The sequence below is a fragment of the Metaplanococcus flavidus genome, assembly GCF_042675885.1.
Taxonomy (GTDB): Bacteria; Bacillota; Bacilli; order Bacillales_A; family Planococcaceae; genus Planococcus; species Planococcus flavidus.
In genome coordinates, this window is the sequence record NZ_JBHTKI010000006.1 from 115,344 (window position 1) to 173,014 (window position 57,671).

At 46.6% G+C, this 57,671-nt stretch carries 55 protein-coding genes, 1 tRNA gene, 1 riboswitch and 1 other annotated feature (1 of these 58 only partly in view); of the genes, 51 read left to right on the forward strand and 5 right to left on the reverse strand.

The genetic code is table 11. The annotated features are described in order from the left end of the window. The 8 genes from nrdR to ACFQ1X_RS03190 form a co-directional block, all read left to right on the forward strand. Positions 1 to 6: the final stretch of a transcriptional regulator NrdR gene (gene nrdR / locus ACFQ1X_RS03155; RefSeq protein ID WP_144838859.1), read on the forward strand. The gene continues 471 nt to the left of window position 1, outside the view; the window shows 6 of its 477 coding nt (coding positions 472–477); its start codon lies off the left edge, out of view; its stop codon occupies positions 4 to 6. 11 nt (positions 7 to 17) lie between these two features. Then, on the forward strand, positions 18 to 1,379 hold the full coding sequence (locus tag ACFQ1X_RS03160; protein WP_144838861.1) for a replication initiation and membrane attachment family protein: 1,362 nt from the start codon (positions 18 to 20) through the stop codon (positions 1,377 to 1,379). Further along, positions 1,380 to 2,315, forward strand: coding sequence for a primosomal protein DnaI (gene dnaI / locus ACFQ1X_RS03165; RefSeq protein WP_144838863.1), 936 nt, complete (start codon positions 1,380 to 1,382; stop codon positions 2,313 to 2,315). Between the two features lie 502 nt (positions 2,316 to 2,817). Beyond that, the gene (thrS, locus tag ACFQ1X_RS03170) at positions 2,818 to 4,746 is read left to right on the forward strand and encodes a threonine--tRNA ligase (RefSeq protein WP_144838865.1); all 1,929 of its coding nucleotides are present in this window, start codon (positions 2,818 to 2,820) and stop codon (positions 4,744 to 4,746) included. A 619-nt stretch (positions 4,747 to 5,365) separates the two neighbouring features. After that, positions 5,366 to 5,887 carry a translation initiation factor IF-3 gene (infC, locus tag ACFQ1X_RS03175; protein WP_221930622.1) on the forward strand — a complete coding sequence of 174 codons (522 nt, stop codon included), beginning with the start codon at positions 5,366 to 5,368 and terminating at the stop codon, positions 5,885 to 5,887. Between the two features lie 28 nt (positions 5,888 to 5,915). Then, positions 5,916 to 6,116, forward strand: coding sequence for a 50S ribosomal protein L35 (gene rpmI / locus ACFQ1X_RS03180; protein WP_144838867.1), 201 nt, complete (start codon positions 5,916 to 5,918; stop codon positions 6,114 to 6,116). 50 nt (positions 6,117 to 6,166) lie between these two features. Then, entirely contained in the window at positions 6,167 to 6,526 is a 360-nt protein-coding gene (gene rplT, locus ACFQ1X_RS03185) for a 50S ribosomal protein L20 (protein WP_144838869.1), read from the forward strand. A gap of 58 nt (positions 6,527 to 6,584) precedes the next feature. Continuing rightward, positions 6,585 to 6,863 carry a DUF1294 domain-containing protein gene (locus tag ACFQ1X_RS03190; protein WP_144838871.1) on the forward strand — a complete coding sequence of 93 codons (279 nt, stop codon included), beginning with the start codon at positions 6,585 to 6,587 and terminating at the stop codon, positions 6,861 to 6,863. A 6-nt stretch (positions 6,864 to 6,869) separates the two neighbouring features. Here the strand turns inward: ACFQ1X_RS03190 and ACFQ1X_RS03195 are convergent, their stop codons facing one another. Beyond that, positions 6,870 to 7,250 carry a sigma-w pathway protein ysdB gene (locus ACFQ1X_RS03195; protein ID WP_144838873.1) on the reverse strand — a complete coding sequence of 127 codons (381 nt, stop codon included), beginning with the start codon at positions 7,248 to 7,250 and terminating at the stop codon, positions 6,870 to 6,872. 92 nt (positions 7,251 to 7,342) lie between these two features. Here ACFQ1X_RS03195 and ACFQ1X_RS03200 point away from each other — a divergent pair, with 92 nt between their 5' ends. From ACFQ1X_RS03200 to ACFQ1X_RS03255, 12 genes are all read left to right on the forward strand, one after another. Then, positions 7,343 to 7,828: a dUTP diphosphatase gene (locus tag ACFQ1X_RS03200; RefSeq protein ID WP_144838875.1), complete on the forward strand. Its 486-nt coding sequence runs from the start codon at positions 7,343 to 7,345 to the stop codon at positions 7,826 to 7,828. A gap of 79 nt (positions 7,829 to 7,907) precedes the next feature. Next, on the forward strand, positions 7,908 to 8,996 hold the full coding sequence (locus tag ACFQ1X_RS03205) for a M42 family metallopeptidase (RefSeq protein ID WP_144838877.1): 1,089 nt from the start codon (positions 7,908 to 7,910) through the stop codon (positions 8,994 to 8,996). A 326-nt stretch (positions 8,997 to 9,322) separates the two neighbouring features. After that, on the forward strand, positions 9,323 to 10,237 hold the full coding sequence (locus tag ACFQ1X_RS03210; RefSeq protein WP_379081434.1) for a nuclease-related domain-containing protein: 915 nt from the start codon (positions 9,323 to 9,325) through the stop codon (positions 10,235 to 10,237). A gap of 420 nt (positions 10,238 to 10,657) precedes the next feature. Then, complete coding sequence (locus ACFQ1X_RS03215; protein WP_144838881.1) at positions 10,658 to 10,873, forward strand: helix-turn-helix transcriptional regulator; 216 nt, start codon at positions 10,658 to 10,660, stop codon at positions 10,871 to 10,873. Next, positions 10,863 to 11,357 (forward strand): hypothetical protein, encoded by a 495-nt coding sequence (locus ACFQ1X_RS03220; protein ID WP_144838883.1) that lies wholly within the window; start codon positions 10,863 to 10,865, stop codon positions 11,355 to 11,357. The genes ACFQ1X_RS03215 and ACFQ1X_RS03220 overlap by 11 nt, the downstream gene beginning before the upstream one ends. Continuing rightward, positions 11,354 to 11,803 carry a small multi-drug export protein gene (locus tag ACFQ1X_RS03225; RefSeq protein WP_144838885.1) on the forward strand — a complete coding sequence of 150 codons (450 nt, stop codon included), beginning with the start codon at positions 11,354 to 11,356 and terminating at the stop codon, positions 11,801 to 11,803. The genes ACFQ1X_RS03220 and ACFQ1X_RS03225 overlap by 4 nt, the downstream gene beginning before the upstream one ends. Before the next feature lie 56 nt (positions 11,804 to 11,859). Continuing rightward, positions 11,860 to 12,627 (forward strand): TrmH family RNA methyltransferase, encoded by a 768-nt coding sequence (locus ACFQ1X_RS03230; RefSeq protein WP_144838887.1) that lies wholly within the window; start codon positions 11,860 to 11,862, stop codon positions 12,625 to 12,627. Between the two features lie 47 nt (positions 12,628 to 12,674). Further along, positions 12,675 to 12,901, forward strand: a binding site (T-box leader). Between the two features lie 40 nt (positions 12,902 to 12,941). Continuing rightward, positions 12,942 to 13,979 (forward strand): phenylalanine--tRNA ligase subunit alpha, encoded by a 1,038-nt coding sequence (gene pheS, locus ACFQ1X_RS03235; protein WP_144838889.1) that lies wholly within the window; start codon positions 12,942 to 12,944, stop codon positions 13,977 to 13,979. Positions 13,980 to 13,991: 12 nt separating this feature from the next. After that, the gene (gene pheT / locus ACFQ1X_RS03240) at positions 13,992 to 16,391 is read left to right on the forward strand and encodes a phenylalanine--tRNA ligase subunit beta (RefSeq protein ID WP_144838891.1); all 2,400 of its coding nucleotides are present in this window, start codon (positions 13,992 to 13,994) and stop codon (positions 16,389 to 16,391) included. 274 nt (positions 16,392 to 16,665) lie between these two features. After that, on the forward strand, positions 16,666 to 17,100 hold the full coding sequence (locus ACFQ1X_RS03245) for a type IV pilus modification PilV family protein (RefSeq protein ID WP_144838893.1): 435 nt from the start codon (positions 16,666 to 16,668) through the stop codon (positions 17,098 to 17,100). Then, the gene (locus ACFQ1X_RS03250; RefSeq protein ID WP_144838895.1) at positions 17,097 to 17,516 is read left to right on the forward strand and encodes a prepilin-type N-terminal cleavage/methylation domain-containing protein; all 420 of its coding nucleotides are present in this window, start codon (positions 17,097 to 17,099) and stop codon (positions 17,514 to 17,516) included. Before ACFQ1X_RS03245 ends, ACFQ1X_RS03250 begins: the two co-directional genes overlap by 4 nt. A gap of 11 nt (positions 17,517 to 17,527) precedes the next feature. Next, entirely contained in the window at positions 17,528 to 18,646 is a 1,119-nt protein-coding gene (locus ACFQ1X_RS03255; RefSeq protein ID WP_144838897.1) for a hypothetical protein, read from the forward strand. Between the two features lie 112 nt (positions 18,647 to 18,758). On the opposite strand, the gene rnhC is transcribed toward ACFQ1X_RS03255, so the two are convergent. Then, on the reverse strand, positions 18,759 to 19,685 hold the full coding sequence (gene rnhC, locus ACFQ1X_RS03260; protein WP_144838899.1) for a ribonuclease HIII: 927 nt from the start codon (positions 19,683 to 19,685) through the stop codon (positions 18,759 to 18,761). A gap of 132 nt (positions 19,686 to 19,817) precedes the next feature. Between rnhC and zapA the strand changes: the two genes are divergently transcribed. Both zapA and ACFQ1X_RS03270 read left to right on the forward strand, forming a co-directional pair. After that, the gene (zapA, locus tag ACFQ1X_RS03265) at positions 19,818 to 20,078 is read left to right on the forward strand and encodes a cell division protein ZapA (protein WP_144838901.1); all 261 of its coding nucleotides are present in this window, start codon (positions 19,818 to 19,820) and stop codon (positions 20,076 to 20,078) included. A gap of 5 nt (positions 20,079 to 20,083) precedes the next feature. Continuing rightward, positions 20,084 to 20,620, forward strand: a complete 537-nt coding sequence (locus ACFQ1X_RS03270; RefSeq protein ID WP_144838903.1) for a CvpA family protein — start codon at positions 20,084 to 20,086, stop codon at positions 20,618 to 20,620. Between the two features lie 144 nt (positions 20,621 to 20,764). On the opposite strand, the gene ACFQ1X_RS03275 is transcribed toward ACFQ1X_RS03270, so the two are convergent. Continuing rightward, positions 20,765 to 20,887 (reverse strand): hypothetical protein, encoded by a 123-nt coding sequence (locus ACFQ1X_RS03275; protein WP_379081333.1) that lies wholly within the window; start codon positions 20,885 to 20,887, stop codon positions 20,765 to 20,767. Between the two features lie 266 nt (positions 20,888 to 21,153). On the opposite strand from ACFQ1X_RS03275, the gene polX reads away from it, so the two are divergent. The 8 genes from polX to ACFQ1X_RS03315 all read left to right on the forward strand — a co-directional run bounded on the left by polX (position 21,154) and on the right by ACFQ1X_RS03315 (position 30,917). Then, a complete protein-coding gene (polX, locus tag ACFQ1X_RS03280) occupies positions 21,154 to 22,857 on the forward strand; it encodes a DNA polymerase/3'-5' exonuclease PolX (protein ID WP_144838905.1) in 1,704 nt (567 codons plus the stop codon). Between the two features lie 12 nt (positions 22,858 to 22,869). Next, positions 22,870 to 25,233: an endonuclease MutS2 gene (locus tag ACFQ1X_RS03285; RefSeq protein ID WP_144838907.1), complete on the forward strand. Its 2,364-nt coding sequence runs from the start codon at positions 22,870 to 22,872 to the stop codon at positions 25,231 to 25,233. 21 nt (positions 25,234 to 25,254) lie between these two features. Beyond that, positions 25,255 to 25,668 (forward strand): DUF350 domain-containing protein, encoded by a 414-nt coding sequence (locus tag ACFQ1X_RS03290; RefSeq protein WP_144838908.1) that lies wholly within the window; start codon positions 25,255 to 25,257, stop codon positions 25,666 to 25,668. Between the two features lie 237 nt (positions 25,669 to 25,905). Next, positions 25,906 to 27,597: a long-chain-fatty-acid--CoA ligase gene (locus tag ACFQ1X_RS03295; protein ID WP_144838910.1), complete on the forward strand. Its 1,692-nt coding sequence runs from the start codon at positions 25,906 to 25,908 to the stop codon at positions 27,595 to 27,597. Positions 27,598 to 27,685: 88 nt separating this feature from the next. After that, entirely contained in the window at positions 27,686 to 28,270 is a 585-nt protein-coding gene (locus ACFQ1X_RS03300) for a TetR/AcrR family transcriptional regulator (protein WP_144838912.1), read from the forward strand. 16 nt (positions 28,271 to 28,286) lie between these two features. Beyond that, on the forward strand, positions 28,287 to 29,060 hold the full coding sequence (locus ACFQ1X_RS03305; protein WP_144838914.1) for an enoyl-CoA hydratase: 774 nt from the start codon (positions 28,287 to 28,289) through the stop codon (positions 29,058 to 29,060). 20 nt (positions 29,061 to 29,080) lie between these two features. After that, on the forward strand, positions 29,081 to 29,854 hold the full coding sequence (locus tag ACFQ1X_RS03310) for an electron transfer flavoprotein subunit beta/FixA family protein (RefSeq protein ID WP_144838916.1): 774 nt from the start codon (positions 29,081 to 29,083) through the stop codon (positions 29,852 to 29,854). Between the two features lie 94 nt (positions 29,855 to 29,948). Next, positions 29,949 to 30,917, forward strand: coding sequence for an electron transfer flavoprotein subunit alpha/FixB family protein (locus tag ACFQ1X_RS03315; protein ID WP_144838918.1), 969 nt, complete (start codon positions 29,949 to 29,951; stop codon positions 30,915 to 30,917). Between the two features lie 60 nt (positions 30,918 to 30,977). Here the strand turns inward: ACFQ1X_RS03315 and ACFQ1X_RS03320 are convergent, their stop codons facing one another. Then, positions 30,978 to 32,234 carry a Y-family DNA polymerase gene (locus ACFQ1X_RS03320; protein ID WP_144838920.1) on the reverse strand — a complete coding sequence of 419 codons (1,257 nt, stop codon included), beginning with the start codon at positions 32,232 to 32,234 and terminating at the stop codon, positions 30,978 to 30,980. Between the two features lie 670 nt (positions 32,235 to 32,904). On the opposite strand from ACFQ1X_RS03320, the gene trxA reads away from it, so the two are divergent. From trxA to ACFQ1X_RS03340, 4 genes are all read left to right on the forward strand, one after another. Further along, positions 32,905 to 33,219 (forward strand): thioredoxin, encoded by a 315-nt coding sequence (trxA, locus tag ACFQ1X_RS03325; RefSeq protein ID WP_144838922.1) that lies wholly within the window; start codon positions 32,905 to 32,907, stop codon positions 33,217 to 33,219. Positions 33,220 to 33,266: 47 nt separating this feature from the next. Further along, positions 33,267 to 35,060, forward strand: coding sequence for an excinuclease ABC subunit UvrC (gene uvrC / locus ACFQ1X_RS03330; RefSeq protein ID WP_144838924.1), 1,794 nt, complete (start codon positions 33,267 to 33,269; stop codon positions 35,058 to 35,060). Between the two features lie 41 nt (positions 35,061 to 35,101). Then, a riboswitch (Lysine riboswitch) is annotated at positions 35,102 to 35,275 on the forward strand. 225 nt (positions 35,276 to 35,500) lie between these two features. After that, complete coding sequence (locus ACFQ1X_RS03335) at positions 35,501 to 36,712, forward strand: aspartate kinase (RefSeq protein WP_144838926.1); 1,212 nt, start codon at positions 35,501 to 35,503, stop codon at positions 36,710 to 36,712. A 232-nt stretch (positions 36,713 to 36,944) separates the two neighbouring features. Further along, positions 36,945 to 37,871 (forward strand): nuclease-related domain-containing protein, encoded by a 927-nt coding sequence (locus ACFQ1X_RS03340; RefSeq protein WP_144838928.1) that lies wholly within the window; start codon positions 36,945 to 36,947, stop codon positions 37,869 to 37,871. 264 nt (positions 37,872 to 38,135) lie between these two features. Here the strand turns inward: ACFQ1X_RS03340 and ACFQ1X_RS03345 are convergent, their stop codons facing one another. Further along, positions 38,136 to 38,537 (reverse strand): YslB family protein, encoded by a 402-nt coding sequence (locus tag ACFQ1X_RS03345; protein ID WP_144838930.1) that lies wholly within the window; start codon positions 38,535 to 38,537, stop codon positions 38,136 to 38,138. Positions 38,538 to 38,740: 203 nt separating this feature from the next. Here ACFQ1X_RS03345 and ACFQ1X_RS03350 point away from each other — a divergent pair, with 203 nt between their 5' ends. From ACFQ1X_RS03350 to hemA, 17 genes are all read left to right on the forward strand, one after another. After that, positions 38,741 to 39,349 (forward strand): succinate dehydrogenase cytochrome b558 subunit, encoded by a 609-nt coding sequence (locus ACFQ1X_RS03350; protein WP_144838932.1) that lies wholly within the window; start codon positions 38,741 to 38,743, stop codon positions 39,347 to 39,349. Between the two features lie 45 nt (positions 39,350 to 39,394). Further along, positions 39,395 to 41,143 (forward strand): succinate dehydrogenase flavoprotein subunit, encoded by a 1,749-nt coding sequence (gene sdhA / locus ACFQ1X_RS03355; RefSeq protein WP_144838934.1) that lies wholly within the window; start codon positions 39,395 to 39,397, stop codon positions 41,141 to 41,143. A gap of 33 nt (positions 41,144 to 41,176) precedes the next feature. Next, a complete protein-coding gene (gene sdhB / locus ACFQ1X_RS03360; RefSeq protein WP_144838936.1) occupies positions 41,177 to 41,944 on the forward strand; it encodes a succinate dehydrogenase iron-sulfur subunit in 768 nt (255 codons plus the stop codon). 454 nt (positions 41,945 to 42,398) lie between these two features. Next, a complete protein-coding gene (locus tag ACFQ1X_RS03365) occupies positions 42,399 to 42,866 on the forward strand; it encodes an acyl-CoA thioesterase (protein WP_379081345.1) in 468 nt (155 codons plus the stop codon). 75 nt (positions 42,867 to 42,941) lie between these two features. Next, on the forward strand, positions 42,942 to 43,394 hold the full coding sequence (locus tag ACFQ1X_RS03370) for a MarR family winged helix-turn-helix transcriptional regulator (protein ID WP_144838940.1): 453 nt from the start codon (positions 42,942 to 42,944) through the stop codon (positions 43,392 to 43,394). 10 nt (positions 43,395 to 43,404) lie between these two features. Beyond that, positions 43,405 to 44,214, forward strand: coding sequence for a glutamate racemase (gene racE, locus ACFQ1X_RS03375; RefSeq protein WP_144838942.1), 810 nt, complete (start codon positions 43,405 to 43,407; stop codon positions 44,212 to 44,214). Positions 44,215 to 44,290: 76 nt separating this feature from the next. After that, entirely contained in the window at positions 44,291 to 45,040 is a 750-nt protein-coding gene (gene rph / locus ACFQ1X_RS03380) for a ribonuclease PH (protein WP_144838944.1), read from the forward strand. Further along, positions 45,037 to 45,636, forward strand: a complete 600-nt coding sequence (locus ACFQ1X_RS03385; RefSeq protein ID WP_144838946.1) for an XTP/dITP diphosphatase — start codon at positions 45,037 to 45,039, stop codon at positions 45,634 to 45,636. The genes rph and ACFQ1X_RS03385 overlap by 4 nt, the downstream gene beginning before the upstream one ends. Before the next feature lie 489 nt (positions 45,637 to 46,125). After that, a tRNA-Arg gene (locus tag ACFQ1X_RS03390) sits at positions 46,126 to 46,199 on the forward strand. A gap of 227 nt (positions 46,200 to 46,426) precedes the next feature. Then, positions 46,427 to 47,344 carry a PhzF family phenazine biosynthesis protein gene (locus ACFQ1X_RS03395; protein WP_144838948.1) on the forward strand — a complete coding sequence of 306 codons (918 nt, stop codon included), beginning with the start codon at positions 46,427 to 46,429 and terminating at the stop codon, positions 47,342 to 47,344. Positions 47,345 to 47,593: 249 nt separating this feature from the next. Next, positions 47,594 to 48,187: a YdcF family protein gene (locus tag ACFQ1X_RS03400; RefSeq protein ID WP_379081351.1), complete on the forward strand. Its 594-nt coding sequence runs from the start codon at positions 47,594 to 47,596 to the stop codon at positions 48,185 to 48,187. Between the two features lie 201 nt (positions 48,188 to 48,388). Continuing rightward, positions 48,389 to 49,366: a tetratricopeptide repeat protein gene (locus ACFQ1X_RS03405; protein ID WP_144838950.1), complete on the forward strand. Its 978-nt coding sequence runs from the start codon at positions 48,389 to 48,391 to the stop codon at positions 49,364 to 49,366. Positions 49,367 to 49,468: 102 nt separating this feature from the next. After that, complete coding sequence (gene tig / locus ACFQ1X_RS03410; protein ID WP_144838952.1) at positions 49,469 to 50,782, forward strand: trigger factor; 1,314 nt, start codon at positions 49,469 to 49,471, stop codon at positions 50,780 to 50,782. 166 nt (positions 50,783 to 50,948) lie between these two features. Then, positions 50,949 to 52,220 (forward strand): ATP-dependent protease ATP-binding subunit ClpX, encoded by a 1,272-nt coding sequence (clpX, locus tag ACFQ1X_RS03415; RefSeq protein WP_144838954.1) that lies wholly within the window; start codon positions 50,949 to 50,951, stop codon positions 52,218 to 52,220. 398 nt (positions 52,221 to 52,618) lie between these two features. Further along, positions 52,619 to 54,946, forward strand: coding sequence for an endopeptidase La (gene lon, locus ACFQ1X_RS03420; protein WP_144838956.1), 2,328 nt, complete (start codon positions 52,619 to 52,621; stop codon positions 54,944 to 54,946). Further along, positions 54,943 to 55,524 carry a ribosome biogenesis GTP-binding protein YihA/YsxC gene (gene yihA, locus ACFQ1X_RS03425; RefSeq protein WP_144838958.1) on the forward strand — a complete coding sequence of 194 codons (582 nt, stop codon included), beginning with the start codon at positions 54,943 to 54,945 and terminating at the stop codon, positions 55,522 to 55,524. Before lon ends, yihA begins: the two co-directional genes overlap by 4 nt. A 760-nt stretch (positions 55,525 to 56,284) precedes the next feature. After that, entirely contained in the window at positions 56,285 to 57,658 is a 1,374-nt protein-coding gene (hemA, locus tag ACFQ1X_RS03430) for a glutamyl-tRNA reductase (RefSeq protein ID WP_144838962.1), read from the forward strand. Positions 57,659 to 57,671: the final 13 nt, after the last annotated feature.

Genomic DNA, 57,671 nt, shown 5'->3' on the forward strand with positions numbered 1-57,671 from the left:
GAATAAGGCGGTGACATATGACTGCATTCTATAAGGAATTGCAGCCGGCTGATGCATTTAAGATCCGGTTGCCTTATCCATTTTCCGATTATGACCGCCAATTGCTGACACTGCTTTACCAGCCGATGATCGGCGCAGAAGCCGTGTCGCTTTACCTTACGCTTTGGGCGGAAGGGGAAGCATTGCGTGCAGAAACGCCGCATTATTCATTGATGAATACGCTGGGCATGCCGATTTCGAAAGTTTTTGAATCGCGCATCCAGTTGGAAGCGATCGGTCTGATAAAGACATACCGGAAGGGAACTGAATCCCGGACGTTCCTGTATGAATTATGCCCGCCGCTTGACCCGAAAGATTTTTTCGCTGATCCTCTGCTGTCGATGTTCCTGTTCAGCAAAATCGGTGATATCGCCTATCGCCGAATTCGCGACCGGTTCATCATGCCGGCAGAAGCCATGGAATCTTTCGAAGAAGTGACGCGGATTTTTACGGATATTTTCCAGCCGGTGCATGCCAAAGCCGGTTATCCGCAGGACTCGCAAAAAATGCAGCAGCGCAGCAGAACAGGCTATAAAGCGGAATACGATTTCGACTTCAGTCTGCTGCATCAGGGACTTTCCGAGCAGCTGGTCCCGAAACGCGTGCTGACCGCATCGATCAAGGACACCATCTGTAAACTGGCGTTTCTCTATGGTTGGGGACCACTCGAAATGCAGAAAGTGATCCTCCTGGCCATTGATGATGATTATCGTCTTACTATAGAAGGAATTAAAAAGTCGGCTTCCGAGTACTATAAAATGACGGTGTCCACCACTGCACCGAAATTGGAACCGGTCCTTGCGAAAGCTCCGGAACCGAAAGAGGAACCGAAAACAAGGCAGGATGAATTGGTCGTCTATCTCGAATCGGCGTCACCCATTGAAGTCCTCCGGGATATCGCAGGAGGCAAAGAGCCGTTGTCGGCAGATGTCCAGCTTGCCAATAATCTGGTGGTGCATCACGGAATGGAGCCGGCTGTGGTAAACGTCCTGCTTCAGTATGTGCTGCTGCGGACGGATATGAAATTGACGAAAAGTTATGTCGAAAAAATCGCTTCCCATTGGATCCGCAAAAATGTTTCCACTGCAGCCGAAGCAATGGAATTGGCGCGTACAGAACACGCTCAGTACATGAAATGGAAATCGGAAGGTTCGCCGTCCGCTGCTTCAAAATCATCAGCGCGCTCCGGTGGAAAACCTGTCCGCGAGGAAAAATTGCCGGAATGGTTCTATACGAAGGATGAACCGCAGGGAGCCGATTCTCCCAAAAACGAAAGCCTGGAAGTCGAGAAACAAAAACTCCTGGCAAAACTTGCTTTGAGAAAAGGGAAGGGTGATTAAATGGAACCGATTCGGGAAACCTTAAAACGCGTTGTCAATGCACCCGCTTTTTCCGAACGCTATAACGATATGCGCAAGGAGGTGCTTGAAAATCCGGGCGTCCAGAAATTTCTTGAAGACCATGCCGAGGAAATCGATAAAAGCACCGTCGACCGGGGCATGCATAAATTGTACGAGTATATCGACCAATCTCATGATTGCAATAAATGCCCGAGCCTTGAAGGCTGCATCAATCATCTGAAAGGCTTCGAACCGAACCTGGTGTTGGAGCGTAATACAATTGGTATCGCCTATACCGCATGCAAGTCCAAAAATGCCTATGACAATAAACGCCGTGCAAGCTCGCTGATCCACAGCATGTATATGCCGAAAGAGGTCATGCAGGCAACACTTTCAGGCTTTGAACTTGACGACAGCCGCATGGAAGCATTCCGTGCCGTCGGCAATTTCCTGGATCAGGCGACGGGACCGGACGATCTTCCGGATAAAGGCCTGTTTCTGTACGGTAAATTCGGCATCGGCAAATCTTATTTATTGAGTGCTGTGGCGAATGAACTGGCAGAGATGAACGTCAAATCCGTTCTGGTCTTCGTTCCGGAATTCATGCGCGAAATGAAACAGGCAATCGGCGACCAGACGCTTCAGGAAAAAGTCGACTATGTTAAAAAAGCTGATGTTCTGATGCTGGATGATATCGGTGCTGAGGCGATGTCGAGCTGGACCCGCGACGAAGTGCTCGGCACCATACTTCATTACCGCATGGCGGAAAAATTGCCGACGTTCATGACCTCGAACTTCAGTTATACTGAACTTCAGCATCACCTGACGTATTCACAGCGCGGTGAAAAAGAGGATTTAAAAGCGGCGCGTGTCATGGAACGAATCCGTGCATTGACGGAGCCGGTGAAACTCGACGGCCGCAATCGGCGCAATTAAAGCAAGCAAACAAATCATTTTTAAATGCATTTATTTGACAGAGATTGCATTTTAAATGTTTTCGGTTTATAGTGAATCTAATCGAAATATGATTTTAAATGCACTGACGAGGACAATAATGGATTGAACGCCTTCCAGAGAGAGAAGCCCAGGCTGAGAGCTTCTTAAGAAACGGCAATCCATTTACCGCCTCCGAGCAGCAGTTGTGAACTTTCAGTAGCAGCTGCCGGCAACCGGCCCGTTAGCCGATGCAGAGCTTCGTTCCGTTCAGTTTTTCTGATCGGAGCAGAAGAAGGGTGGAACCACGAACTGAGCTTCGTCCCTTTGGGATGGGGCTTTTTTGCGTTGAAATGCGACAGCGCCCGTTAAGCTCTGAAAGGCATAAGACGATCTGGCGAAGCGGCGTTTTTTCAGCCGCACAGCCAGAGTGGCTTATGACCCGAAGAGCTGGGCCGCTGGAGTCTGGACACCGAAAAGAATGAAGAAAAAAGGAGAGATTGCTATGTCAGACATGATCAATTTAAAATTCCCGGATGGGGCAGTTAAGGAATTCGAACGGGGAACTACAACTGAAGACGTGGCAGGGTCCATCAGCCCGGGCTTGCGCAAAAAAGCGCTTGCCGGTAAACTTGGCGACCGCCTTGTGGATTTGAAAGCACCACTGAAGGAAGACGGAGAAATTGCCATCATCACTGCAGAGTCTGATGAAGCTTTGGAAATTCTGCGCCACAGCACAGCACATTTACTGGCACAAGCAGTCAAACGTCTTTACCCGGATGCCAAACTTGGCGTCGGCCCGGTAATTGAAAACGGTTTTTATTATGATATCGATACTGATTCAGCCATTACTGCGGAAGATCTTCCGAAAATCGAGAAGGAAATGAAAAAAATCATTGGTGAAAATCTGGAAATCGTGCGCCATGATGTAACGCGTGCTGAAGCGCAGGAACGTTTTGCGGCGATTGAAGATCCGTATAAAGTGGAATTGCTCGAAGCGATTGCGGAAGATGATCAGGTGTCCATCTATGAGCAAGGCGACTTTTTCGATTTGTGCCGCGGAATCCATGTTCCGGCGACTGGCAAACTAAAGGAATTCAAATTGCTCAGCGTAGCTGGTGCATATTGGAGAGGCAACAGCGACAATAAAATGCTGCAGCGCATCTACGGCACTGCATTTTTCAAAAAAGAAGACCTGAAAGCGCATCTTGAAATGCTGGAAGAAGCGAAAGAGCGCGACCACCGCAAAATCGGCAAGGAACTGGACTTGTTCATGAACTCCCAGAAAGTTGGGCAGGGGTTGCCGATGTGGTTGCCGAAAGGCGCGACAATCCGTCGCATCATCGAGCGCTATATCGTCGATAAAGAAGAGCGTCTGGGCTACGATCATGTCTATACGCCGGTTCTTGGCAGTGTTGAACTTTATAAAACTAGCGGCCACTGGGACCATTACCAGGAAGATATGTTCCCGGTCATGAAAATGGACAATGAAGACCTCGTGCTGCGTCCGATGAACTGCCCGCACCATATGATGATTTTCAAGCAAGGCATCCATTCCTATCGCCAGATGCCGGTCCGCATCGCGGAACTTGGCACGATGCACCGTTATGAAATGTCAGGCGCTCTTTCCGGCTTGCAGCGTGTCCGCGGCATGACGCTGAACGATGCGCATCTATTTGTCCGTCCGGATCAGATCAAGGAAGAATTCAAACGCGTCGTCAATTTGGTAGTGGAAGTTTATAAGGATTTCGACATCAAAGATTATTCATTCCGCGTATCGTACCGCGATCCGGAAGATAAAGAGAAATACTTTGATGACGATGCAATGTGGGAGCGCGCTCAATCCATGCTGAAAGAAGCGATGGACGAAATGGGCTTGGATTACGTGGAAGCTGAAGGAGAAGCGGCATTTTATGGCCCGAAACTGGATGTCCAGGTGAAAACGGCGCTCGGTAAAGAAGAGACTCTTTCCACAGTGCAGCTTGATTTCCTGTTGCCGGAACGTTTCGACCTTTCCTATATTGGAGAAGACGGCAAGCAGCATCGCCCGGTTGTCATCCACCGCGGAGTCGTTTCAACGATGGAACGTTTTGTGGCTTTCCTGATCGAAGAATACAAAGGCGCCTTTCCGACTTGGCTGGCACCGGTTCAGGTGGAAGTTATTCCGGTTTCACTCGATGTTCACAGCGATTACGCGAAAGAGATCCAGGAAAAATTGCAGGCGCATAAATTGCGTATCGATATAGACGAGCGCGATGAAAAGCTCGGCTATAAGATTCGTGAAGCTCAAATGCAAAAAGTTCCTTATATGCTGGTTCTTGGAGATAAGGAAATGGAAGACGGTTCTGTAAACGTCCGCAAATACGGCGAACAGAAATCCGAAAGCATGCCGTTCGATGACTTCCTGTCGATGATCCAGGGAGAACTTCGATAAGTTTAAACTAGGGGAATACCATATGTAACGCTTCGGCGCTTTGGACAAGGCTCCCACCATAAGCCGAGAAGACCACTCGTCTTATTGCTTCGCTCAGTCCATAGGCGCGCCGGCGCTATAGAAATTTCTAAAGATATGAAGCAAAACAGCAAAGAGTTGAACGAAGCCTGCGAGGGCAACTCTTTGCGACGAAGCAGCGTAGCGATGCAGGAGCACAAATAATAATCGTGCTCCTGCAGTGCTATGCACTTCGTCGCAAAGGCATTATCCTCGCACAGGCGTCGGCTAATGCCTTCGAAGCTGTTTTGCGGAATATCGATTACAGTGACTTAATACTTCAACTTACTTAGAGAAGGTTGTTGACACGGGTCAGTGTGCGTGATACTATGAATAAGGTTATAGAATACTTATATGTGCAAGCAGGAGCACCCGCTTCTCACCTGATCGACCATTTGTTGGCAGGTAGACACGATTTGACTTTTTCACGCTGCGGCGTGCTGTCATAAATTGCGGGTGGGCCGAACGAGGCCCATCCGCTTTTTCTTTGGATCGGAACCTGTAAGCCGACATGGTCGGTTTCGCATTTTAAGCTATTCGCAACACTATCCGGAGGTGGATTATTATTAGCAAAGACAGTAATGTAAACGAAGGCATTCGTGCACGGGAATTACGGGTTATTGATCAGAACGGTGAACAGCTCGGCATTAAAACGCGCACCGAAGCCCTAGAAATTGCAGGCCGTGTCAACTTGGATCTGGTTCTTGTGGCTCCTCAAGCTAAGCCGCCGGTTGCCCGCATCATGGACCATGGTAAGTTCAAGTTCGAACAGCAGAAGAAGGAACGTGAGATTCGTAAGAATCAGAAAGTCATCGTAGTGAAAGAGGTTCGTTTGAGCCCTGGAATCGACGATCATGACTTTAACACAAAGCTTCGGAACGCAATCAAGTTCCTTGAAAAAGGCGACAAAGTTAAAGCTTCAATCCGTTTTAAAGGCCGTGCGATTACGCACAAAGAAATCGGACAACGTGTCCTTGAACGTTTCGCTGAAGCGTGCAAAGATGTTGCCACGGTTGAACAGCGCCCTAAAATGGACGGACGCAGCATGTTCTTGATGCTGGCTCCAATCAACGAAAAAGAATAACAGTACAATTGTTTAGGAGGAACTCGAAATGCCGAAAATGAAAAGCCATAGCGGTGCGTCAAAACGTTTCAAGAAAACTGGAACAGGTAAAGTAAGACGCAATCGTTCACACACAAGCCATTTATTTGCAAACAAATCGACTAAGCAAAAGCGTAAACTCCGTAAAGGGAAGCTTGTATCAGCTGGAGATTTGAAACGCATTAAATCACTAATTTATAACATGAAATAAAACCGAACAAAAAATCGAATTATTTATATTCAAGCAGGAGGTAATGTGATATGCCACGCGTAAAAGGTGGAACAGTGACGCGCCAGCGTCGTAAAAAGGTCATTAAATTAGCAAAAGGTTATTATGGTGCAAAGCACATCCTTTTCAAAGTAGCAAACCAACAGGTGATGAAGTCAGGTAACTATGCTTACCGTGACCGTCGCAACAAAAAACGTGATTTCCGCAGACTGTGGATCACTCGTATCAACGCAGCAGCTCGTTTGAACGATATCTCTTACAGCCGTCTAATGAACGGATTGAAAGTTGCCGGTATCGACATCAACCGCAAAATGCTTGCTGAAATCGCTGTATCTGATGCAGTAGCTTTCACAGCACTTGCTGATCAGGCTAAAAAAGCTTTGAACAAATAAGTTAAATGCAAAAAAGACTGGCGATCATTCGCCAGTCTTTTTTATTGGAGGAAATCAAATGTTTTTGATAGTTTCAGCGTATCTTGCAATTTTATCAATCATGGCTGTCGCTATGATGAAAATCGACAAACGGCAGGCGCAGCAGAGAGGCCAGCGCATCCCTGAAAAGAATCTTTGGCGTGTAGCGCTGTTCGGCGGCGGAATTGGGGCCTATATCGGCATGATGGCATTCCGCCACAAAACGAAGCACACGAACTTCCGCATCGGTTTCCTCGTGCTGGCGATGCTGCAGGCGGCACTGCTTGTCTGGATTTATACTGAATTCGGTCTGCAATAATTCTGTTCAGCTTGTCATTAATTGTTCAATCGGATTTTTCCAATTGATGTCGGCATTCGGGTAATTCATATGGATTTCCTTTTCGAGAAAGTGGAAATCCTCTTTTGTGAAGCCCTGGAGGCTGTCCGGATCTTCTGCCCAGACGAATATTGAAACCACTTCAAATGCGTCATCTGTGGTGCCAAGGTATTTTTCCCCTTCAAAAACCACGCCGCGCAGCGTAATGAAGAAATTTTTACGGACATTTTGGACATCGTCATAAAAATAATAGGATTTATTTTCGACTGCCGCATCAAATTTTCTTTTCGGGTCGAATACATAGCGCAGTAACTTGTAAAACAAATAGATGATTAATGCAATCACAAGAAATCGGATAATGATGGCCATGCAAAATACCCCCTTAAAAAAGTAGTGGTCATGTATAATACGGACATGAAGATATATGGTTTCAAGATTTATTGAAATAAAGGAGGATTTACATGAATTTAGAGAAATTATTCACCATGCAGGAAGAATTGGACCGATACATACAAACAAATAATGAGGTGAACGGTGACTTGTTCGATAAAAAAGGACTGGCGCTGATTGTCGAGCTAGCCGAATTGGCGAATGAAACCCGGACGTTTAAATTTTGGAGTTCGAAAGGGCCATCTGACCGGGAAGTCATTCTCGAGGAATATGTGGATTCAATTCATTTCCTGTTGTCACTGGGTATCGATCGGGACTTGAATATGCTGAAGGACTGGCCGAAGCCGTTGAATGATAATGATCTGACCACGTTGTTCCTCAAGACCAATAGCAGCATCCTGAAATTTATGGAGCAGCATTCCATGTCCGCATACCAGACTGTGTGGAGCTGTTACGGTGCGATTGCCGAGATTTTGGGATTCACGTACGACGATGTGATGGAAGCGTATCTTGCAAAAAATCAGAAAAACTATGACCGCCAAAAGGATGGGTATTAATCTTTTTGATGAATTTTTTGAATATATGCGCATGTTCATTTATAATGAAGAAGTGAGACTATTTAGGAGGTCGAAATAAATGGTAAAATTAGATGAAACGTTACAAATGCTGAAAGACTTAACGGATGCTAACGGCATACCGGGCAACGAACGCCAAGCGCGTGAAGTCATGAAGAAATACATATCACCTTTTGCGGATTCAGTCGAAACGGACGGACTGGGAAGCCTGATCGCGAAAAAAGAAGGGAAAGCTGACGGACCGAAAGTCATGGTTGCCGGCCACCTGGATGAAGTGGGCTTCATGATTTCTCAGATCGACGACAAAGGATTTTTGAAATTCCAGACAGTTGGCGGCTGGTGGAATCAGGTAATGCTGGCACAGCGCGTTACGATCACAACACGCAGCGGCAAGGAAGTAATTGGCGTAATCGGTTCGAAACCGCCGCATATCCTGTCACCGGAAGCACGTAAAAAGCCGGTTGAAATCAAAGACATGTTCATCGATATCGGCGCGTCTTCACGTGACGAAGTGAAGGAATGGGGCATCGCACCAGGCGATATGGTGACGCCTTATTTCGAATTCAATGTCATGAACAATGAAAAATTCCTGTTGGCGAAAGCTTGGGATAACCGCATCGGATGCGCCATTGCAATCGACGTGTTGAAAGGCCTCAAAGGCCAGGACCACCCGAATGTCGTTTACGGCGTAGGGACTGTACAGGAAGAAGTTGGACTGCGCGGAGCAAAAACCGCTGCAGCGAAAATCCAGCCGGACATCGGATTTGCAGTGGATGTGGGCATCGCCGGCGATACACCGGGCATCACGGCTCAAGAATCCAACAGTAAAATGGGCGACGGACCACAGATCCTTCTTTTCGACGCTTCAATGGTTTCCCATCGCGGATTGCGCGAACTTGTTGTGGATACAGCTGAAGAATCGGGCATCCCTTACCAGTTCGAGACAATTGCAGGCGGCGGAACGGATGCCGGCGCAATTCACCTGACTGCTAACGGTGTTCCAGCACTTGCGATTGGCGTGGCGACCCGCTATATCCACTCACATGCCGGAATCCTTCACCGCGACGATTACGAAAACGCAGTAAAACTGATCGTCGAAGTCATCAAGAAATTGGACAAAGACACAGTAGCGAAAATTACATTCGAATAAAAATCGCAAACCCAGCCGAAATGGCTGGGTTTTTTTGATTTTATTCGTGAAAAACGGCTGAGTGATCATAGAATGGCGATTTCCGCTCATAGAATCGAATAAGCGCTCATAGAATGAAGCGGACCGCTCATAGAATCCAAAGAGCGCTCATAGAACCCATAAATCCGCTCATAGAAATCCGCACCAGCTGAAGGTGGTCAAAAGTAATGATTAGAGGAAAAATAAAGCATTTATTCAAGCGAGTGAATGTTATAATCCGATTAAGAAGAAAGGGGAGAGACATGACACTGACAAAAGCTGATATGTTAAATAGAGCTATTAACAGAATGAAAGAGAATTCACCGGATCGGGAGTTTCTGGAAAGGGAATTATTCAAGGCCGAAGCCGGTATCCGGGGAGAAAAGAGGCTTCAAAGAAAGTTTGTGGAATTTTATTCATCCGAACCGTTTGAAATTCTTTGGAATACAAGTCTGACTCTGGGCAATTGGCCAGTGCAGATTGACGGTCTGCTATTGACGCAAAAAGCTGCTATCATTCTCGAATCGAAAAACATAAGCGGCGAGCTGCATTTTGAAAATTCGACCGGAGAATTTTACCGACGGGATTCAAATGGAATCAAGACTGTTATGGACAATCCGGCTGTTCAAGTTGAAAAACATATACGCTTTTTAAAAACCTGGTTCGAAGAAAATAAGATTCGCATGCGAGTAGATGGTCTTCTCGTATTCACAGCTTTGCAAGCCGAACTCTGTTCGCTTCCCCACACCATTCGCACCTGCAGACACCACCACATGATAGAATTTCTGTTTAAAACGATCAACGAAATTCCCACGGGTCCCCAACTCAGTAAACAAACTCTTCAAAAATATAGAAAAACAATTGAAAGCCAGCTCACCCCATTTATTCAAAAACCGATTTCAGTTCAATATTCCTTAGATCCGAATCTTTTTGAAGTGGGAATTTATTGTGAGGCGTGCAAAACTTTTAATGTTTCCCGCCTTCAGCGCCGATGGCAATGTGCAACGTGCGGGCAAATATCCGCAAACGCAGGCGAAGAAGCGGTAAAGGATTATTTCGCGTTATTTGGCTTTCAGGCAAACAATGAAGAAATTCGGAAGTTCCTGAAAATAAACAATCGGCATATCGTGAAGCGGCTACTATCTCAGAATTTCATTTCGAAAGATGGGAGCAGGAGACATAGCAAATACTCACTCAATGATGCTGAAATATTGAGTGAATGATCATAGAATGGCGATTTCCGCTCATAGAATCGAATAAGCGCTCATAGAATCGAATAAGCGCTCATAGAATGAAGTGGACCGCTCATAGAATCCAAAGAGCGCTCATAGAACCCGTAAATCCGCTCATAGAAATAAAATCAGCCGGTCGAACGGCTTTCCGTCCGAGAAACGCATCCATTCAGGGGCTTGCACTGGGAAACTTCGGTGAAAAGCAATAATTGAGCACTAAAAGAGAGGAATCCACGTTCCAAACAAATGAAAAACCAGAACCTAAGACATGCGCAAACCCTGCGCATGCCTTTTTGAATGCCCGGAACGCTTGCAGCGTTCCATAAAAAGCAAATAATACTTTACAAAATGTTAAGTATAATGTACATTATGTTATAGATACCGAACATCTTTACAGGAAGGATGAATAGGATGCTGAAGAATCGGGTGAAGGAAATGCGTGCACGGCACAGCCTGACGCAAAGCGATTTAGGCAAACAGGTCGATGTGACGCGCCAGACGATTGCCTTTATTGAAAAAGGGGAATTTTCACCTTCTATTACATTGTCGTTGAAATTGGCGAAGGCGCTGCAGGTGGACGTCAACGAATTATTCTGGCTGGAAGGAGAGGAACTTCATGAAAAGTGATATCAGATTAAATTACCCGTTATGGATGATGGCATTCATTGCTGTTTTGGGGATATTCGCAGTAGGCATACATTCATCGACAGTGGAAGTGAATGAAACTGCAACCAGTTTCTTCATCCAAGTAGAAGGATTTGCATTTTTGCTAGTTTTCGGTTCGTTGATTTTGTATCTAATTGTATTGAGCATTTTTATTAAGAAGGTCAAACAATACAATAAGAACAATCCCCATCAGAAAATCTCGATAATCTCACTGCGGCCGCCTGAATATCTGGAGGCTGACGAAGGAATGACGCATATTACGCGAAGAGCTGTGCAGAAAGTATATACTTTCTATTCATGGGCTTTGCCGGTCCTTGCTGGAATAGTCATTGCTCTGCCGCTGCCGCGACTTGTCATCATCTTCGCAATACTGGGATTGGCTTTTGTTCAATACTGGATTTATTACGCCGAAGTTCGCAAGCATTTTAAGGGGGAAGAAGAATGATTTATGAATACATCCTGGTTTTTCTGGGAGCGGCAATTCCATGGTTTGAAATCGCATTGGTCATCCCGCTCGGAATTGTTTGGGGGCTGTCGCCTTTTTGGGTGATGCTCGTGGCGTTTGTCGGCAATATGGTGACCGTTCTGGCGCTGATCATCGGCTTTGATCGTTTCAAGATTTGGTACAATAAACGCCAGGAAGCGAAAGGCAAGCCGGAAAATAAAAAGAGTGAACGCGCCAAACGGATCTGGAATAAGTATGGATTGCCGGGACTTGCCATGCTTGGGCCAATTTTGATCGGCACACACATCGCCGCATTCATCGGCATGACGCTCGGCGCCACGAAAAAAACTACGACCGTCTGGCTGACAATCAGCATTGCAGTCTGGACACTCGCTTTCGGAATCCTGACAGCGCTCGGATTTGATTTCTTCACGAGAGAACTCTAAAGAACAGCTGCAGTATGCTATACTGGAGCTATTCTGACTTAAAGGCGTGAGCAATTATGAAACGGATTGAATCTATTCAAAATTCTTTAGTGAAACATTGGAAGAAACTTGGCAACACCCGCAAGGAACGCGATAAATTTTCGGAGTTTCTTGTAGAAGGATTCCATTTGACGGAAGAGTCCCTGAAAAAGAAAGACCTCGTCAAAGGGCTGATCGTCCGAGAAGGCGTTGATATCCCAGACAACTGGGACATCGAAGGGGTCCCACATTATTCGGTGACTGCGGCAGTGGCCAAGGAAATTTCGGAGACTGAGCATTCACAGGGCATTTTTGCGCATTGCGCGCAGCCGGAATTTACGGAACAGGACCAGGCAGACTGGACGCGTCTCTTATTGATCGACGCCGTGCAGGATCCCGGTAATATCGGGACAATGATCCGGACGGCATCAGCCGCCGGAATCGATGCCGTCATTCTCGGCAAAGGCTGCGCCGATCCGTTCAATCCGAAAACGGTCCGTTCGGCACAGGGCTCCCATTTTCAAGTTCCTGTCGTCAAAGGCGATCTAACGGAATGGATTCAAAAAATGCATGATACGGGCATTCCGGTATTCGGCACGGCTCTGCAGAACGCGGTCCCGGTGCATGAAGCTGAAACGCAGGAGAAATTCGCGCTGATCGTCGGCAATGAAGGAAGCGGCGTTTCACAAGAGCTGTTGGACTTGACGCAACAGAACCTGATGGTGCCTCTTTACGGCAGCGCGGAATCCCTGAATGTTGCAGTTGCGACCGGGATTTTATTGTACAGCCTTGTTTCAAAGAACTAGAGTTGATAAAGCCGGTGAACTTTCGTATAATTAACAGGTAAATAAAAACAAAAGCATCGACCGGGAAAAGTACGGAACCCATTTGCATCAACAGGAAATCTGCGCCTCGACTGAAAGCGCGGATATGCAAACGTTTCGGAAGTTCACCCCGCGAGCTGCCGCCGGGACCAGCATTTTGCTGTAAAGGCGGGCCGGTGAAGAGCCGTTACGTAAATGAGTGATTGCCTGCGGGCGATAACTAGGGTGGTACCGCGATCAATGCCTCGTCCCTTTTCAGGGACGGGGCTTTTCTATGTTTAAGAGGAGGAGAAAAGATGGAAGCACAATTAAATGAATTAAAAACAGAGGCGCTGGAAAAAATCGCCGCAGCAGCAAACGTCAAAGAACTGAACACAGTACGCGTTGCGTATCTTGGTAAAAAAGGACCGATTACGGATTTACTGAAAGGCATGGGCAAACTGCCGGCAGAAGAGCGTCCGAAAATGGGAGCTCTGGTCAATGTCGTGAGAGAAGAAGTGACAGCCCAACTGGAAGAGCGTATGGCAATTCTTGAGGAGCAGGCGATCAATGAGAAATTACAAAGTGAAACAATCGACATCACGCTTCCGGGGCGTCCGGCGAAAACAGGCAACGCTCATCCGCTAACACGTGTAGTGGAAGAAATCGAAGATCTGTTCATTTCCATGGGCTACGAAGTGGAAGAAGGGCCGGAAGTGGAAAAAGATTATTATAATTTCGAAGCATTGAATCTGCCTAAGGGGCATCCGGCGCGCGACATGCAGGATTCCTTCTATATATCAGAAGATATTCTTCTTCGAACGCATACGTCACCAGTGCAGGCGCGGACGATGGAAGCCAAAGGCGGGGAACCGATCAAAATTATCTGCCCAGGAAAAGTTTACCGCCGCGACAACGATGATGCGACGCATTCCCACCAGTTCACACAAATCGAAGGATTGGTCATCGGGGAAGATATCCGCATGAGCGACCTGAAAGGCACGCTTTCGGTGTTCGCCAAGAAAATGTTCGGCGACGACCGTGAAATCCGTCTGCGTCCAAGCTTCTTCCCGTTCACGGAGCCTTCCGTCGAAATGGATATTTCCTGCTTCAAATGCGGCGGAGAAGGCTGCAACGTCTGCAAAAAAACGGGCTGGATCGAAATTCTTGGAGCGGGCATGGTGCATCCGAACGTACTGGAAATGGCCGGCTATGATTCGAAACGCCTGACCGGCTTCGCATTCGGCATGGGGCCGGAACGCATTGCGATGCTGAAATACGGAATCGAAGACATCCGCCATTTCTACACGAATGACGTCCGCTTTTTATCCCAATTCGAACGCACGGAAGTATAAGGAGGAAATCAAATGTTAGTATCGATAAAATGGTTGAAGGAATATGTTAATACACAGGACTTGCCGGCGGCTGAGCTTGGTGAGCGGATCACCCGTTCAGGAATCGAAGTGGATGCTGTCATCGACCGTTCGGAAGGCCTTTCGAACATCATCGTGGGTTATGTGGAGTCATGTGAAAAACATCCGGAAGCGGATAAATTATCCATCTGCCAGGTCAACGTCGGCGGAACAGTCGATCAGATTATCTGCGGCGCTCCGAATATTGCAGCTGGCCAAAACGTCATCGTCGCCCGTCCGGGAGCAACACTTCCCGGCGGCATGAAAATCAAAAAAGCAAAACTGCGCGGCGAAGAATCGAACGGCATGATTTGCTCATTGCAGGAACTTGGCATTGAAGGCAAGCTGGTTCCGAAAGCATATGCAGAAGGAATCTATGTACTGCCGGAAAATGCGGAAGTCGGATCAGACGTCATCGCCAATTTCGACCTGGATGATACCGTTCTGGAACTTGGGCTCACTCCGAACCGTGCTGACGCCATGAGCATGCTCGGTGTGGCTTACGAAGTCGGCGCGATTTTGGAAGAAGAAGTGAAATTGCCGGAAATCACATATAACGAAGTGGAAGACAAGGCATCTTCCATGCTGACGCTGAACATTGATTCGCCGGAAGATAATCCGTTGTACGTCGCTAAAGTTGTGCGGGGGATCGAAGTGAAGGAATCTCCGATGTGGCTGCAGCAGCGGTTGATGGCATCCGGCGTCCGCCCGCATAATAATGTGGTCGATATCACGAATTACGTTCTGATGGAATACGGCCAGCCGCTCCATGCTTTTGATTATGATCTATTGGAAACCGGCAATATCACTGTGCGCCATGCCAAACGGGACGAAACGATCACGACACTGGATGGCAATGAACGCAAGCTGTCCTTAAACAATCTCGTCATCACGAATGGCGAGAAACCAGTTGCGCTTGCAGGCGTCATGGGTGGCGCTAATTCGGAAGTCAGCAAAGACACGACAACAATTGTCATCGAATCCGCTTATTTCGCATCGGGATCGATCCGCCAGACATCGAAAGAGCACAACCTGCGCAGCGATGCCAGTTCACGCTATGAAAAAGGTGTTGACCCGAACCGCGTGATTCCTGCTGCGGAACGCGCTGCACAACTGCTGTCGGAAATTGCTGGAGGCGAAGTGCTTGCCGGTTCAGTCATTTTTGATCAATTGAAGCGTGAAGAAAAAATCGTGAAAGTGTCACCGGATTTCATTAACAACCGTCTCGGCATGAAAATCCGCTTTGACGATATGCTCGATATTCTGAACCGCCTGCAATTCAAAACGGAGGCGATGAACAACCAATTGGTGATTTCAGTGCCGACACGGCGCCAGGATATCCAGATTGCAGAAGATGTCGTGGAGGAAATTGCCCGTCTTTACGGCTACGACGAAATTCCGTCAACCTTGCCGGAAACTGCAACAACTCCAGGCGGCTTGTCGTCATACCAGCAGAAACGCCGCATCGTGCGCAATTACCTGGAAGGTGCTGGCTTGCTGCAGGCGACGACTTATTCACTGACATCCGAGAAATCAGCGACTCAATTTGCAATGAAACACACCGAATTGACGCGTTTATTGATGCCGATGAGCGAAGAACGCAGCACGCTTCGCCAGAGCATTCTGCCGCATTTATTGGAATCCGTTTCCTATAATACAGCGAGAAGAATCGATTCCGTTGCTCTATACGAAACCGGTTCAGTGTTCCTGAAAGGACACGATGAATTGCTCAATGAAGAAGAGCATGTCGCAGTGGCGATGACCGGGTTATGGCTCGACAACAGCTGGCAGGGAGAAAAGAAAGCGGTCGATTTCTTTGTTCTGAAAGGCATCGTTGAAGGGCTCGCCGATAAAATGGGCGTGGAATTTGAATTTGAACGCGGCGAAATGGATGGCCTGCATCCGGGCAGAACCGCCTATGTTATGCTGGATGGCCGCCGCATCGGCATCATTGGCCAGTTGCATCCGACGGAGCAAAAAGCACGTGATCTGAAAACCACCATCGTGATGGAACTCAGCCTCGCTGAACTGTTCAAAGAAGAGACAGGTGCGTTGAAATATACGCAAGTGCCGCGCTATCCGTCAATTACACGCGACGTTGCGCTTGTATTGTCCAAAATCGTCGAAGCCGGAACAATCGAGAAACTGATCCGTTCGGCAGGCGGCAAATTATTGAAAGATGTCCGCGTATTCGACCTTTACGAAGGCGACAACCTGGAAGCCGGCAAGAAATCAGTGGCCTTCTCGCTGCAGTATTTCGATCCGGAGAAAACACTGACCGACGAAGAAGTCACGGCGGTGCATGAAAGAGTTGTGGCAAGATTGAGGGAATCGGGTGCGGAATTGAGAAGTTAATATTATATAGTAGATAAAAGCGGAGTCCATTTTGGGCTCCGCTTCTTTTTGTTAATTTATAATTGGCATAAAATTTTTTTGTAATAGTGTATAGTGAACGTCTTTGTATCTATTTCTCTTTAAGAACTTATATAAATTTACATAGAAGCATCCTAAACTAACTAGTAAAAATATTTTATTATGGTAAAATTAATCTATTCTAAGCATATAAAGTGTGGTCTGTATTGAATTTTTACAATACATACTTCTTAAAATGGAAGAACAGGTGGTCCAATTGAAAAAATATCTGAAAAATAATAGTGGCCTAACATTAGTCGAAATTTTGGCGGCACTGGTTTTGCTAAGCATTGTACTAGTCGCTTTCATGACTTTCTTTACCCAATCGGCGAAATTTACTGCACATAATCATGAGACATTGACGGCGGTGCAAGTGGCTGAGGATGTGGTGGGGCAATTAAGAGAAGGTGAAGATTCAATTCTCTCAGTGGGCAAAATTTGTTCTGCCGAAGATATTGAAAATAGAGCCTTTGTTTTTTCAAGCTGCGAGAATATAGATGACTACAATGACGATTACAACATACTTTTATTTGAGATGGATGGACCTACAGAAGGATTAAAAAAAGTTAAAGTAATTGTTAAATCACTTGATGGCAGAGGGATAAATGAACCTGAATTCGAAACTGAAATGTATTATGAGGTAGGAGCATGAAAAACGAAAGAGGAATAACTCTTGTTGAACTTATAGCAGCATTGGCTATTATTGGAATTATTACTGTGGTAATCGCTTCGGTACTAATGACCGGAACTTCTTCCGCGGATCGAACCTCTTCAAAACAGCAAATGCAGCAGGAAGCAAATTATATAGTAGAAGTGATTAGAGCGGAATATTTAAAGAAAGAAAATAATGAAATAAAAATTAAAGTAAATAATGCAGAAGAGAAATTAATAATTAACAACAAAGTGATTTCTCAAGGATATAAATATACGATTGAAGAGCCCGAGGAATCTGATGAAGAAAATACTTTTTCTATCGACCCCAATGAAAACGTGAAATTTGAAATGGTTTTAATAGATGGAGTAAATAAGCCTTTTCCAATAAATACAACATTCAGCAAATTACGATAGGAGGAAGTGAAATGAAATTCATGAGAAATGAAAATGGCTATGCCCTTTTAATGGTTATTATGCTTGTACTTCTATTCACTACTCTGGGTATGGGTTTGCTCGCTATGAATATTAACGCTTCGAAACAGTTTAATAAAAAGGAAGATCAGGTGCAGGCGAGACATCAGGCTGAAATGGGTGTACTGCACTATAACGTCATATTAAAAGACAAAGTAGAAAGTTCTTCCAATTCAGCTATAAGCTGCAGTGATATAGATGAATTGCTTGGTAATGATAAAAAACTTGCTGTCGGCAAATATACTATTGAACCTCTTAATCTAAATGACTCAACGTGTAAAGTGATTGAAAGTGGAAAAAAACTACAAATCACAATAAAAAGCAAGGGAAGAATAAACGGTGATACGGAAAAAGAAGTGGAAGCCACTTTTTATGTGGACAATCTTGGCGAATACAGCGAAGAGGAACAAGAGAACGAAGATGAGGTGAGACCTCCGTTAAATGAACCTGCAAATGCAGAAATGAAATATTCACACTATGTTGATAAGCATTCAAATGATAACGATTCAACTATTAATACTAGTTTAATTATTGATACAACACTTTCAACAGGTAATGGAAGTAGTACTGATTTTAAAGTTAAAAAACATTTATATATCAAAGGCACAAATAGCAAAAGTTTAGATTTAAATAATCATACATGTATAGGAGTTGGTGGAAACTTTACAGCATTAAATAATATTGATTGGGGAGGTCAGAGTTCAATTGAGCTTGTAGTTCAAAAAGACGCTTATTTTCCATCAAACATAATAAATTGGAAGGGAAATAAAACACAAGTTTATATTTTCGGAAACTTATTTTTGCCTAAAAATTATACGTATAAAACTCATAATAATAAAAATGCAACTCTAGGAGATATGGATGTATACATTGGAGGGAAAGTTTACCAACATGCAAACGGGAGTGTATATAAAGAAATTACTACGCATCCCTTTTACTTAATGAATTCAGAACTTGCTTCAAAGGCAAATAATTTAGGTTGTGCTGTTCCTAGAATAATAGAAAAAAAAGAGAGCATACCAAAGTGGATTTTACAGGATGACAAAAATATAGATTATCAACCAGCTGATTGATTTACAGTGACTAAGCGAAACAATGAATAAATACAGTACCATAAAACCAGTAAAGAGAAATTTTCATTACTGGTTTTATGGTACACACTTTTATGTGATTACTTTAATGTTGTTATCTTTTTATGACTAAATCCCTAGCCTTCCCCGTATTAGCAAAATGCCTCTTCGTCAATTTCCCCAAATACGCCTCACCACGCCTCAATATAATCTTCGCCGCCACCTCATCAACAATCTTACCGGCACCTTTCGGAAGAGTCACACCGGCCTCCGCACTCATCAGATCCATCTCTTCCAGAAAAGCGACGCGTGCAATAATTGAAGCGCAGGCCACCGAAACGTGGAGACCTTCCGCTTTCGTTGAGAACAACACATTCTCTCGCACAATTTCTTCTTCATTTTTAATATGCTTATAATAAATGCCGCGTTCAGCAAACTGATCAATCAGAATAGCGTCCGGTTTCACCGGTTCCATTTTAGTCAGCACATGTTTCAATGCCTGGTTATGCAGAAGGGCTTTGATTTTCCCCTGGGACCAGCCCTGCGCCTGGACCTTATTGTATTTTTCATTTTTTAAAGTCAGGACGCTGTGGACAAAAGCCTCGCGGAGATCCGGAGCAATTTTGCGCATATGGTCGTCGTTCAGCAATTTGGAATCTTTGACGCCGAGTTCGTGGGCAAGTTCGATTTTATCAGCAGGCACGAAACAGGCTGCCACAGTTATGGGACCAAAAAAATCGCCGGTGCCGGTTTCATCTGATCCGAGCACGGAAAGTTTGGCGAAATTTTCTGGCAAGGTGTCACCTTTAGCGCCGGAAACTTTCACTGCGGAGGCATCTGCCTTGCCCCATCTACCGGCTTCCCGTTCAGCGCCTGCGCCCTGGAACATGACTTTTCCGGAATTGTAAACCGTCACCACCGTATCCGGAAGTTTCGCGGTGAAACGGACATATTGTGCTTTGGCAGGCGTTTTTTTATTGCCGTAATGGCTGATGATCTGGAGGAGACTTTCCTCTGGAAGTTTTAATACGACGTTCGACATGGAAAGCTCTCCTTTCTAATGATTCACAAGCAGCTTGTGTTCATGGTATGATTATGTACAGTATTAAATATTAGTTGAAAATACTATTTGATTTAAATTATGCCTCTGCATAATTGATAGGGGGATGGAACATTGTCGGATCAGCAAAGAATTCGCACCTCAGTTGAGATCTATGGCCATACTTACAAGATGGTGGGCACTGAAACTTCTGGCCACATGCGTTTAGTGGCATCTACAGTGGATGAGAAGATGCGTGAGATTCATTCGATGAATCCATCTCTCGACAGTTCGCGCCTCGCAGTCCTGACTGCTGTAAATGCGGTACATGATAATCTTAAACTGAAAGAGCGTGTAGAACAATTGGAAACTGAAATGAAAAAACTGAAGGGCTGAAGTAGATGTTAGATATAATTTTATTTCTGTTGCTAATAGCCGGCATTTTTGTCGGCGCCAAACGGGGACTTATAGTCCAATTAATACATATGGTAGGGTTCGTTATTGCGCTCGTCGTGGCATACCTCTATTATAAACCATTATCCGAATACTTCGTTCTATGGATTCCATACCCTGCGGTGACTGATGAGTCCAGGTTCACAATGGCCATCGAGCAATTGGACCTTGATCAGACTTTCTATCAATTATTCGCGTTTGCACTGATTTTCTTTGTCGTGAAATTTGGATTGCAGCTTATTGCATCCATGTTCGACTTCCTGAAATATTTGCCGGTGCTCGGATTCCTCAGCAAAATCCTTGGAGCAATCCTTGGTTTTATCGAAATGTTAATTTTATTGTTCTTCTTCATTTACGTTTTCGCGCTGCTGCCTTTGGACATCATCCAAAACCAGCTTGAAAACTCAGGAATTGCGCAGTCTATCCTGGAAAACACGCCTTATTTCTCTGAGAAAGTGAAAGAATGGTGGTATATTTATATGTAAGCACTGACTTCTCTCTTTGCGGGAGAAGTTTTTTTTGGAGTTTTGGGGTATTGCTTTAATAAAAGAAGAATGTGAATTTTATAACAGATATTCCGCAAAACAGTTGCGCTTTCCAGCGGGCTCCCGCCCAATCCTCCTCGTCCGCTACGCTCCCTGCGGTGTATCGGTCGTGTCGCTAAGCCGCAGGAAAGGTTTGGCCGTACAGCATTCGGCCGAACCTTTGCGACGAAGTGCAAAGCGCTGCAGGAGCAGTAGGGTTTTATTCACTGTTTTGCTCCATATCTAGGGAAACTTTTTTTGAAATAAGAGTAGCCAAAGATTTTAAACTAGATGGATCACCTTTCACCTGGTTCCAACAGAATTTGAATGTAGCGGAAGGTGGCGACTCCTGCGGGAATAGAGTGAGACTGAGACCCCGCAAGAGCGAAGCGATGAGGAGGCTCAGGCCACTCCCGCGGAAAGCGTCCGCCTATAGCGCAATGATTATAGAACTCGATATTTTTTATTTACTTTCACTTACAGGAGGTCTCTCGATGAATAAAAAAATCATCATCAGAACACTTGAAAAAATAGCATTGTATATGGAGTTAAAAGGGGAAAACCCGTTCAAGGTATCCGCTTTCCGCAAAGCGGCACAGGCACTTGAGCTCGATCCGCGTTCACTGGCCGAAATGGATGATGTCACGAAACTGAAAGGCATCGGCAAAGGGACAGGCGACGTCATCACCGAGCTGATGGACAGCGGCAAGTCTTCGGTTCTCGAGGAATTGCAGGCAGAAGTGCCAAAAGGGCTCGTTCCGCTCATGAAGTTGCAGGGGCTTGGCGGCAAAAAAATCGCCAAACTGTATAAAGAACTCGGCATCGATTCGGCTGAAGCATTGAAACAGGCGTGCATCGACCATACTATCCAGAAATTGCCAGGCTTCGGACCGAAATCAGAAGATAAAATTCTGCAGGAATTGATGGAGTTCGACTCGAGACCCGGCCGTCACCCGATCTGGAAAACAGAAGAAGCAGTGGCGACGATCAATGAGGTACTGGAAAACATCAAAGAGGTCAGTGAATATTCCGTGGCCGGCAGTTACCGCCGCACAAAGGATACGAGCAAAGACCTTGATTTTATTGTTGCAACTGCAGAACCTGCTAAAGTGAAGGATCTGTTGCTTGCCGCGCTTCCGGTGGAAGGGACAATCGCTTCAGGTACTACAAAAGTATCCGTCACAGTTGAATTCCAGGATCCGATCGACATTGATTTCCGATTGGTGGCACCGGAAGAGTTTGTTACCGCACTGCACCATTTCACTGGTTCAAAAGACCATAATGTGAAGATGCGCCAACTCGCGAAATCTCAAAATAAGAAAATCAGCGAGTATGGTGTCGAGCAGGAAGATGGCACCATCCGGACGTTCAAATCCGAAGAAGAATTCTTCCAGCATTTCGGATTGCCTTTCATTCCGCCTTCTGTACGTGAAGACGGACGGGAGACGGACCGCATTGAAGAATTGCCGGAGCTGGTAACTATCGAAGATATTAAAGGCGATCTGCATATGCATACCACTTCATCTGACGGCGCCAATTCATTGAAGGAAATGATTGATGCCTGCCGCAGTAAATCTTACGAATACATGGTCATCACCGACCATTCGCAATACCTCAAAGTGGCGAATGGATTGACGCCCGAGCGTTTATTGGCACAGAATAAAGAAATCCGGGAACTCAATAAAGAATACAAGGATATCGAAATATTTTCCGGCACCGAGATGGATATCCTGCCGGACGCTTCACTCGATTTCGATGATGACATATTGAAGCAATTGGATTTTGTCATTGCCAGCATCCATTCCAGTTTCCAGCAGCCGCAGGAGCAGATCATGGAACGGATGTTGACTGCAATGAAAAATCCGTATGTCCATATGATTGCCCATCCGACCGGCCGCATTGTCGGCCAGCGCGGCGGCTATGATCCCGATGTCGAACAGCTTCTCGACTGGGCAAAAGAATACGGTAAAATTGTCGAACTCAATGCCAGCCCGTACCGCCTTGATCTTGCTGTTGAATTTCTTGAAATGGCGCAGGAAAAAGAGGTGCCGGTGGCAATCAACACCGATGCACACGCCATTGAACAATTGGAAGTGATGGCAATCGGGGTGCGCCACGGCCAAAAAGCGTGGCTCAAGAAAGAGAATGTGGTCAATACATGGCCACTCGAAAAATTGAAAGCATATTTGAAAAAATAGGAGGTGTCGCGAATGATCGCGGAACGCGCATTAAAGACACTCGAATTTTACAAAATCCGGGATGACGTGGCGCGGTACTGCACCTCGTCACTCGGCAAAAACCATATAGACAAACTCGTACCTTCCATAGATATCGCGGAAGTCGAAGAACTGCTTGCGGAAATGGATGAAGCGGCACAAGTGCTGCGTGTCAAAAACAATGTGCCGATGGGCGGCATCTTTGATGTCCGCATGCATGCTAGGCGTGCGCAAATCGGCGGTGCGCTGAGTCCGGTGGAGTTGATGGAAGTGTCATCGACCATCCGCGCCAGCCGCATACTGCGCCAATTTTTTGAAACGATCCGTGAAGAAGAGGACATTCAAATCCCTTTATTCTTCGAGAAAAAAGAATCGATGCCGATTCTGACGCAGCTTGAGCACGATATCAACGCCTGCATCGATGATAATGGCGGCGTATTGGATTCTGCGAGTTCGGCGTTGCGCAGCATCCGCCAGCAATTGCGGTCACAGGAAAGCCGGGTGCGTGAAAAGCTTGAGAGCCTGGTGCGCGGCAAGAATGCATCGAAAATGCTGTCGGATGCCATTGTCACGATCCGCAACGACCGTTTCGTGATTCCCGTCAAACAGGAATACCGCAGCCATTACGGCGGCATCATCCACGACCAGTCATCTTCAGGCCAGACGCTTTTCATTGAACCGGATGCAGTTGTTCAGGCTAATAACGAAGTGCGCCGCCTGAAAATGAAGGAAAAAGAAGAAATCGACCGTATTCTTCAGATGCTGTCTGCACAGGTGCAGGAAGTGGCCCATGACATTTTCGTGATGGTTGAAGTGCTCGGGGAAATCGATATGATTTTTGCCAAAGCGAAATACGGCTCGGCCAATAAATGCTCAAAACCTGCAATGAATACGGAAGGCTATATCAATCTGAAAAAAGCGCGCCATCCATTGATTCCAAAAGATGAAGTTGTGGCGAATGACATTGAATTCGGACGCGACATCACGGCAATCGTCATTACCGGACCGAATACCGGGGGCAAGACCGTCACATTGAAAACAGTCGGCCTCTGCACGTTGATGGCGCAGGCAGGCCTTCCGGTTCCGGCTCTCGATGGCTCGGAACTTGCGGTTTTCGATCAGATTTTCGCTGACATCGGAGACGAACAGTCAATTGAACAAAGCCTCAGTACCTTTTCTTCCCATATGGTCAACATCGTCGACATCCTGACGAAGTTTGATGAAAACTCACTTGTCATCTTTGATGAGCTGGGGGCGGGGACTGATCCGCAGGAAGGCGCGGCGCTGGCGATTTCATTGCTGGACGAAGTGCACGGCAGAGGGGCGCGCGTCATTGCGACCACCCATTATCCGGAACTGAAAGCATACGGCTATAACCGGCCGGGTGTAGCCAACGCCAGCGTGGAATTTAATGTGGAAACATTGAGTCCGACGTATCGGCTGCTGATCGGAGTGCCGGGGCGGAGCAACGCCTTCGAAATTTCGAAGCGTCTTGGTTTGCCGGAACATATCATCACGCATGCCCAAAGCTTTACCGGCACAGACAGCCGCCAGGTCGATTCCATGATTGCGTCACTCGAGAAGAGCCGCCGCGATTCGGAGCAGGACGCCGAACGTTCAAGTGAAGTGCTGAAGGAATCCGAAAAATTAAAAGAAGATTTGGCTTTGCAATTAAAGCAATACGAACAGAAAAAAGAGCAGATGGAAGAAAAAGCCCGTGAAAAAGCACGCAAAATTGTTGAAGGGGCACGCGCAGAAGCGGAAGCTGTTATTTCTGACCTGCGCAAGATGCAGCTTAACCAGCAAGGCTCCATCAAAGAGCATCAATTGATTGATGCGAAAAAACGGCTCGAAGGAGCGGCACCTGAAAACCGCATCCTGAAACGAGCGGCCAAAGACAAGCAGCGCGAAGTGAAGTTAAAACCCAACGACGAAGTGAAAGTGATTTCATTTGGCCAAAAAGGAACGCTTGTCGAAAAAGTTTCCGACAAGGAATGGATCGTGCAGATCGGCATCCTGAAGATGAAGCTTCCGGAATCGGATCTATCCTACACGAAACCGGAAAAAGATAAAGAAACGCGTACGATGGCAACCCTCAAAGACCGCGACAGCTATGTGAAACTGGAACTTGACCTGAGAGGCGAACGTTATGAAGAAGCGTTGTCACGTGTTGAAAAGTATATCGATGATGCGTTATTATCGAATTACCATCAAGTTTCCATTATCCATGGAAAAGGGACAGGCGCTCTTCGCCAGGGTGTCCAGCAATATTTGAAAAAACATCCGCGTGTCAAAAGCTATCGCTTCGGCGAAGCCGGAGAAGGCGGTTCCGGTGTTACTGTAGCAGAGTTGAAGTAGAGGTATAGGGGAGATTGAGCAATGTCAGAGACTGGGTTTTGGACACATCCACTTGTGGAAACAGCAGGTTATTTCAGTGTGACAGTTTTATGCCTGGTAGTGGCTATGGTGATTTTCGAAGTCATCACCAAGTATAAGAACTGGGAAGAAATAAAAAAAGGAAACCTGTCCGTAGCGATGGCTACGGGCGGAAAGATTTTTGGTGTGACCAATATTTTCCGGTATTCGATCGAACAGCATAACTCGCTGCCGGAGATGATCGGCTGGGGTGTATTCGGTTTCGGTTTGCTGATATTCGCTTACATCCTATTCGAATTCCTGACACCAAAATTCAAAGTGGATGAAGAAATCGAAAAGGATAATCGTTCAGTCGGTTTTATTTCATTGACCATTTCTGTTGGGTTGTCGTTTGTAATTGGTGCAAGTATTTCATAGGAGTTGTGAAATTTGGAGAATCTCATCAAAATCCTTTTCGTTTGCTGCATCTTATTTGTGGTAGTGGGGATCGTCTATCTGTTCATTATGTAATTGGGAGAACCGCCGGCGAAGTTGCCGGCGGTTTTTTTCATTTTAATTGAATAAAAAAATAAAGTTTGTAAGCGCTGACAATTTTCTCTATACTTAAAATAGGAATATTCACACGATTCTCAAAATACAAAGGAGGAAAAAAGAATGACAGAAAAACCATGGCTCGCACATTACCCACCCGAAATTCCACAGACTTTGGAATACGAGAGCAAACCCGTACAGGATTACCTCACACATACGTTCGAGACTTATCCGGAAAAAACAGCCATTCACTTCATGGGCAAAGATATCACCTACAAGGAATTGTATGAGTCGTCCATGAAATTTGCGAGCTATCTGCAAGGGCTCGGCATTAAAAAAGGCGACCGCGTGGCAATCATGCTGCCGAACTCACCGCAGGCTGTTATCGGATTTTATGGTATTCTTTATGCTGGCGGAGTTGTCGTAATGACGAACCCTCTGTATACAGAACGTGAAATTTCTTACCAGATGAAAAATTCAGGTGCAAAAGCCATCCTGGTGATGGACATCCTGTATCCGAGAGTTACGAAAGTGATGAAAGAGACAGAACTTGAGAATATTATCGTTACGGGCATTAAGGAATATCTTCCTTTCCCGAAAAACATGGTTTATCCTTTCATTCAGAAAAAGCAATACGGCATCACTGTAAAAGTGGAGCATCGTGGAAGCAATCACCTGTTTTCAGAAATCATGAAAACCGGCTCTACAGAAGTCCAATTGCCGGAGTTTGATTTTGAAAAAGATCTGGCGCTTCTCCAATATACAGGAGGCACCACGGGTTCACCAAAAGGCGTTATGCTTACCCATAAAAACCTCATTTCAAATGCTACAATGTGTGACAGCTGGCTGTATAAGACGAAACACGGTGAAGAAACTGTTCTTGGTATCATCCCGTTATTCCATGTTTATGGTTTGACGACTGTGCTTATCCTGTCAGTGATGCAAGGCAATAAGATGGTGCTGCTGCCTAAATTCGATCCGGAAACGGCGTTGAAGACGATCAATAAGCAGAAACCGACATTATTCCCTGGTGCACCGACACTCTATATCGGTTTGATGAACCATCCGGATATTTCCAAATACGATCTTTCATCAATCAAAGCATGCCTTAGCGGTTCAGCTCCGCTGCCGGCAGAGGTTCAGGAGAAATTCGAGAGGATCACTGGCGGACGTTTGGTCGAAGGTTATGGCCTGACTGAAACTTCACCCGTCACGCATTCCAATCTCGTATGGGGCGAAAGAGTCAAAGGTTCGATCGGCCTGCCGTATCCGGACACGGATTGCAAAGTGTTCCAGCCGGGAACAAACGAAGAAGTTCCACATGGCGAAATCGGTGAAATCGGCATCAAAGGGCCACAGGTCATGCAAGGATACTGGAATAACCCTGAAGCTACAGCGGCGACGTTTGCCGATGGCTGGTTGATGACAGGGGATCTCGGTTACGTGGATGAAGATGGCCACTTCTTTATCGTTGACCGTAAGAAAGATATGATCATCGCTGGTGGATTCAACATATATCCACGTGAAATCGAAGAGATCCTGTATGAAAATGAAGCGATTCAGGAATGTGTCGTTGCTGGTATACCTGATCCGTATCGCGGAGAAACAGTTAAAGCTTATATCGTATTAAAAGAGGGAATGTCCATCACAGAGCAGGAACTCGATGCATTTTGCAGAGAGCATCTGGCGGCATTCAAAGTTCCTCGCATTTATGAATTCCGTACAGAGCTTCCTAAAACGGCAGTCGGCAAAATTCTTCGCCGCTCGCTCATTGAGGAAGAGAAAACGAAACTGAACGAAGCTGTACCTTCATAAAGCTTGACACTATAGGGAGTTAACTATAATATGAAAATATGAATGAATCGCCATTCATATTTTCATATTTTTTTTGGGTGGTGAGGAATTGGTTAAAAAAGATAAACCGAAATATAAACAAATCATCGATGCGGCGGTTATTGTCATCGCTGAAAACGGCTACCATCAAGCCCAGGTTTCCAAAATCGCTAAACAAGCAGGGGTTGCGGATGGTACAATTTATTTGTACTTCAAAAACAAAGAAGACATTCTCATTTCTGTCTTCCAGGAAAAAATGGCTGTTTTCGTCAATAATCTGGAACAGATCCTTTCAAAAGACCATTCTGCTGCAGAAAAACTGAAGCATATGATCGAAAGCCATTTCAACCTGCTGGCCGGAGATATCCATTTGGCTATCGTCACCCAGCTCGAACTCAGGCAGTCCAATACCGATATCCGGCTGAAGATCAATAATGTTCTGCGGGAATATCTTTTGTTGCTTGATCAAATTTTGATTAGCGGCATGGAAACAAACGAGTTTGATCAGGATATGGATATTCGGCTGGCGAGGCAGATGGTCTTCGGGACGATGGATGAGACCATTACAACATGGGTCATGAATGAACAAAAATATGATTTGGTTGAATTGGCTCCAAAAGTCCATCACTTATTGATGAAAGGCATACGTGCCTGAGAGAGGGGTTAAGAAGATGGAATTTATCAGTTATCGTGTAGAAGACGGAGTTGCGGTCGCAACAATCAACCGTCCGCCGGCAAACGCTTTGTCGCGCTCGTTAATCATGGAAGTGAACGAATTGCTGGATGAGGTTGTAAACAATGATTCGGTCCGCGCAATTGTATTGCATGGTGAAGGCAGATTCTTTTCCGCTGGAGCCGACATCAAGGAATTCACGAAAGTCAGTTCCGGTGAAGAATTTTCAGAATTAGCAGCTGCAGGCCAGAAAGTTTTTGAACGGGTGGAAACTTTCCATAAACCGGTTATCGCTGCAATCCACGGCGCAGCGCTTGGTGGCGGACTTGAGCTTGCTATGAGCTGCCAAATGCGTTTTGTTTCAGAAAATGCTAAGCTTGGATTGCCGGAACTTCAGCTTGGCCTTATTCCTGGCTTTGCGGGGACACAAAGACTGCCGAGATATGTCGGTGTTGCGAAAGCAGCCGAAATGCTGCTGACTTCCGATCCGATCAGCGGAACGGAAGCTGCTCAACTTGGCTTGGCGAACAGAGCTTATCCGGAAGAAGAACTTCTTTCGCAAACGCTTACAATTGCCAAGAAGATTGCCAAAAAGAGCCCGGTTTCCGTTCGGACCACGATTGATATGCTCCAGTATGCCAAGCATGCCGGCTATCATGAAGGCGTGAAGGCGGAAGCGGATTCATTCGGTACAGTATTTGTGTCCGAAGATGCAAAAGAAGGAATCCAGGCGTTTCTGGAAAAACGCGAAGCACATTTTAAAGGGAAATAATACTTGGGAGGTCTACGTTAATGAACATTTATGTATTAGTTAAACGTACATTCGACACAGAAGAGAAATTAGTTATTTCAGGCGGCAAGATCCAGGAAGACGGCGCAGAATTCATCATCAATCCATATGATGAATATGCGATTGAAGAAGCGATCAAAGTCCGCGATGAGCACGGCGGGGAAGTTACCGTCATCACGATGGGCGCAGAAGACGCTGAGAAACAGCTTCGTACAGCACTTGCTATGGGTGCCGACAAAGCGGTTCTTATCAATACTGAAGACGATGTGGAAGAAATGGACCAGTTCACTTCAGCTTACATTTTGGCTGAATATCTGAAAGATAAAGAAGCAGACCTTATCCTGGCGGGTAACGTGGCAATCGATGGCGGTTCAGGACAAGTCGGACCACGCGTTGCCGACCTGTTGGACATCAACTATGTAACGACAATCACCAGCCTGAAAATCGAAGGCGAAAAAGTGACGATCGTCCGCGATATCGAAGGGGACGCTGAAGAGCTTGAAACGTCATTGCCGCTTCTTGTAACTGCGCAGCAAGGTTTGAACGAACCGCGCTATCCATCACTTCCAGGAATCATGAAAGCGAAGAAAAAGCCGCTTGAAGAGCTTGAACTCGACGATCTTGATATCGACGAAGAAGATGTGGAAGCGAAAACTGAAACAATTGAAATCTACTTGCCGCCTGCTAAAGCTGCAGGGCGTGTATTGCAAGGTGACATTTCTGACCAGGTAACTGAACTTGTCGGATTGTTGAAAAATGAAGCAAAAGTGATTTAAACGTTAAATGGGGAAGGGCATAAATGCCGGCCATCCCATTTTGGATAAATGAATTGATTCGAGTTTTTACATCTACTTAGGAGGTAAACGGACTATGTCGAAAAAAGTATTAGTATTAGGCGAAACGCGCGAAGGTTCATTGCGTAACGTTTCATTTGAAGCAATTGCCGCAGCTAAAAAAATCTCGGGCGGCGGTGAAGTTGTAAGTGTTTTGATCGGTGATTCAGTAGGGGAATTCGGAGCTGAATTGGTGAATTACGGCGCTGACCGTGTCATCACAGTCGAACACCCTCACTTGAAATCGTATACTTCTGATGGCTACAGCCAGGCTATGATGGCAGTCATCGACCAGGAACAGCCTGGAGCGTTGGTATTCGGCCACACGGCTGTCGGGAAAGACCTTTCACCAAAAATCGCTTCCAAATTGCAAACCGGTTTGATTTCTGACGTTACAGATATCGAAGGCGAAGGCGATGACGCAGTATACATCCGCCCGATCTTCTCCGGTAAAGCGTTTGAGAAAGTAAAAAATAAGGGCGGAGTAGACTTCATCACAGTCCGTCCGAACAACATCGCACCACTTGAAAGAGAAGAACGCTCTGGGGATGTCAGCGCATTGTCAGTAGACATCACGAATTTGCGCACCATCATCCAGAATGTTGTCCGCAAATCTGCTGAAGGTGTCGATCTTTCAGAAGCAAAAGTCATCGTGGCTGGCGGACGCGGCGTGAAGAGTGAATCAGGCTTTGAGCCGTTGCAGGAACTTGCTGACCTTCTTGGCGGCGCAGTTGGCGCATCACGCGGAGCATGCGACGCGGAGTATTGCGATTATTCCCTTCAGATCGGCCAGACTGGTAAAGTCGTAACACCTGATCTTTATATCGCAGCGGGTATTTCCGGCGCGATTCAGCATTTGGCTGGTATGTCCAACTCGAAAGTGATTGTTGCGATCAACAAAGATCCGGAAGCGAACATTTTCAAAGTTGCAGACTACGGTATTGTCGGAGACTTGTTTGAAGTTATCCCGATGTTGACTGAAGAGTTTAAGAAAGTAATGGCGTAAAAAAAATAAACGGCCCCGACACAAGCAGCGCTTGTATCAGGGGCCGTTTTTATTTTGGATTTATTTCTGATGTCCGCCGATCAGCCGGGTTCTGGCGATGGCGGTGCCTGCTTCGGTGCCGGAGACGGCGCGGTAGATGGCGGAATAGCCATATTTATTGCGGATCTGGTCCATCGCCGCGCCTAGCCGGCGTTTCTCCCATTTCTGTACTTCAAAGAGACTCAATTGCATCGACGATTCCTCTTCCAGGCTGCCGATTGAAATCGAGATTTGGCGGACGGGCTTGTTGTGGAAATGGTCGTTGAAAATCACCTGGCACACTTTGTAGATCTGCAAGGTTTCATTGGTCGCTTCCTCCAATGACCGGGAGCGCGAAAAGCCGCCGCCGAATGCTGTTTTACTGTATCCGACGCTGAGGTGGATGGTGCGGCCCGCTCTTCTGGCCTGCCGGATCCGCATCGCGATGTCTTCGCACATTTCCAGAATGATCGTCATGATTTCGTCCGTTTCTATGTAATCTCGGTAAAGAATCTGCCCTTTGCCGTAGCTGACCTGGCCGGCGACTATGGGAGAGCCGAGTTCCGACAGATCGATGCCGTTCGCATGCTGGTACAGCTGATGGCCGAGGATGCCGAAGCGCTCTTCCAGCGTTTTGACGTCGGTGCAGGCGAGATCGCCAACGGAAAAAATGCCCATGCTGTTGAACGTCTGTTCCGTGCGGGAACCGATTCCCCACATTTTGCTGAGCGGAGCTATGGGCCATAATTTTTTCGGCACATCGTCATAGGTCCATTTGGCGAAGCCGAGCTGTTTGGCATCCAGATCCAGCGCCAATTTTGCCAACAGCATATTGGGGCCGACGCCGACAGCGGAAGGCAGGCCGAACTGCCGGAGCAGCGCATCCTGGATATGAGTGATGAGCGTTTCTTTGTCACCCCATAACAAGCCGACATTCGTGAAATCGATAAAGCTTTCATCGACGCTGTAGACATGGACCGCATCTTTGGGGACAAATTCGGCGATGAGTTCGGTGATCGCCATGGAAACGCGCAGAAAAAATTCCATTTTCGGTTCCAGCAGCCGGATCCGCGGATCATCAGGAATTTCAAACAGCCGGGTGCCGGTCTTAACGCCAAAGTCTTTTTTCATCTGAGGTGAAGCCGCAAGGACGACGCTGCCTTTCCGCTCCTGATTGCCGACAACGGCGATATGGGCTGTCAACGGGTCGAGCCCTTCCCGGATGGCTGCGCAACTGGCGTAAAAGCCGCGCATATCAAGGCAGACAATGGTCCGTTCAGGCAATTCCTTCATCCTCATATCATCGCCTCCTACAGTAAGAACATTTGTTCTTATTCTATACCTCCAAATCAGGGCGAACAATCCTCTTTTCCGAAATAAACCAATTGCCATCAAATATTGGCGTGAATGATCGATTTTCATTATGTGTATATTTATATATGAATTGAACTAATAATTTTGAGCAATCGATATTCCACAAAACAGCTTGCTTGCCTGGGGGCTCGCGCTGAACTAACTCGGGCTCACCGCCCGAGTGGATTTCAGCACTTCGCTTGGTCCCCTGGGCGTCTTCGCTGTTTTGCTCCATATCTAAGCCATTCTCTTAGCACCGGCGCGGCTCAGGAGCAGGCGAATGCCGACCGGAGCAATAAGACGAGTGATCTTCTCGGCTTATTGCGGGAGGCAAGGTGTGCCAAACGAAGATGGCACCTCCTTTGCGACGAGCTTGCGCAGGAGCATAATCTTGGCACTGTCCATAGCGCCAAAGCGTTATATCTAAACTCATACTTTATTTCAAATAATATAGAGGTGGGAGCAGGTATAAATTGAGAGAGGTGAAAGCATATGAAATTGTTCCGTTTACCTGCCATTGGAGAGGGTAGAGTAGGAATAGGCAAAAAAATAGCTAGTGAAAAATACGCATGCTATAATCGGTTTAGAGTTTGGTAAAACTAAGGAGGAATTATTCATGGCAATCGTACACGGAACAGATCAAAACTTTTCACAGGAAGTATCAGAAGGATTAGTACTAGTTGATTTTTGGGCAACTTGGTGTGGTCCATGTAAGATGATAGCTCCTGTATTGGAAGAGTTGGATGCTGAAATGAGCGATAAAGTAAAAATCGTAAAAGTGGACGTTGATGAAAACCAGGAAACTGCTGGACAATACGGCATCATGTCAATTCCGACGCTTCTTCTATTGAAAGATGGAGAAACAGTAGATAAAGTTGTAGGATTCAGACCAAAAGAAGCATTGGCTGATTTGGTTAACCAACACGCATAATTCTTAACCGGGTCCTGGGTGGCCCGGTTTTTTAATAGGGTGAGAATATGGCAAATGAAATGATTCAACATAAATTGGCTGTCCTTCCAGACCAGCCTGGCTGTTATCTGATGAAGGACCGGCAGGAAACAATTATCTACGTGGGCAAGGCGAAAGTGCTGAAAAATCGCGTGCGCTCTTATTTTACGGGCAGCCACGATGCGAAAACCCAGCGCCTCGTCAATGAAATCGAGGATTTTGAATACATTGTCACGTCTTCCGACAAGGAAGCGCTGATTCTGGAATTGAATCTCATCAAGAAATACGACCCGAAATACAATATCATGCTGAAGGATGATAAATCCTATCCTTATTTAAAAATTACGGGGGAACGGCATCCAAAGCTGATCATTACGCGGCAGGTGAAAAAGGATAAAGGGAAATATTTCGGCCCTTATCCGAATGCCTATTCGGCGAGCGAAACAAAGAAACTGCTCGACCGGCTGTATCCGCTGCGCAAATGCCATCAAATGCCCGACCGCGCCTGCCTTTATTATCATATGGGGCAATGTCTGGCGCCGTGCATCAAACCGGTGGAAAAAGAGACCTATACCGAAATGATCGACTCGATTTCGCGTTTCCTGAACGGTGGGTTCCGTGAAGTCAAACAGGACCTCGTCGAGAAAATGTCCGAAGCGGCGGAAAATCTGGAATTTGAACGCGCCAAGGAATACCGCGACCAGATCAGCCACATCGAAAACGTCATGGAAAAACAGAAGATGGCGATGAACGATTTCACCAACCGCGATGTTTTTGGCTATGCCGTCGACAAAGGCTGGATGTGTGTGCAGGTCTTTTTTGTGCGCCAGGGCAAACTGATCGAACGCGACGTTTCACTGTTTCCGCTTTACCGCGATCCGCAGGAAGAGTTCATGACCTATCTCGGCCAGTTTTATGAAAAATCGAATCATGTGAAACCGAATGAGATCCTATTGCCGGAGGGCGAAGATGCGGAACTCGTCAAGGACTGGCTTGGTGTCCGGACGCTTGTCCCTCAGCGCGGCAAGAAGAAAGACCTTGTGCTGCTGGCGAAGAAAAATGCTGAAATCTCGATAACAGAGAAGTTTCAGCTGCTGGAGCGCCAGGAAGTGCGGACAATCGGTGCCTGCCAGGAACTTGGCGATGCCATGAACATCCAGACCCCGCTGCGCATAGAGGCTTTCGATAATTCACATATCCAGGGAGCGGATGCCGTGTCAGCGATGATTACGTTCATCGACGGCAAACCTTCCAAAAAAGATTACCGGAAATATAAAACGCGCACCGGCTCGAAACCGGATGATTACGCGGCTATGCGGGAAGTTATCCGCCGCCGCTACTCGCGTGTGCTGAAAGACGGATTGCCGCTGCCGGATCTCATTGTCATTGACGGCGGCAAAGGGCAGATATCATCGGCGCGTGAGGTTCTGGAAGATGAACTCGGCTTGTCGGTTCCGATTGCCGGCCTTGCGAAAGATGCCAAGCACCAGACTTCGCAATTATTATACGGCGATCCGGTCGAAGTGGTGCCGCTCAAACGGACCAGCGAAGCATTCTACCTGATGCAGCGCATCCAGGATGAAGTCCACCGATTCGTCATCACGTTCCACCGCCAATTGCGCGGCAAGAACTCGATAGTTTCTGCGCTTGATGGGCTGGAAGGAGTAGGGCCGAAACGCCGGCAGCAACTGCTCAAGCATTTCGGTTCCGTCAAACGAATCAAAGAAGCTGACGCTGTCCAGTTGATGGAAGCCGGCATGCCCGAAAAGCTGGCGGAATCGATCCAGCAGCATTTTTCAGGCGAAACATTGTCATCCGAGTAAGTTCGTGTTATCGTAATAGCATATTTAGATCACTTTTAAAAAGTGGTGATAGAGGCGCGACCGTCAAAAGTAGCCATCCGGAGATTTGCAGAATCTGTGAAGGATGGGAAAAGGGACGCTCGCCGAAGTGTGTGAAGGCTGCAGCCGAACACGCTGGTTCTGCATTTAAGAGATGCAGGGCTGTCAGAGTCAATCTCTGGAGGGCTATCTCACATGGACGTTTTATTTCGTACATGATGAAAGAGGTAGTTTGCCGGTTAGACGGCAGGCTGCCTTTTTTTGTGTCTAGTTCCGGCGTCCAGCCCCTCGGGATCTTAAGTCAGTCTACCTATGTGGCAAAAAGCGCCACTTCGGTATCCTGCCTTAAGCCTGTCGGGGCTGAACGGACGCCTGCACTTTTCGCAATGGGAGCCACATACTGATGTGGGAGTGGATAAAAGATGGAAACAGTAGTTATGAAATTTGGCGGAACGTCAGTGGCGACGCCAGAGAATATTATCGGCGTAGCGAAACGGGCAATAATGGAAAAAGAACAAGGGAAACGGGTCGTCATTGTGGTTTCCGCAATGGGCAAGACCACAGACACATTGCTCGGATTGGCCGCAGAAATTTCTGTCGAACCGCCGAAGCGGGAGATGGATATGCTGCTGGCGACAGGCGAACAGGTGACGATTTCACTCCTGGCGATGGCATTCAAACAGCTTGGCCACGAAGCGGTATCGTTCACTGGGTGGCAGGCAGGTATTGAAACGGAATCCGTTCCACGCAATGCACGGATCGAGCAGATCCATACCGAACGGCTGGAAGCGGTTCTGGAAAACGGATTTTTCGCAGTCGTCGCCGGATTCCAGGGCGTCGACAGCATCGGCAACATCACGACGCTCGGACGCGGCGGCTCCGACACGACAGCTGTGGCACTCGCTGCCGCTTTAAAAGCGGAGAAATGCGACATCTTTACGGATGTCGACGGCGTCTACACGTCCGACCCGCGCTATGTCAGCGGCGCACGCAAGCTGGAGCAGATTTCGTACGATGAAATGCTGGAACTCGCGAACCTTGGCGCCGGCGTACTGCATCCGCGCGCAGTGGAATTCGCGAAAAACAACAACGTCCCATTAACCGTCCGGGCAAGTTATTCCGACGAACCGGGAACTATCATACAAGAGGTGGTCACTGTGGAAAAAAATCTGATTGTCCGAGGCGTAGCATTCGAGCCGGGCATTGCGCGTGTAACCGTTACATACAATAAACCCTTCAACGGTTCATTGGCGAATATCTTTATGACCCTGGCGGAAAATCTGATCGATGTGGACATCATCGTCCAAAGCATCTCGGACGAATTCCAGCCTTCGGTGTCATTTTCAATAAAAGAGGACAGCCTGGAAGAAGTGCGCCGTGTGCTTGATGTCAATAAAGAAACGATCGGCTTCCAATCCACCGAATTTGAAGTCGGACTGGCGAAAGTCTCCATCGTCGGCTCCGGTATGGTATCGAACCCGGGTGTTGCAGCCCGCATGTTCGACATCCTGCGCCAATCGGAAATTCCGGTGAAAATGGTCAGTACTTCGGAAATCAAAATTTCTGTCGTGGTGCCAGGTGTGGATATGGAAAAATCAGCGAACACGCTGCACGCGGCTTATGGACTGGAGTGAGAAAGGGCTAGGCATTTTTGCGAAGCAGTACGCTTAGAGTGGCGGAAATAGCAAAGTAGCAAAGGCCAAAAGCGGATTATTATCGCCGGGCGATAATAATCCAATGTCTTGAGGAAATCTTCGCATCCGCGAAGATTTTTTCAATTCGTCATTTGAACCTGATTCATTAATGTTATAATTCAGATAATTAACTGGAGAGGCGGGGATTCGGATAGGGGAGGAACGATTGGCGATGGGTGAGTGTTTGCGGCTGCTGATGGAGCGGCTGCCGGCTGGACATTCACAACAAGTATACCTGCAAAAGGAATTGCATCGATATGAAGCAGGGGTGCGGGGCGAGCAACGGCTCCACGATAAAATGATTGAATTTCATTGGCATGAACCTTATGAACTTTTGTGGGATACCGGCTTGCGGCTGGATGACTGGAAAGTTCAAATCGACGGCCTGCTGGTGACTCCGCGCTGCCTGATCATCATCGACTCGAAGAACATCAGCGGGAAGATCCATTTTGACGGGTCAACACAAGAATGTTATCGATTCAACAATGAAGGCGAAAAATGGGTATTCGATGATCCACGGGTGCAGCTCGCCAAGCATGTACGCTTTCTTGAGCTGTGGCTGGATAAAAGGAAGATTCCGCATCCCCCAATTTTTGGAGTGGCAGTTTTTACGCCAAAGCATTGCGAATTTATTTCGAAGCCGGCGGGCCTGAATATCTGCAAGACGTATCAGGTGGTCGAAACGGTTTATAGAATTCTGGAATCACAGAAAACAACGGCTGACTCCCCTAAGCCGCACAGAATTCGAAGAGTCATCGAATCGAACAGCCATCCATATGAAAGGCCGCCGCTGTGCGACTATTACCGGATCGACCCGCGTGAGCTGAAGACGGGTGTGAAATGCGTCGAGTGCCGGGGAATTGCGGTGGAGAGGATAAACAAGGTTTGGCGATGTATAGTTTGCGGCCACCGGAATAAGGACGCGCATAAGCTGGTTCTACAAGAGTATTTTGAGTTGATAGGTTCGGAAATAGACACTAAGGAGTTCGGGAGATTTACCGGGGTAGAATCCAGATATACTATCTATAGGATGCTTTCTGGAGCAGGCTTGAAGATTAAAGGCGCGAAGAAGAATCGTAAGTATTTAAAAATAGAATGATTTTGTGTTTGATGCACCTTCATGTGAGGTGTATTTTTTTATTTAAAATATCCAAAAAATCTCATTCTGCACACAAAACGAATTTATCGCACACAAATCGGTTTAATCGCACACAAATTTAAATAATCGCACACAAATTTTATTTATCGCACATAAAAATGGATTACCGCACACAAACCAATTTTGCCACTCATCCCAACTGAAATACCCCACAAAAAACCGCCCCCACACCCACGGAGACGGCCGATCCTTGTCATATTCAGATTAAACTTGCTCGCGCAGGTCAGTTTTCAGCGTAATTCGGACCGATTTCTTCTTCGGCAGCACTTCTTCGTAAGCTTCCGTCAAGAATCCACCGAGTTTTTGCTTCTGCTGGGCCAAAAAGCCGGCCTCAAGTTTGAAACATCGATTTTCCATCTTAAAAGGACGCAAGATAAAAATTATTTCATCTTTTCCTGACTTTTCTGTCACTAAATCGCCAAATTCTGCCTGGAGGAAGAAGTCGGCTGCTTCATCGAGAGAGAAGAGCGGGAATTTGCGGGCGAGTGATTTGCCGGCCCAATAGAGGACGTCGCTCTCGTGTTTTCCCAATATGTCGGATAATACATGGTCACGAATAATTTCATAGCCAAAATGATTGTTTATTTCAGGTTCTTTTGCAGTCATTGTAAACCCACTTTCAATAAGGTGAAACCCGGTAGGGAATCTGCTGAATTAACGTACGTTGCCTTGACGCTCCTAATTGAGCGGAGTACAATAAATATGTCATATTATTGTATCATGATGTTCCATGCAGTCAATGGATGCTTTCGTAAAATATCGATTGCAGCATTCACTGCCTTATTAATGTTTTGAGGAGGCTAACAGTTTTGGATAATCGTGAATTTTTATTGCGCAGGTTGCACTCATTGCTGGGAATCGTTCCAATCGGTTTATTCCTTGTACAGCATTTGTTCATCAACCACTTCGCAACACAAGGTGTCGAGGCATTTAATACCGCATCCCACTTCATGGCGAACCTTCCGTTCGTAATTTTCCTGGAGATTTTCGTTATTTATCTGCCGATTATGTATCACGCTTTCTACGGTGTATACATAGCATTCACGTCACGCAACAACGTAGGGAAATACAGCTATATGCGCAATATTCTATTTAAGTTGCAGCGTTATACGGGCGTATTCCTTGTAGTATTCATCGCATGGCACGTGTTTGAAACCCGTTTCCAGGTGGCAATCGGCGCTGCAGAGGCTGATTTCAACATGATGGCCAACATTCTGGACAATCCGTGGATGTTTGCATTCTACGTTGTCGGTGTTCTAACAGCTACTTTCCACTTTGCGAACGGCCTATGGTCATTCCTTGTAACTTGGGGGATCACGCAGTCCGAAAAAGCTCAGCGATATACGACGTACTTCACACTTTTGGTGTTCCTGGTATTGTCAATTATTGGTATCCGTGCTTTATTCGCATTCGTTTAATACGAAATCGATTATTGGTGAATTAAAAGAGGAGTGAATACCAAAATGGCGAAAGGCAAACTTATTATTGTCGGTGGCGGGCTTGCCGGTTTGATGGCGGCTGTAAAAGGCGCTGAGGCTGGTGCGTCAATCGATTTATTTTCAATCGTTCCGGTTAAAAGATCCCACTCGGTTTGTGCACAGGGCGGAATCAACGGAGCGGTAAACACGAAAGGTGAAGGCGATTCACCTGATATCCATTTTGATGACACGGTTTACGGCGGGGATTTCCTTGCCAACCAGCGTCCTGTCAAAATGATGACAGATGCGGCGCCAGCGATTATCCGCCTGCTTGACCGCATGGGCGTTATGTTCAACCGTACGCCGGAAGGTCTTTTGGATTTCCGCCGTTTCGGTGGTACGATGCACCACAGAACGGCTTTTGCCGGCGCAACTACCGGCCAGCAATTGCTTTACGCACTTGATGAGCAGGTCCGTCGCCACGAAGTGAGCGGTCTTGTAACGAAATACGAAGGCTGGGAATTCCTAGGCCTGATTCTGGATGAAAACGGTGTCTCCCGCGGGATCACTGCTCAGAATATGACGACTATGGAAATCCAGGCGTTCCGCGGAGATGCTGTTATCATGGCTACCGGCGGACCAGGGATCATCTTCGGAAAATCGACAAACTCCGTAATCAACACAGGAGCTGCCGCTTCCATCGTCTATCAGCAAGGTGCATATTACGCAAACGGCGAATTTATCCAAATTCACCCGACTGCTATTCCGGGAGACGATAAGCTTCGTCTGATGTCGGAATCGGCTCGTGGAGAAGGTGGACGGATTTGGACTTATAAAGACGGAAAACCTTGGTATTTCCTTGAAGAAAAATATCCGGCTTACGGAAACCTTGTGCCGCGTGATATCGCAACACGCGAAATTTTTGACGTCTGCGTCAATCAAAAGCTCGGCATCAACGGCGAGAACATGGTTTACCTGGATCTTTCCCATAAAGACCCGAAAGAATTGGATATCAAACTTGGCGGCATCATCGAGATCTATGAGAAGTTCACAGGCGACGACCCGCGTAAAGTTCCGATGAAAATCTTCCCGGCAGTCCATTATTCAATGGGTGGGCTTTGGGTTGATGATCACCAATTCACCAGCATTCCTGGCGTTTTGGCTGCCGGTGAATGTGATTATTCGCAGCACGGTGCAAACCGTTTGGGCGCGAACTCACTTCTTTCAGCTATTTACGGCGGAATGGTGGCAGGACCTTTCGCTCTTGATTACATCAATGGCCTTGAAGTTCTGGCAGAAGATATGCCTTCAGACATCTTCGATAATGCAGTTGCTGAAGAGCAGCGCAAATGGGATGAAATCCTGGCACTTGATGGAACAGAGAACGCATATGTGCTGCACAAAGAGCTTGGCGAATGGATGACGGATAATGTAACAGTTGTTCGTTATAACGATCGTCTTCAGAAAACGGACGAGAAAATCCAGGAATTGCTTGAGCGTTTCAATAATATCAACATCACAGATACACAACTTTGGAGCAACCAAGGCGCTATGTTCACACGCCAGCTCAAAAATATGCTACATTTAGCAAGAGTAATCACAATTGGAGCGTTGAACCGCAATGAAAGCCGCGGAGCACACTACAAACCTGATTTCCCTGAACGTAACGATGAAGAATTCTTGAAAACGACTATGGCGAAATTCAATGGCTATGACGCACCGATCTTCCATTTCGAAGAAGTTGATACTGGATTGATTCCACCGCGCAAGCGTGATTATTCAGCCAAAGCATAAGGTAACGAGTTATAGAAGGGAGATAGAATTACTATGGGTGAAGCAGCAAAAACGGTAATTTTTGAAATCGAACGCCGCGATTCTACAGATGCAGAGACGTACTTCGAGAAATTCGAATTGCCATACCGCGCCAACATGAATGTCATTTCGGCATTGATGGAGATCCGACGCAACCCTGTCAATATCGAAGGGAAGAAAACAACACCTGTAAACTGGGACATGAACTGTCTTGAGGAAGTTTGTGGAGCATGTTCAATGGTCATCAACGGCAAAGCACGCCAGTCGTGTACTGCGTTGGTCGATCAATTGGAACAGCCGATCCGTTTACAGCCGATGAAAACATTCCCGGTTGTCCGCGACCTTGTCGTTGACCGCACCCGCATGTTCGATTCATTGAAAAAAGTCAAAGCTTGGGTTCCGATTGACGGAACACATGATCTTGGCGAAGGTCCACGTATGCCTGAACGTAAACGCCAATGGGCTTACGAATTATCAAAATGTATGACTTGCGGTGTTTGCCTTGAAGCATGCCCGAACGTCAACGATAAATCTGATTTCATTGGACCCGCAGCACTTTCTCAGGTTCGCCTGATGAACGCGCATCCGACTGGCGCCATGAACCGTGATGAGCGTTTGAACGCCATCATGGGCGAAGGCGGCCTTGCATCTTGCGGTAACTCACAAAACTGTGTTGAATCTTGCCCTAAAGGTATTCCTTTGACAACTTCAATCGCAGCATTGAACCGTGAAACTACTGTTCAAATGTTCCGCAACTTCTTCGGAAGCGACCATGCAGTTTAATTAATACAGCAAAACCTCCACTTTGGTGGGGGTTTTTTATGTCCATTTTAATATTTTGATTTAAATGAACTAGTAGATTATTGCCACTTCGGCGCTTTGGACTAAGCTCCCGCAATAAGCCGAGAAGAACACTCGTCTTATTGCTCCGCCCCGTCCCTTAGCCGCGCCGGCGCTGAGTGATTAAATTTAGTTTAGAGAGTCCCTAAGATATGGAGCAAAACAGCGCAGACGCCCAGGGGATCAAGCGAAGTGCTGAGATCCACTCGGGCGGTGAGCCCGAGTTAGCTCAGCGCGAGCCCCCAGGCAAGCAAAGCTGTTTTGCGGAATATCGGTTATTACAGATATAGCAAAAAATTATCAATACATTCTCTAAAAAATGAAATTATAAGCCTCCCACAACACTTTTTGTTATACTAATAAAATAGTAAGCGATATTTAACTGGAGGCATTCATTATGAAAGCAAATTACATTACAGATTTTGAACAGTGGAAAGAGGAGTTCGAATTTTCGGCAAGCGTGCAGGTTCGTTTTTCTGAAACGGATATGTTCGGGCATGTCAACAATACGGTGCCGATCACGTATTTTGAATTTGCGCGGATTGAATATATGAAAGAATTGGGCTTGATGCAACGCTGGCTGAAAGGGTCAGGAGATTTATTTCCGGTGATCGCTGATATGCAGGTCGATTACACCCAGCAGGTTTATTTTGATGAAATGCTCGATGTTTACGTCAAAATTGCTTCGGTCGGCAGATCATCGATCGATGTCCATTACTGGGTCGTCAACGCAAAAGGCGAAACTTGCTTTACCGGGCGCGGCGCCATGGTACAGATTTCCAAAGTGACCGGCAAAGGCCATCCATGGACAGAAGCAGAAAAAGAGCTTTTCGGCAGCCGCCGATTAATTTCATCTGAAAATTAAGTCAGTTCTTGCTAAATCAGAAAAAAACCTTCAGTATAGTAAGTAATAGTTGTATTCAAGGAGTGGACGTTAATTATGACTGAAAATTTAAATGACCTGACCCATGACAGGGATCGGGTAGCGTTTATGGAAAAGGAATTGCGTTATATTTCCGGTATTATCAAGCAAAAAGGCCGTGAAATTCTCAATTCCTATACAATAACGCCACCGCAATTCATTGCGCTGCAGTGGCTGTTCGAACATGGCGATATGACGATCGGCGATCTGTCGAACAAAATGTATCTTGCCTTCAGCACGACAACGGATCTTGTAGACCGCATGGAAAAGAATGAACTGGTTGTCCGTATACGTGAAGAGCAGGACCGCCGTGTTGTTCGCATCAAGCTTCTGAAGGAAGGCGAACGGATTATTGAAGAAGTAATCCACAAACGGCAGGATTATTTGCAGAATGTACTGAAGGAATTCAACGAAGATGAAGTGGAGCAATTTTCTTTTTTACTGGAGAAGTTGCACACAAACATGAAATAGGGGCGGAACAATGCTAGCAAATGCGCCAATCGGAGTAATCGATTCCGGAGTCGGAGGACTGACGGTAGCGAAAGAGATTATGCGGCTCCTGCCAAATGAAAAAGTACTTTATATCGGAGACAATGCGAGGTGTCCATATGGACCGCGGCCGCAGTCGGAAGTCAGGAAATATACCTGGCAGATGGCGCGGGCGCTGATGAAAAAAAACATCAAAGTATTGGTGATCGCCTGCAATACCGCTACGGCGGCAGCGCTCGATTCCCTCCAGCGAAAATTGCCGATCCCTGTGATCGGTGTCATTTTTCCCGGGGCGCGGGCAGCGATGAAAGTTTCCCTGACAAAGGAAATCGCCGTCCTTGGAACGGATGGGACGGTCAGAAGCGGTGCGTATGAGGATGCGTTAAAGTCATTGATGTCTGCCTGCCATATAGTGCAGCTTGCTTGCCCGAAATTCGTTCCTCTGGTGGAAAGTGATGAGTACGAAGGCGATTTCGCCCGGAAGATGGTGCGGGAAACGTTAGCGGAGTTAAATTATAAATCGTTTGATACCGCGATTCTTGGCTGTACACATTATCCGCTTCTGCAAGGTTTCATTGAAGAAAAATTCGGACCTTCGGTGACCGTCCTTTCGTCCGCTTCGGAAACGGCAAAAGACGTTGAAAATCATTTGCGCTTTCGGAATATGCTGGCTGATGCGAAAAGCAAGCCGGTTCACGAGTTCTATACCTCAGGATCAACCGCGATTTTTCAGACGATAATAAAAAAATGGCTGGAAATCGACAAGCCTGTCATTCATTCCATAAAATTCCCCAAAACCTGATGGCGCTGCTGTCAGGTTTTTTGTCGCCTTCATTAAAATATGGTACGCTAATCGAGTAAATATAAGGAGGATATCCATGACTAGAGCAGACCAAAGAAAAGCGGACGAACTGCGTCCTGTAAAAATGCAAACCGAATTTTTGATTCATCCGGAAGGCTCCGTCCTGATTACGGTCGGCCAAACAAAAGTGATTTGTACCGCAACGATAGAAGAAAAGGTGCCAGGGTTTCTGAGAGGCCAGGGGAAGGGCTGGATTACGGCTGAATATTCCATGCTTCCACGCGCTACAGGAAGCCGCAATCGCCGTGAGGCTTCTGCAGGTAAAATCGGTGGCCGCACGATGGAAATCCAACGCCTCATCGGCCGTGCACTGCGCGCTGTTGTGGACCTTGAAAAGCTGGGTGAACGCACTCTGTGGCTCGATTGTGACGTCATTCAGGCAGACGGCGGTACCCGGACAGCATCAATCACCGGCGCGTTTGTGGCAATGGTGATGGCCGTCAGTGAACTGGAGCTCACAGCTTTCCCGGTAACGGATTATCTGGCTGCTACGAGCGTAGGCATGACGAAAGACAATGGCGCTATCCTTGATTTGGATTATCTCGAAGACTCGACGGCTGAAGTCGATATGAACCTCGTCATGACCGGCAAGGGCAATTTTGTCGAATTGCAGGGCACGGGTGAAGAATCGACATTTACAAGAGTTCAATTGAATGAAATGCTCGATCTTGGAGAAACGGGCATCCGCCGCCTGATCGAAATGCAGAAAGAAATCTTGGGCGAAGCTGCAGCGCGAATCGGAGAAGAGACGAGGTCGGAATTATGAAAGAAATAATCATTGCGACAAAAAATAAAGGCAAGGCAAAGGATTTTGAAGCATTGCTCGAGCCGATGGGCTATAAGGTTTTGACTTTGCATGATGTGGCACCGCATATCGATGTGGAAGAAACAGGGGAGACATTCGAAGCGAATGCGATCCTGAAAGCGGAAGCAATCGCACAGGAGCTGCAGGCGACCGTTATCGCGGATGACAGCGGCCTTGAAATCGAAGCGCTTGACGGAGAGCCGGGTGTCTATTCTGCACGTTATTCGGGAGATGAAAAGAACGACGAGTCGAATATCGACAAAGTGCTGCAGAAAATGGTCCAGGTTCCCGATGATGAAAAAACAGCGCGTTTCCGCTGTGTACTGGCTTTGGCATCTCCTGGCCAGGAGACAATCATCTTCGAAGGTACATGTGAAGGCCTGATCACCGATGAACGGAAAGGTGATAAAGGCTTCGGCTATGATCCGATTTTTTACGTTCCTGAATTCGAAAAAACGATGGCTGAAATGGAACCTGAAGAAAAAGCATCCGTTTCCCATCGGGGTAATGCTATTCGCGAATTAGGGAAAACGATGCCGGGCTTGTCTGGTAATTGAACACTGACCGAGGCATATAAGTTGAACTAATAATTTTTAGTAGCCGATATTCCGCAAAACAGCTTGCTAAGACATTGGCCGAAGCTTGCGAGGTCAAGTCTTTGCGACGAAGCAGCGAAGCGATGCAACGCTCTTTCATGTCTCGAAGCTAGCGCAGCGATGCAGAGACAGGAGCATGCTTATTTAACCCTGTGTTTAAGGCGTCTGCGCTGTTTTGCTCCATATCTCTAGAGAATTCATTAAGCGCAGGCGTGGCAACGCCGGACGAGTGGTCTTTGCGACTAGCTTGCGCAGGAGCATAATCTTTGCCCTTGTCCGAAGCATAATGAAAATATAATCCTTTACTTCAACTTATATAAACCGTTCTTTAATGTTTTTTTAAAATAGCATTGACTTTTTCTTGAAAGATTTCTATAATTAAAATTGTCTTTCGAAATAGAATGCAAAACGAGCTGACAACAGTTCAGTTTGCATTGAGCAGAAAGCCATGTCCCAGTAGCTCAGCTGGATAGAGCAACGCCCTTCTAAGGCGTCGGTCGGGCGTTCGAATCGCTCCTGGGACGTAATTATGCGCTAAAGCAGCCTCTTTTACAGAGGCTGCTTTTTTGCATTCAAATAATGCATCCTTTATAAAGATGGGAATCCTGAAGTGGTATAGTTAACGAAAGATATTAAAAGATTCATCAGTGAAGTACAAATTAAATAAAGTTTTGTTTCATTCACATTGGCGCAACAAAAAAGTGCTGCTATCAGCTTGCCTTAAAAAAACCAGAAAGTAAGGAGAATGACGATGAAACCATTGGAATACACATTGGCGGACGTATTTACTGAAGAGCCTTTTGGCGGCAATCAGCTGGCAGTCGTGGAAGGAAGAGACGATTTAACCGGAGAAATGATGCAAAAGATTGCGAGGGAACTGAATCTTTCTGAAACAGTCTTTGTATTTCCATCGGCTGTAGGCTGGAATGCCAGAAAGCTGCGAATCTTCACTCCGCAAATGGAGCTTCCAATGGCTGGACACCCTACTATTGGAGCAGCTTATGTTTTGGCTGCTTCCGATGCAATGCCAACTGAGGAAGGACAAAACGAGATGGTGTTTGAAGAGGAAATAGGAGAAATTCCTGTAGTTGTCCATAAGGAGGAAGGGCAGATTATTAAAGTTGAAATGGAACAGCCGCTGCCCGTCTTCAGTGAAGTGTTTGAAAATCGCAAGCTTGCTGCGGAACTGCTGTCTTTATCAGAAGATGATCTGTTTTCGGATTATCCGGTACAGACTGTTTCTTCCGGTGTGGCTTTTCTGTTCATCCCGTTGCGTTCACTCCAGGCGATTCAGCGAATTCATTTTCGGCAGGATGTATGGGAGCAGCATTTCAGCGAAAACGCGGGGATTCAGCACATCTTCACATTTACGACAGAAACAGAAGATGCTGACGCTGCGGTACACGCAAGAATGTTCGCACCCGCAATGGGGATTGCGGAAGATCCCGCAACCGGCGCAGCAAGCGGTCCGCTCGGCGCCTATTTGGTCGAACACCAATTGCTGCCGAGGAGTGATAACGAAGTTTATGCCATCCGAAGTGAACAGGGTTATGAAATGGGACGGCCCAGCGAAATCGATATCACTGTAACGGGTCGCAGCGGCGGCATTAGAGAAGTGAAAATCGGCGGCAGTTCTGTCATCATCGGCAAAGGACAGTTGTTTATCTAGAGAAACGCCCTTCCAAGTCGCCGGTCAGGTGTTCCAATTAAATTATAGAAGGAGCCTTCCAGCCGAAGTTTCGGTCGGAAGGCTCATATAATTGTATGGAGACAAAGTGAACAGCCCTCAAAAATCAATAATTTATTTCCTGAAAATCCCTTCCAAAAGTCTATGGGAGTTTGCTAAACTGTTCAAAGGCCTGAAAAAAATTCATAAGATTTTGCCGGGCAACATCACAGAAAGAAGGATGAACGGGTATTGCTGACTAAACTTCCTGTTAAGATTCTATTGGCTGCTTTGATTATGCTTGTTGGATACAGCGGCTCTGCCGCTTACGATATTTGGACTTACGCCAAAACGACTGAATTGGTGAAGGCGGATGCGGCCATTGTGCTTGGCACGGCCGTGTGGGGCGATGAGCCGTCTCCAGTACTCCGCGAAAGAATTAACCACTCGATTTGGCTTTACGAAAACGATTACGTCGAAAAGATCATTTTTACCGGTGGCAAAACAAATGGCTCAGAGCTCGCTGAAGCCGCCGTTTCGAAAGCTTATGCGATATCCCAAGGGATACCGCTTGAGGACATTTTAACCGAAGACCGCTCACTGGTAACGATTGAAAACTTCCGCTATGTTTCTGAAATCGCAGAATTGCATGAGCTGGCAAATTTTCTGGTCGTCAGTGATCCTCTACATATGAAACGCGCGCTGCAGATGGCAGAGGACACGGGCTTTGAAGCCTATTCATCTCCAACTACGAGCTCTGAATACAATTCGGCTGCCACAATCATCCCGTTTTTTTGCCGGGAAATCGGTGCATACGTCGCCTACGGGCTGTCGATCGGTGACTGAACAGTTTTATGAGAATCTCTTCCTTTCAGGAAGGGATTTTTATTTACATCACCTTAACCTTTAAAGTGTTATTATAAAGATTAAGCAAACCCTCCATCTGCCAAGGATTGCAGGACAGGAACCGGGTAAGAGGGTTTAGATTTATTTATAAAGGAAATGCTGGTAATGTAAAGACATTAACTTATGGAAAGAGGTGGTTGAATGCGGAAAAAATACAGAGATTTAAAACGTAAAGGCAATGTAGTGGTTTTTCCGACAACGATCAACCGCCTGCTGACGGAAGGGATGACGCTCCTGAAAGAGGAGCGTTACGAAGAAGCCAGGGACGGCCTTTATCAGGTGCTTACCTATGAGCCCGAACATCCCGCAGCTCTGGGGGCTTATTCCTATTGCCTTTATGAATTGGGTGATTACGACGAAGCGCTGGAAGTGTGCCGTGAACTGTTGAATGTGGGACCGATTCACTATCTGGAAACAATGGAATTATACATAAGCATCCTTATGCAAGTGCGTGAATTTGAAGAAGCGGAGCGTGTCATCGAGGCGCTGATTGATGAGAAGGTTTTGCCGGAAGAGCGGCTGGAGCAATTTCATCTGCTGCGGGATCTGAATGAACGCATTGCCTCAAAATCGGTGGAGAAAATCGATGCCGAACAATTCACACCGGAAGCTTTTCAGGCAATGAACGCTTACGAACAGGAGCGGAAAGTGATGGAATTGCCGCCATCTTCATTCCAGCCGCTGACGGCTAAACTGTTGGCATTGGTCGAGCATCCCGAAATCGATCTGTTGGCAAAAACATACATATTGTTCATCATGCAACAGGAAGGCATCCAGGCAAAGGTCAAAGTACATAAGTTTCATTATTACGGTGAAGTCGATCTCCAGGACTTGACGGATCCCCAGGAAAATCCCCGTGTCCATGAAATCAAAGGGATCCTGGCGGACGAACTGGCGAAAGATCCTACCCGGCTGGAAATGGCGAATGAACTATTTGAACGGCATGTCTATCTGTTTTATCCATTTTTGATGGATGAATACGAACCGAAAGAAGTGGCGGAAGCCTATATGTCCTACCTGGATTTATTGTTCACCGGCGAAATGGATCTTGCCGGCGATGAGAATCTGCAGAATCTTATCGTGCAGGCTGAATACTGGTTTGAAATGCGCAACGGATAGAAATAGTTGAACCTCAAACCAGGTGTGATATAATATTGAAGTTGTCAAAATTCGTATAAACGTATGAATGACTTTTGTAAAAAATGTTTGGAGGGCTTATATATGTCAGCAAAATGGGAAAAGCAAGAAGGTAACACAGGAACACTTACGGTTGAAGTACCAGCAGAGGAAGTAAATGCCGGACTGGACAAAGCGTTCAAAAAAGTTGTTAAAGAAATCAACGTACCAGGATTCCGTAAAGGTAAAATGCCGCGCCAAATGTTTGAAAAACGTTTCGGTGTAGAATCCCTTTACCAGGATGCACTTGACTTCATCTTGCCGGATGCTTATGCAAACGCAGTTGAAGAAGCTGGAATCAACCCGGTTGACCGCCCGGAAATCGATATTGAAACAATTGAAAAAGGGCAGCCGCTCGTATTCACTGCTAAAGTGACGGTTAAACCTGAAGTTACACTTGGCGAATACAAAGGCCTTGAAGCTTCAAAACCTGAAACTGAAGTGACTGACGAAGAAATCGAAGAGAAATTGAAAGAGAGCCAGGAACGTTTCGCTGAACTTGCTGTTAAAGAAGACGAAGCGATCGTTGAAGGCGATACTGCTGTAATCGACTTTGAAGGATTCGTCGACGGCGAAGCATTCGAAGGCGGATCAGGAACTGATTATTCTCTTGAAATCGGATCAAACTCATTTATCCCAGGTTTTGAAGAGCAATTGGTAGGCGTTAAATCCGGTGAGGAAAAAGAAGTTGAAGTAACTTTCCCTGAAGAATACCACGCTGCTGAACTTGCTGGAAAAGCTGCAACTTTCAAAGTGAAAGTAACTGAAGTGAAAGGGAAAGAACTTCCTGAAATGGACGATGAGTTCGCAAAAGAAGTCGATTCTGAAGTTTCTGGCCTGGATGAACTCCGCACGAAAATGAAAGAAGCGGCTGCAGCTGAAAAAGCATCGACTGCTGATGCAGCAGTGCGTGACGAATTGGTTCAAAAAGCGGCTGAAAACGCCACGATCGAAATCCCGCAGGCCATGATCGATTCAGAAATGGACCGCATGATGCAGGACTTCGAACAGCGTTTGACACAACAAGGCATGAACCTTGAGCTTTACTTCCAGTTCTCCGGACAGGATGAAGCAGCTCTTCGCGAGCAGATGAAAGGCGACGCTGAAACTCGCGTACGTGTTTCATTGACACTCGAAGCGATTGCAGAAGCTGAAAACATGGAAGTGACTCCTGAAGACATCGACAAAGAACTTGAGAAGATGTCAGGCCAATTCAATATGGATATTGAGCAGATCAAAGCGGCTCTTGGCGGCACTGAAATGCTGGAAAATGATATCCGCATGCAAAATACAGTTGAATTCCTATTGGATAACGCTACAATTACAACTGAAGTAAACAACCCTGAAAGCGCAGAATAAGCTTTTTAATACAACCCTAAAGAAACAAGGCGCGGAGACGCGCCTTGTTTTCGCTACATAGAAGAATATTGAAATCACATAGGGGCTTTGCAACTCCATAGAATCTAATTAGTTGCTCAAACCACTGGAATCTTGTAAGATAATGGCTTGAATAGGGGTGAATACATTGTTCAAATTTAATGACGAAAAAGACCATCTAAAATGTTCATTCTGTGGCAAACCACAAGAGCAGGTGCGTAAACTGGTTGCAGGACCGGGTGTATATATTTGTGACGAATGTATTGAGCTTTGTACGGAAATCGTAGAAGAAGAGCTTGGTACAGAAGAAGCAGTGGAATTCAAAGAAGTGCCAAAACCGAAGGAAATCATGGATATCCTTGGCGGTTACGTAATCGGTCAGGACAAAGCGAAAAAATCGCTGGCAGTAGCAGTCTACAACCATTACAAACGCGTCAATTCCCAGAGCAAGATCGACGATGTCGAATTATCGAAATCGAATATCGTTCTGATCGGACCGACAGGAAGCGGTAAAACGTTATTGGCGCAAACTTTGGCCCGTATCCTTAATGTGCCGTTTGCAATTGCAGACGCGACATCTCTGACGGAAGCCGGCTATGTCGGTGAAGACGTCGAGAACATTCTATTGAAACTGATCCAGGCCGCAGATTACGACGTGGACCGCGCTGAAAAAGGCATCATCTATATCGATGAAATCGATAAAGTGGCCCGTAAATCAGAGAACCCGTCCATTACGCGTGATGTATCAGGTGAAGGTGTTCAGCAAGCATTGCTGAAAATCCTTGAAGGTACGACTGCAAGCGTTCCACCGCAAGGCGGACGCAAGCATCCTCATCAGGAATTCATCCAGATCGACACGACGAATGTCCTGTTTATCGTGGGTGGTGCCTTTGACGGAGTCGACCAGATCATCAAACGCCGTCTCGGCAATAAAATCATCGGTTTCGGTGCAGATCCGAACAAAGAGGAAGTTGACGACAAATCATTGCTCAGCCAATTGATTCCTGAAGACTTGCTTAAATTCGGTCTGATTCCTGAGTTCATTGGCCGTTTGCCAGTTTTGGCGAGCCTTGAACAGCTTGATGAAAGTGCCTTGGTGCAGATTCTTACTGAACCGAAAAACGCATTGATCAAGCAATACCAGAAAATGATGGAGCTTGACGGTGTGACATTGACGTTCGAAGACGAAGCACTTGTGGAAATCGCGAAACTTGCGATTGAACGCAAAACCGGTGCCCGCGGACTTCGCTCAATTATCGAGAATATCATGCTTGATGTAATGTTCGACTTGCCTTCACGCGAAGACATTGTGGAATGTATCATTACAAAAGAGACAATTGCCGATAAAATTCAGCCAAAACTCATGTTGGAAGATGGCACTGAATACATTGCAGATAATAATGAGAAAACATCCGCATAATTTAGGATGATATGGGCTGACTCAGATTGTGCACATCCGCGCGGTCTGAGGCAGTCCATTTTTTTGGCTTAAAATGAGGTAGGGTAAATAAACGATATTCCGCAAAACAGCTGCGCTTGCCTGGGGGCTCGCGCTGAGCTAACTCGGTCTCGTTGCACTTCGCCCAAGTGGATCTCAGCACTTCGCTTGGTCCCCTGGGCGTCTTCGCTGTTTTGCTACATATCTAGGTGAATACTTTTAGATGAATGAGCATAAGGCAGAGAAGGGCAAACGTATGCTCCTGTCTCTGCACCGCTGTGCTAGCTTCGAGACATGAAAAAGAGTTGAATCGATTTCATCTGACCCATACACATTTAAAATTTTATTAAGAGTTAGACAATCCCGGAGGTGGCTTATAGATGGTTAAGAAGAAAGTTACGAAACGAGTGCCTTTATTGCCGCTGCGCGGACTTCTTGTGTTTCCGACAATGGTTTTGCATATTGATGTCGGACGCGAGCGTTCGGTGGCTGCATTGGAACAGGCATTATTGGACGATAATATTATTTTTCTGGCAACGCAAAAAGACATCAGTGTGGAAGAGCCGGAAAAGGAAGATCTTCAGAAAATCGGTACAATGGCATATGTGAAACAGATGCTGAAATTGCCGAACGGCACGATTCGTGTTTTGGTTGAAGGACTTGAGCGCGGTCAATGGAAGTCGTATGAAGATGAAGAAAAATTCCCGGTTGTGGAAGTGACTTCATTCCCGGATGAAACAGAACGGGATGCAGAGCAGGATGCGTTGATGCGTTTATTGCTTGAGCATTTCGAGAAGTATTCAAAAGCGTCGAAAAAGGTTACGAATGAAACCTACAAGACGGTTGCGGACATTGAAGAACCAGGCAGACTTGCGGACATGATTGCCTCGCATCTTCCGTTGAAAATGGCTGGAAAACAAGAGATTCTTGAGACTTTTGATATCAGCAAGCGCCTTGAGATGCTGATTGGCCGTCTGCACAATGAACAGGAAGTCATTGATTTGGAGAAGCGCATTAATCAGCGCGTCAAAAAAGCGATGGAACAGACACAAAAGGAATTCTATTTGCGTGAGCAAATGAAGGCGATTCAGACAGAACTTGGCGACAAAGATGGCAAAACGGGCGAAATTTCCGATTTGAAAAAACGGATAGATGCTGCAGGCATGCCCGAGTCAACGAAAAAAGTCGCGCTGAAAGAACTTGACCGCTACGAAAAACTGCCATCCGCAGCAGCGGAAAGCGGCATCATCCGTAATTATATCGAGTGGCTTGTGACGGTTCCGTGGTCTGAAAAAACGGAAGACCGACTTGATATCAAATATGCGGAAGAGGTTTTGAACCGCGACCATGATGGGCTTGAAGATGTCAAAGAACGCGTCCTTGAATATCTGGCTGTGCAGCAGATGACCAAGTCCTTGCGTGGGCCTATTCTTTGTTTGGTCGGACCGCCGGGAGTAGGGAAAACATCACTCGCGAAATCGATTGCCGATTCGCTCGACCGGAATTTTGTCCGCATTTCACTTGGCGGCGTCCGTGACGAATCTGAAATCCGTGGCCATCGCCGCACCTATGTTGGCGCAATGCCGGGACGCATTATTCAAGGAATGAAAAAAGCAGGGACGGTCAATCCTGTGTTCCTGCTGGATGAAATCGAGAAAATGTCGAATGATTTCAGAGGAGATCCATCTTCTGCAATGCTGGAAGTGTTGGATCCTGAACAGAACAATTCATTCAGCGACCATTATATAGAAGAAACTTATGACCTTTCGAACGTGCTTTTCATTGCGACAGCGAATGACCTCAGTACGATTCCAGGCCCGCTTCGTGACCGCATGGAAGTGATTTCGATTGCGGGTTATACGGAAGCGGAGAAAACGCAGATTGCGAAGAATCACCTGGCACCGAAGCAATTGGATGAGCACGGATTGACGGCGGAGCAGCTGCAATTTACAGATGACGCTTTATTGTCCATCGTCCGCTACTATACACGGGAAGCCGGAGTCCGCGGACTCGAACGCCAGCTTGCCTCGATTTGCCGCAAAGTGACGAAACAGCTCGTTTCGAAAGAGAAGGAAGCTGTAGAAGTGACCGGCAAGGAAGTCGAAGAATATCTCGGCAAACGCAAATTCCGCTACGGCATGGCTGAGACGGAAAACCAGATTGGTGTCGCGACCGGCCTTGCTTATACAAGTGTCGGCGGCGATACGCTGCAGATCGAAGTGGCGCTGTCACCAGGCAAAGGCAAATTGCAATTGACCGGTAAATTGGGAGACGTCATGAAGGAATCGGCGCAGACGGCTTTATCGTTTGTGCGCTCGAGAGCTGAATCGCTCGGCCTTGATCCGAATTTCCATGAATCCCATGATATCCATATCCATGTTCCTGAAGGAGCAGTTCCAAAAGACGGACCTTCTGCAGGTGTGGCCATTGCGACAGCTTTGGTATCATCGCTTTCAAACCGACCAATCCGCCGCGAAGTTGGTATGACCGGTGAAATCACATTGCGTGGCCGCGTTCTGCCAATCGGCGGCGTGAAAGAGAAAACCTTGAGCGCTCACCGCGCCGGGCTTACGACAATCATCCTGCCTATGGAAAACGAGCGCGATATTGAAGACATACCGGAAACGGTGCGTGAACAATTGACGTTCAAATTTGTATCCGAGGCAGACGAAGCGCTCGAAATCGCTTTGGAGGGAGTAAACGAATGAAAGTTAATAACGTAGAACTTGTAATCAGTGCCGTCCGTCCGGATCAGTATCCGGAAGACGGCCTGCCGGAATTCGCGCTTGCGGGCCGTTCCAATGTCGGCAAATCTTCATTTATCAATAAAATGATCGGCCGCAAAAGCATGGCGCGCATTTCGTCGAAACCCGGCAAAACGCAGACGCTGAATTTCTATAAGATAGAAGAAAAGCTTTTCTATGTCGACGTACCGGGCTATGGCTACGCCAAAGTATCGAAGTCGGAGCGGGAAGCATGGGGTAAGATGATCGAACGCTATATCACAGACCGCGAACCTTTGCGCGCAGTTATCCAGATTGTCGACCTGCGCCATCCACCGAGCCGCGACGATGTTGCCATGTATGATTTCATGAAGCATTTTGAAATTCCATGCATCATCATCGCGACGAAAGCGGACAAGATTCCAAAAGGCAAATGGGACAAGCACAAGAAAATCGTCCGCGATACGCTGGAGATGGAAAAGACCGATCCCTTAATCGTCTTTTCATCCGAAACAGGCCTCGGCTTTGATGAAGCCTGGAAAGAAATCGAAAGCAGAATGTAAGAAGGGGAAGCGCAGCTGAGGCTGCGCTTTTTTTGTTGCTTTAAATAAATAAATCTGAAATAACCGATATTCCGCAAAACAGCTTCGCTTGCCTGGGGGCTTGCGCTGAGCTAACTCGGTCTCGTTTCACTTCGCCCGAGTGGATCTCAGCACTTCGCTTGGTCCCCTGGGCGTCTTCGCTGTTTTGCTCCATATCTCTAGTGAGGTTCTCTTAGCGCCGGCGCGCCGCCGGACTGGGCGAAGCAATAAGACGAATGCACTTCTCGGCTTATTGCGGGAGGCAAGGTGCGCCAAACGAAGATGGCGCCTCCTTTGCGACGAGCTTGCGCAGGAGCATAGTCTTTGCTTTGGCCTTTCTGCGACGAGCAGTGCGCAGGAGCATAGTCTTTGCTTTGGCCTTTCTGCGACGAGCAGTGCGCAGGAGCATAGTCTTTGCTTTGGCCTTTCTGTGACGAGCAGTGCACAGGAGCATATTCTTTGCACTGTCCAAAGCGCCGAAGCGACATATAAAAGTGTTCTTACTTTAATTCTATATAATTTCAAATGACTCTTATTTTTATTAGGAACACTCAAGTTAACTGACAAATTGGAATACGAGCGTTATCCTTGTCCAACAATATTGCCAATGCTAGAATTAGTTTATAATGATTACAAATAAACATACTTCATTGCTTGTTCACAATTTCAAAGGCTTAAAATGCTTTGATAGTGGTATACTTATTCTATATGAAATATGGAACGTGAAAGGTGTTTTGAACCCATGCATACACTAGTAGTCGGGGTGAATTACCGATCTGCACCTGTTGAAATCCGTGAGAAGCTGTCGTTTATCGAAAACGAACTTCCACAGGCGATGCAGGCTTTAAATAAACAAAAAAGCATACTGGAAAACGTCATCGTATCAACGTGCAACCGCACGGAAATCTATGCGGTGGTGGACCAGCTCCATACAGGCAAATACTATGTGAAGCAATTCCTGGCTGATTATTTCGGCATTCCGCAGGAGTCGTTTTCGCAGTATTTATTTGTCCACGAACAGGATGAGGCAGTCGATCACCTTTTCCGTGTGACGGCTGGCATTGATTCGATGGTACTGGGCGAGACCCAAATTCTCGGGCAGGTAAAGGGAAGTTTCCTTGCCGGGCAGGAAATCGGGACGACCGGTACAGTGTTCAATCAATTATTCAAACAGGCAGTGACGCTTGCCAAACGCGCGCATTCTGAAACAGCGATCGGCGAAAATGCCGTTTCGGTTTCCTATGCGGCGGTTGAACTCGGCAAGAAAATTTTCGGCACGCTGAAAAACAAGCATGTCGTTATTTTAGGCGCCGGAAAAATGGGCGAACTGGCGATCAAAAACCTTCAGGGCAGCGGGGCGGACCGCATTACGGTCATCAACCGCACGTTGGAAAAAGCGGAAACGCTGGCTGACAAATTCGGAGGCAAAGCGAAACCTTTGACTGAATTGCAATGTGCACTTTTGGAAGCGGATATTCTGATTTCCTCCACTGGTTCCCAGGACTTCGTCATCGACTTCGAATTGATGCAGTTTGTAGAGAAATTACGTAAAGGCAAGCCTTTATTCCTTGTGGATATTGCTGTGCCGCGTGATATGGACCCACGCATCGGTGATTTGCCGAATGTTTTCCTGTACGATATCGATGATATGCAAGGCATTGTCAACGCCAATCTGGCAGAACGTGAACGCGCCGCAACACAGATCGTGACAATGATCGATACTGAAGCGGATCAATTCAATGACTGGCTGGCAACGCTTGGTGTGGTGCCTGTGATTTCGGCATTGCGTGAAAAAGCGCTTGGCATTCAGGCTGAAACGATGGCGAGCATCGAGAACAAGATGCCGGACCTGACAGACCGTGAGAAAAAAGTTCTGAACAAGCATACTAAATCGATTATCAATCAATTGCTCAAAGAGCCGATTCTTCAGGCGAAGGAAATGGCCGGATCAAAGAAATCGCGTGAACAGCTCCAAATGTTCCAGCAGATTTTCGGTATTGAAGAAGAAGTGCAAACACAGATTGAACAGCAGTCTATAGTCGCGATGGCTAAAGCCAAAAGAAATGCAGAAGAAAAGCAACAGCAAAAACAGGAATCACCCGGATACTCATTTTAATCGGTTTACAAGA

Excerpts from the sequence above, each read along its gene's own strand:
- ACFQ1X_RS03160 (WP_144838861.1), top strand. The coding sequence starts at position 18 with ATGACTGCATTCTATAAGGAATTGCAGCCGGCTGATGCATTTAAGATC.
- dnaI (WP_144838863.1), top strand. The coding sequence starts at position 1,380 with ATGGAACCGATTCGGGAAACCTTAAAACGCGTTGTCAATGCACCCGCT.
- thrS (WP_144838865.1), top strand. The coding sequence starts at position 2,818 with ATGTCAGACATGATCAATTTAAAATTCCCGGATGGGGCAGTTAAGGAA.
- rpmI (WP_144838867.1), top strand. The coding sequence starts at position 5,916 with ATGCCGAAAATGAAAAGCCATAGCGGTGCGTCAAAACGTTTCAAGAAA.
- rplT (WP_144838869.1), top strand. The coding sequence starts at position 6,167 with ATGCCACGCGTAAAAGGTGGAACAGTGACGCGCCAGCGTCGTAAAAAG.
- ACFQ1X_RS03190 (WP_144838871.1), top strand. The coding sequence starts at position 6,585 with ATGTTTTTGATAGTTTCAGCGTATCTTGCAATTTTATCAATCATGGCT.
- ACFQ1X_RS03195 (WP_144838873.1), bottom strand. The coding sequence starts at position 7,250 with ATGGCCATCATTATCCGATTTCTTGTGATTGCATTAATCATCTATTTG.
- ACFQ1X_RS03200 (WP_144838875.1), top strand. The coding sequence starts at position 7,343 with ATGAATTTAGAGAAATTATTCACCATGCAGGAAGAATTGGACCGATAC.
- ACFQ1X_RS03205 (WP_144838877.1), top strand. The coding sequence starts at position 7,908 with ATGGTAAAATTAGATGAAACGTTACAAATGCTGAAAGACTTAACGGAT.
- ACFQ1X_RS03210 (WP_379081434.1), top strand. The coding sequence starts at position 9,323 with ATGAAAGAGAATTCACCGGATCGGGAGTTTCTGGAAAGGGAATTATTC.
- ACFQ1X_RS03215 (WP_144838881.1), top strand. The coding sequence starts at position 10,658 with ATGCTGAAGAATCGGGTGAAGGAAATGCGTGCACGGCACAGCCTGACG.
- ACFQ1X_RS03220 (WP_144838883.1), top strand. The coding sequence starts at position 10,863 with ATGAAAAGTGATATCAGATTAAATTACCCGTTATGGATGATGGCATTC.
- ACFQ1X_RS03225 (WP_144838885.1), top strand. The coding sequence starts at position 11,354 with ATGATTTATGAATACATCCTGGTTTTTCTGGGAGCGGCAATTCCATGG.
- ACFQ1X_RS03230 (WP_144838887.1), top strand. The coding sequence starts at position 11,860 with ATGAAACGGATTGAATCTATTCAAAATTCTTTAGTGAAACATTGGAAG.
- pheS (WP_144838889.1), top strand. The coding sequence starts at position 12,942 with ATGGAAGCACAATTAAATGAATTAAAAACAGAGGCGCTGGAAAAAATC.
- pheT (WP_144838891.1), top strand. The coding sequence starts at position 13,992 with ATGTTAGTATCGATAAAATGGTTGAAGGAATATGTTAATACACAGGAC.
- ACFQ1X_RS03250 (WP_144838895.1), top strand. The coding sequence starts at position 17,097 with ATGAAAAACGAAAGAGGAATAACTCTTGTTGAACTTATAGCAGCATTG.
- ACFQ1X_RS03255 (WP_144838897.1), top strand. The coding sequence starts at position 17,528 with ATGAAATTCATGAGAAATGAAAATGGCTATGCCCTTTTAATGGTTATT.
- rnhC (WP_144838899.1), bottom strand. The coding sequence starts at position 19,685 with ATGTCGAACGTCGTATTAAAACTTCCAGAGGAAAGTCTCCTCCAGATC.
- ACFQ1X_RS03270 (WP_144838903.1), top strand. The coding sequence starts at position 20,084 with ATGTTAGATATAATTTTATTTCTGTTGCTAATAGCCGGCATTTTTGTC.
- polX (WP_144838905.1), top strand. The coding sequence starts at position 21,154 with ATGAATAAAAAAATCATCATCAGAACACTTGAAAAAATAGCATTGTAT.
- ACFQ1X_RS03285 (WP_144838907.1), top strand. The coding sequence starts at position 22,870 with ATGATCGCGGAACGCGCATTAAAGACACTCGAATTTTACAAAATCCGG.
- ACFQ1X_RS03290 (WP_144838908.1), top strand. The coding sequence starts at position 25,255 with ATGTCAGAGACTGGGTTTTGGACACATCCACTTGTGGAAACAGCAGGT.
- ACFQ1X_RS03295 (WP_144838910.1), top strand. The coding sequence starts at position 25,906 with ATGACAGAAAAACCATGGCTCGCACATTACCCACCCGAAATTCCACAG.
- ACFQ1X_RS03305 (WP_144838914.1), top strand. The coding sequence starts at position 28,287 with ATGGAATTTATCAGTTATCGTGTAGAAGACGGAGTTGCGGTCGCAACA.
- ACFQ1X_RS03310 (WP_144838916.1), top strand. The coding sequence starts at position 29,081 with ATGAACATTTATGTATTAGTTAAACGTACATTCGACACAGAAGAGAAA.
- ACFQ1X_RS03315 (WP_144838918.1), top strand. The coding sequence starts at position 29,949 with ATGTCGAAAAAAGTATTAGTATTAGGCGAAACGCGCGAAGGTTCATTG.
- ACFQ1X_RS03320 (WP_144838920.1), bottom strand. The coding sequence starts at position 32,234 with ATGAGGATGAAGGAATTGCCTGAACGGACCATTGTCTGCCTTGATATG.
- trxA (WP_144838922.1), top strand. The coding sequence starts at position 32,905 with ATGGCAATCGTACACGGAACAGATCAAAACTTTTCACAGGAAGTATCA.
- uvrC (WP_144838924.1), top strand. The coding sequence starts at position 33,267 with ATGGCAAATGAAATGATTCAACATAAATTGGCTGTCCTTCCAGACCAG.
- ACFQ1X_RS03335 (WP_144838926.1), top strand. The coding sequence starts at position 35,501 with ATGGAAACAGTAGTTATGAAATTTGGCGGAACGTCAGTGGCGACGCCA.
- ACFQ1X_RS03340 (WP_144838928.1), top strand. The coding sequence starts at position 36,945 with ATGGGTGAGTGTTTGCGGCTGCTGATGGAGCGGCTGCCGGCTGGACAT.
- ACFQ1X_RS03345 (WP_144838930.1), bottom strand. The coding sequence starts at position 38,537 with ATGACTGCAAAAGAACCTGAAATAAACAATCATTTTGGCTATGAAATT.
- sdhA (WP_144838934.1), top strand. The coding sequence starts at position 39,395 with ATGGCGAAAGGCAAACTTATTATTGTCGGTGGCGGGCTTGCCGGTTTG.
- sdhB (WP_144838936.1), top strand. The coding sequence starts at position 41,177 with ATGGGTGAAGCAGCAAAAACGGTAATTTTTGAAATCGAACGCCGCGAT.
- ACFQ1X_RS03365 (WP_379081345.1), top strand. The coding sequence starts at position 42,399 with ATGAAAGCAAATTACATTACAGATTTTGAACAGTGGAAAGAGGAGTTC.
- ACFQ1X_RS03370 (WP_144838940.1), top strand. The coding sequence starts at position 42,942 with ATGACTGAAAATTTAAATGACCTGACCCATGACAGGGATCGGGTAGCG.
- racE (WP_144838942.1), top strand. The coding sequence starts at position 43,405 with ATGCTAGCAAATGCGCCAATCGGAGTAATCGATTCCGGAGTCGGAGGA.
- rph (WP_144838944.1), top strand. The coding sequence starts at position 44,291 with ATGACTAGAGCAGACCAAAGAAAAGCGGACGAACTGCGTCCTGTAAAA.
- ACFQ1X_RS03385 (WP_144838946.1), top strand. The coding sequence starts at position 45,037 with ATGAAAGAAATAATCATTGCGACAAAAAATAAAGGCAAGGCAAAGGAT.
- ACFQ1X_RS03395 (WP_144838948.1), top strand. The coding sequence starts at position 46,427 with ATGAAACCATTGGAATACACATTGGCGGACGTATTTACTGAAGAGCCT.
- ACFQ1X_RS03405 (WP_144838950.1), top strand. The coding sequence starts at position 48,389 with ATGCGGAAAAAATACAGAGATTTAAAACGTAAAGGCAATGTAGTGGTT.
- tig (WP_144838952.1), top strand. The coding sequence starts at position 49,469 with ATGTCAGCAAAATGGGAAAAGCAAGAAGGTAACACAGGAACACTTACG.
- lon (WP_144838956.1), top strand. The coding sequence starts at position 52,619 with ATGGTTAAGAAGAAAGTTACGAAACGAGTGCCTTTATTGCCGCTGCGC.
- yihA (WP_144838958.1), top strand. The coding sequence starts at position 54,943 with ATGAAAGTTAATAACGTAGAACTTGTAATCAGTGCCGTCCGTCCGGAT.
- hemA (WP_144838962.1), top strand. The coding sequence starts at position 56,285 with ATGCATACACTAGTAGTCGGGGTGAATTACCGATCTGCACCTGTTGAA.